The sequence below is a fragment of the Kitasatospora sp. NPDC048298 genome (assembly GCF_043201465.1).
Lineage (GTDB): Bacteria > Actinomycetota > Actinomycetes > Streptomycetales > Streptomycetaceae > Kitasatospora.
The window spans coordinates 1-57,671 of the sequence record NZ_JBICYZ010000024.1; the positions used below are offsets into that span (position 1 = coordinate 1).

Consider the following 57,671-nt stretch of genomic DNA (forward strand, 5'->3'; position numbering starts at 1 on the left):
CTCACAGCACACGACTACCGGGACCAACCCTCCAACGGCAGGCGAACGCTACCGCTTCACCCATCCGAGCGACATCACGAATTCAACTTCAGTAGTCCCGGCCATTCCTAACCGCAGGTTCACCGGCATCGTTCTGCCGGGGTTTCACGGGGAAGCCCCAGAGCCTGCTGGGAGGGGCTATGCCGTCGCAGTTCATGGATGCCAAACAGACCGCCGAGTACCTGAACATGTCGCTGTCCTGGGTTTACCGGGAGGCGGCGCGGGCTGGCCTGGGTTCGTACAGGTTCGGGCAAGGACGGAACTCGAAGATCCAGTTCAAGGTGTCCGAGGTGCAGGCCTGGACCAGGCAGCAGCGCGTCTCGGACTGACATCGGCGCCGGCTCTCACCCGCCCCGTTCGTGGGTGGCGTGAGGGCCGGCACCGTTCCTCAGGCGGCCAGGCCGAGGTTGAGTAGCTGGGCGGCGCGGCTGATGGAACCGGGCATCAGGTGGCGGTAGATCTTGAAGGTGACGTCGATGCTCTTGTGGCCCATCCACTCGGCGACGTCGGTGATCGGGATGTTGTGGGTGAGGCAGTTCGAGGCGAAGAAGTGGCGGAGGCCGTAGAGCGTCATGCCTTCGGGGATGTCGATGTCGTCCGCCTGCTTGACGAGTCGCTGCCAGCGGTTGCTCAGGATGTGGTACGGGAACGGCTTGTTGAGGTCCCGGGGGTGGCGGAGGAGGTAGCCGTCGACGGTGCCGTACGTGTCGGCGTACCACTCGATGGTCAGCTTGACCCGGGCCGGCAGCGGGACGTCGCGGTAGTCGCCCTTCTTGCGGTGCTTGAGCGGGGCGTAGTCCTTGGTGGTCTGGTTGACCTGCTCGGTGACGCGGTAGACGTCGTCGGCGACGATGTTGTTGATGTTGACCGCGGTGGCCTCACCGTTGCGCAGGCCGCAGCCGCTCATCAGGTCGGCGATGACGAGGAAGGCGTCGTCGCCGGCGGTGCGTATCCCGTGGAGCTGTGCGGGGGAGGGGATGACGGCGCGCTTCGGGTCGTACTGGGGTGGCTTGACGCCGTCGAACGGGTTCTCGTCGTAGAGGCCGAGGCGGTGGGCGTCGAGGAGGATCGACTTCAGCTTGTCGAAGGCGTTGGACTGGGTGGCGAGGCCGACGCCGTTGCGTTCCATGGTCTGGATGAAGGCCTCGACGACCTTGTGGTCGAAGGTGCCCATCCGGCGGCTGCGGAAGGCGGGGTAGAGGTGGTGCTCCAGCAGTGAGTCGAGGTGCCGCAGGGAGGCCGCGCCGAGGTGGCGCTGGCCGGTCTTCCACTCCTCGACGTAGGGCCCGAACTGCATCGGGCCGTACTTCTGGATCCGCTCGGCCTTGCGCTGGCTCTGCGGGGCGTTCTTCCGGGCTTGGTACACCTCGATGAGGCGGGCCTTCGCCTTGTCCTGGGTGGCGAAGCCCGACTCCTCCGTCTGCCGCCCGGCCGCGTTGCGGTACCGGATCTTGTACTCGTGCGGGCACCTCGACCACCGGCTCTCGGGGTGCTCGCACTCCTTGAAGAAGCTGCCCATGCCGCGGACGAGGTTGATGGTGGCCATGGTTGTCGACTCCCGGGCGCCTTGCTGACCTTTTGCTGACCCCGGATGGTCGACCAAGTCCCTGACCTGGGAAGAACCGTGAAACGCGTGGTATGTGGTGGAACTTCATCGGCCGCACCGGCGAGGACATCGCCCGGGCCCGCGCCGACTGGACGGCCGGCGACCGCTTCGGTGAGGTCCACGGCTACGCCGGCGACCGGCTGCCCGCCCCGGAGCTGCCTGACGTGCCGCTGAAGGCCCGGGGGCGCGAGCGCTGAGGCCGCCAAAGATCAGCGGCGTCGCAACAGGTCTTCGGATAGGGGTGCAAGCAGAGGGGGCTCGGTCTCTCCTTCGTAGCCGAAACGCAGCGCGGTGTGCAGCTGCGTCGTACGGGCCAGGCCGCACAGGCGGTCGACGTGCTCGGCGCCGCGGGGGAGGGCCTACCGTCGGGCAGTCCGACGGCACAGCTGGTGCGGATCCACCTCGCTCACGCGTTGCGCAACCACGGCGACTACACCGAGGCGGCCGAGATCTACCGTGCCCTGGCGGGGGGCGAGTTCGATGCGGCGGCCCGGTACTGGCTCTGCGACTTCGACTACCTCGACGGGCGATTCGGAAGCGCCCTGGGTTCACTGCGGGAACAGCGCAGCCGAGGGCCGGAGGACGAGGGCGAGCGACTCCGGTTGATCGGGCACATCTGGCGAGTCAACGCCCGCTTCGACGAAGTGAGTGCCGCGTACGGCGAGGCAATCTCCCTGGCCCGACGCGAGGGCCTGGCTGCCGCGGAGGCGAAGGCGCCGGCCAACCTGGCGCAGACCGTGTGCTGGTCCGGCGACACGGCAGCGCTGTCGGATGCGGCGGCCCGCGCGCGGGACCTGCTTGACCTGGTGCCCAACCCCGTCGAACTGGTCAAGGTCCGCTCCGCCGAGGCGGTCGCTCACGCGTTGGCCGGTGATGACGGGGCCGCTGTGCAGGCGATCGAGGGCACCCGGCGGCTGGCGGACGGCATCGGGTACCGCGGGGGTCACAACCTGGCCGACGTGGCTCAGGTCCTGTTCCGAGTCCTCGACGGCGACGACGACGGCGCCCGCCGCACCCGGGCCGAGCTCGACGCGCGAACCCGTCGGTCAGGTGGCAACACCTACTGGGTCCCGATCGTGACCAGTTGGATCGACGGGATCCAGGCGGCGCTGGAGCACGAACCGCGGGTCGAGTGGGTCGACGGCCCGGCCGTATCGTTGGGCCGGTGGGCGCAGGTAGCCGCGCGCCGATGAGGCACCGGAGCCCTGAGGTGCGGCGCCGGATCGGACGAGGGGAAGAGTGTTCATGACCAACCCGGTACGCATCGAGCCGGCATACATCGAGCCGGTACGCGTCGGCTTGGTCGGGGTCGGCATCATCGCCGAGACCCACCTCGCCGTTCTTGCCGAACGGCCGGACGTGCAGCTGGACTTCACAGTCGATCCCCGACCCGCGGCGTCCGTGGAGTTCCGAGGCCGGAAGCCGCCCCACTACGGCGACCTCGCCCGCGCGCTCGACGAGCACCGGCCGGATCTGGTGGTCATCGCCACCCCGACGGAGACGCACGCCGAGCTGACGGAGCTCACCCTGCTCCGCTCCACAGGCCGGGTACTGGTGGAGAAGCCGCTCGTGCATGATCGCGGAGCCCTCGCGGCGTTGCGCGACCTGGACGGCAAGGCCGACGTGTGCGGCCGCGTGTTCACCGCGCACCACTTCGCCTTCTCGCCGGAGGTCGACTGGGCGGCAGAGCTGATCGCCGCGCACCCCGAGTGGGGGCCGGTCACGACGATCACCTCCGCCTTCTACGACCCCTATGTCCTGCGAGAAGCGGAAGCCTTCGCCTCGTACGTCTCCAGCTGGACGGACTCCGGGGTGAACCAGCTCAGCATGCTCACCCGCTTCGTGGAACTCACCGGACTCACCTCCGCCCGGGAGATGGACGGCGGCGCGAGTGCCTGGTGCACCGTGGGATTCCGGTCCCGGGGCGAGATCGGCTCGGCCCGTTTGCGCAGCAGCTGGCTCACCGGCTCCAGCAGCAAGGAGAGCAACCTGGTGCTCGGCCGTTCCGGTGTCGAGGTCTGGATCGACCACACCGCCATGACCGGGTTCGCCGCCCGGGAAGGCGAGTTGCTGGCTTCCTTCGGTAACGACGGCCGGACCGCGCGAAAGGTCGCCCACTACCGCCCGCTCTACGCCAGCCTGCTCTCCGACCGGCCCGATCCGGTGCTCGGCTTCGATGCCGCAGCGACGATCACCGCGATCCATCACACGGTGTTGTGAGCTCGACAGCCGCCGATCGCGGTCGATCTCCGTCCCGTCCGATGTTGACGACGTGCTGACCGCGGATGGTCCGCCGAGTCCCTGACCTGGGACGAACCGTGTAACGCGTGGTATGTGGCGGAACTTCGTCGGGCGCTCCACCGTGGCCCCCGTCCCTGCCCCGGGTGCTCACAGGGCAGGCGCATCGAGAGCACATCGAGCGAACAACTCGGCTCGGAATGATGGCCGTGCAGGCGGCGCAAGTGCCCGGCGGAGCCTCTTCGCGGGCCGCGCACACCGGTGCCTGTTGCGCGAGCGGACCCGCGCTCGGCGTACGAGCCATCGGCATGAGGTGGAGACAACGTGCTGACCACACCGCCAGACCTTGATTCGACGATCGCGCGATATGCCACGGCAGACTTCGACGACTCCACGCTGATCCAGGAGGCCGGCCTCGAGTCGCTGTCGCTCCTGCGCCTCGCCGTCGAGGTCGCCGACGAGGACGTGGAGATCGACGCCGCGGGCCTGGTCGGGGTACGGACCGTCGGGGACCTCAAGGTCTGGCTCACCAGCCTGGTCCCGGCCGGCGCGGACGAGCCCGGTGCCGCATGCTGAAGGACGACTCGGCCGCCGGCACGGCGGGCCCCGCCCTGCTGCCGATCACGGACCCCCAGAAGGGGCTGCTCGTCGTCGACAGCAGGGTGTCGGCCCGTGAGATCTACAACCAGACCATGCTGTTCGACCTCGACCCGGGGGTCTCGGACGACGCCGTCGGCGACGCCCTCACCGTCCTGGTCACGGTCCAGCCGGCGCTGCGTCAGGTCTTCGGTCACCTGCCGCGGATGCACGCCAGGTTCACCCCGCCGCCGGAGCCGGGACAGGTGCCGTGCGAGCGGGTGGAGGTGGCGCCGGGCGGGTACGCCGAAGCCGTCGAGGCCCTGGCGGAGCGGCTCGGCGGGCGTCCGTTCGACCTCGCGGCGGGGCCGGCCTACCGGTTCGGGCTCGTGCGCGCCACCGACGGCTCCGCGGCCGTCCTCGTGATGTGCGGCCACCACCTCATCGGGGACGGCGTCTCGGCGGAGCCGCTCGTCCGTGACCTGGAGTCCGCGCTGACCTCGAAGCCCACCGCCGAGGCCGTCGAAGTGCTGCGGGTGGCACGCGAGTCCGCCTTCGTCCGGGAGCTCGAGGCGCAGAACCGGGCCTCCGGCTCGCCGGAGACGGCCGAGCAGGCCAAGGTCTGGGCCGAGCGGCTGCGTGACGTCCCGCCGCTGGTGCTGAATCCCCGGCCGGGGCGGCCGGAGGAGACGGACTTCACCGGTGGGCGCCTCTCCTGGCTGCTCGGTGAGGGGGAGACGGCGGCCTTCCAGGAGGCCTGTAAGCGGCTCTCCGTCACGCCGTTCGTGCTGCTCAGCGCCGTGTACGGGGCCGTCCTCGCCCGGCACGGCGGTGTGTCCACCGTCCTGATCGGCAGCCCGCTGTCGGCCAGGCGCACCGTCCGCGCGTACGACCTCTGCGGCTTCTTCGTCAACACCCTGCCCGTCACGGTCGACGTGGACTGGTCGCGCACGGTGGACGAGCACGTCGCCGGGACCGTCCGGGAAGCCGTCGACTACTGCCGCGCCAGGGTCGCCGTCACGCTCAACCAGCTCGTGGCGAACGTCGGGCAGGACCGCACCAGCAACCGCAACCCCCTGTTCTCCTGCATGCTCGCGATGCAGGACACCTTCGAAGGCAGCTCGGACGGCGCCGTCCTCGGGGTGCGGGAACCGGGCAACGGAACGGCGAAGTTCGACCTGTGGCTCGGCGCCACGAAGGTGGACGGCGGATGGCTGCTGGAGCTCGAGTACGACCTGCAGCTGATGTCGCGGCCCGTCGCGGAGGCGCTGCTCGCGTCGCTGCGCACGGCACTGCGACGCGCCCTCGAGGACGGCGCCCGCTCGCTGGCCGAGCTCTTCGTCGACAGTGAACTCCCGTACCCGGCCGTCGAGTCGGCGGGCGCTTCGGCGGGCGATGGCGGTCCGGCGCCGGCCCGCGGTCTCACCGAGTGGATCGAGCGGGCCGCCCGGCGCACGCCCGACGCGATCGCCGTCGAGGAGTCCGGGCGCGAGCTGACGTACGGCGAACTGCTGGCCGCCGCCGAGCGGGCCGCGGACGGACTGGCCCGGCAGGGCGTCACGCCGGGGCAGGTCGTCGGCCTGTCCCTGGGCGGGCTGTGCGACGCCACGATCGCGATCCTCGCCGTCCTGCGCTGCGGTGCCACCTATCTGCCGCTGGACCCGAGCCTGCCGGCCGAGCGCCTCGCCCACATGGTGGACCGGGCGGGCTGCCGCCTGATCGTCGGCCACGGCCTGGACCTCCCCGGGACGCGCACCACCGGCCTGGCCGAACTCTCCGTCCCCGGGGACGGGCCCCGCGCCTCGGGCGGCTCCGCGGACTCGGCGGTGTACCTGATGTTCACCTCGGGATCCAGTGGCACCCCCAAGGGGGTGGTGATGGGCCACCGGCCGCTGCTGAACCTGGCGGCGTGGCAGATCTCCGCCATGGAGCACCGCGAGACGACGCGCTTCCTCCAGTACGCGCCGCTCGGCTTCGACGTCTCCTTCCAGGAGATCGTTCCGACGCTCGCCTCGGGCGGCACCGTCGTCTCCCGCGAGCCCGCCGACCGGCGGGACTTCCCGGCGCTGGTCCGCCGCGTCGAGGAGACCAGGGTCAGCCACGTCTTCCTGCCGGTGGCGGCCCTGCGCCCGTTCGTCCAGGCCGCGCGGCGCGCCTCGGCCCGCTTCCCCGACCTGCGGCGCGTCTGCGTCTCCGGTGAGCAGCTGCTCGTCGACGACGAGATCCGCCGGTTCTTCGCCGACCACCCGGCGTGCGTCCTCGTCAACCTGTACGGCCCGACCGAGACGAACGCCGCCACGGTGCACGAGCTGCGGGGCGACGACCCGCACTGGCCCGCCCACGCGCCGATCGGCCGCCCCCTGCCGGGTGTGGCGACGTACGTGGTCGACGTGACGGGCCACCTCGCACCCGTCGGCGTGCCCGGCGAACTCCACCTCGGGGGCGCCAGCCCCGCGGACGGCTACCTCGGCGCGGAGCGGACCGCGGCGAGCTTCCTGCCCGACCGGTTCTCCGCTGACGGCACCGCGCGCATGTACCGCACCGGTGACCAGGTGGTGCGCGACGCCGACGGGACGATGGTCTTCCTCGGCCGGCAGGACAGCCAGACGAAGATCCGCGGGTACCGGGTGGAACTCGGCGAGATCGAGGCGGTCGCCAACGCCGCGGCCGGCGTCCGGCAGTCCGTCGCCGTGGCGCGGGGGATCGGAGCCGACCGCGAACTGGTGCTCTTCCTCCTCGCGGAGCCCGGCGCCGCCCCCGACCACGCGGAGGTCCAGGCCCGGATCACCACGGCACTGCCGTCGTACATGGCGCCGTCCTGGATCCTCGACACGGACCGGATCCCGACCTCGCGCACCGGCAAGACCGACCGGGACGCCCTGGCCGCCCTGGCGGAGGGGCTGATCGCCGAGCGGAGGACGAGCGCGGCCACGACCACGGTCGCCTACGCCTCCGAGCTGGAGCGCGGGCTGGCCGCCATCTGGTCGTCGATCCTGGACACCGACGGCATCGCCCGCGATCGGTCCCTGATCGACTACGGCGCCCACTCCCTGAACATCTTCGCGGCCTTCGCGGAGATCGAGGAGGAGTACGGTACGGCCGTCCCGGTGCCCGAGTTCTTCCGCTCGCCGACCATCGCGACGCTCGCCGAACTCGTCCGCGCGGGCCTGGCCGAGGACGCGCGGGACGCTCTGGAGGCCGAGGCCGCGCGGGATGCCCTGGAGGCCGACGACGCGCAGGACGGCCGAGAGGACGGCGACGCGGACGGGGCCCGGGCATGACCGCCGCGGCGGCGCCCGGCCGGCTCGTCAGGATGGCCCGGGGCAAGGACCGCCCCGGCTGCCTGATCCTGCCCGGAGCCGGCGGCGGCCTCACTCCGTACCTGCAGCTGGCCTCGCTGCTCGGCGGGTCCCGTGCCGTGGACTTCGTGCGGCCCCTGGGGCTCATGCCGGACGAGGAGCCGGAGACCTCGGTCGCGCAGATGGCCGCGTCGGTCCTCGACATCGTCGGGACGGCGGCGGCGGCGACGACGATGGCGACGACGGCCGCGGCGCCGCGGCTGGTGGTCGGCTGGTCGCTCGGCGGCGTCGTGGCATGGGAGCTCTGCGTCAGGCTCGCCGAGGCCGGACACCGGCCCGATCTCGTGGTCATCGACAGTTCTCCGCTGCCCCGGGTGCCCGGGCCGGGCGAGGACGAGGAGATCGCGGACAGGATGGTGGCCGACCTCGGCCCGAAGGCGGATCCGCGGACCGTCGGCCGGGTGCTGCGCACCCTCGCGGCGCAGGCCGCCGCCCTCGCCGACTACCGGGCCGAGTCGCCCTACCCGGGCCGGGTGCTGCTCCTTGTGTGCTCCCCGTACGACGAGGACGGCCGGGAGGACGCCGTACGGCGCTGGCGGGAACTCGCGCCGCACCTGGACGTCGTCCACCTCGACGCCGGCCACTACGAGGTCCTCGAACCCGCGCACCTCCCCCAGTTGGCCACGGCCATTCACACGTTCCAGAACCAGCACGAGAACCAGGAGGAGCGATGACAGAGGAAACAGCGACGACCGCGACGGCCCTGCCTCCGGTGGCCGTCGTCAGCGGCGGCACCCGTGGCATCGGGCTCGCGTTCAGCCGCCGGCTGGTGAAGCTGGGCTTCCGGGTGAGCGCGCTGTACCGGTCCGACGAGGAGGGCGCGCGCGCGGCGGAGCGGGAGCTGGCCCCCCGGCTGAACACCGTGCGGGTGGACCTGTCCGACGGGACCGCGGTGGCCGCGGCCACCGAGGCGGTCCTGGCGGAGTACGGGCCGCCGACGGTCCTGGTGAACAACGCCGGGATGAACATCGACCGCCCGTTCCTGGAGATGAGCCACGACGACTGGCGGCGGGTCATCGACACCAACCTCTCCGGCGTCTTCTACCTGACCCGCGCGCTCGCCCCGGCGATGGTCGCCTCGGGCGCCGCCGCGACGATCGTCAACGTCGGTGCCACCACGGGCATCCGCCCCCGCCTCAACGGCGCCAACTACTGCGCGAGCAAGGCGGGCCTGCTGCACCTGACCAAGTGCCTCGCGCTGGAACTGGCACCCCGCGTCCGGGTCAACTGCCTGATTCCCGGCAACACCGAGACCGACGAACTGGTCGAACGGTTCAACCTGAACGATCCGGACTCCCGGCGCCGGATGCTCGCCGAGATCCCGCAGCGGCGGATCGCCGACCCGGACGAGATCGCGGACGCCCTGGAGTTCCTCGTCGGCCCGAACAGCGCGTACATGACGGGACAGAAGCTCGTCGTGGACGGCGGACAGTTCATGTGGTGACGGGCCCGACGGCACGTTCGGAGGCGGGCGGCAGACCGCTCCGTCGCCCTCCCGGTCCACGCGACCTCCCGACCAGCGTCTCCTCCGAAAGGGAAGCACCATGACGACCCGTTCCCTCTACGACTGGTTCCGCGCCTCGGCCGAGGCGAATCCGGATGCCTCGGCCCTCGAGGTGCTCGACGTCACCCTCAGCTACGCCGAACTGCGGGCCGCCGCCGAGTGGATGTCGGCCCGGATGGTCGAGGCGGCGGGCGGCCGGCCCGGCCGGGTGGGTCTGCTCACCTCGCGCACCGCGGTCAGCTACGTCGCCTACCTGGCGGCGCAGCGGCTCGGCGCGACCGTCGTGCCGCTGAACCCCGCCGCACCGGCGTCGCGCAACCTGGACATCACCGAGGAGGGCGGGCTCGACCTCACGGTGTTCGACGACAACGCGGGTGACGGCGCGGCCGAGTACCGGCGCGACTGCGCGGTGGCGCTGCTCGACATGACGGGCGACAAGTGGCGCCCCCTGCTTGGCCCCGAGCCCTCGGCCGACATCCCGGACCAGGGCCACCCGGCGGAGACCGACACCGCGTACATCATCTTCACCAGCGGGACCACCGGCCGGCCCAAGGGCGTGCCCATTCGGTACGCCAGCATCAACGCGTTCCTCACGGACACCATCGCGCGCTACGAACTCGGCCCCGGCAGCCGGGTCTCGCAGTCCTTCGAGATGTCCTTCGACGGATCGGTTTCCGAGATCTTCGCCACCTGGGGCTCAGGCTCGACCCTCTGCGTGGCGCAGCACGGTGACGTGTTCACCCCGGTGCGGTTCATCAACGCCAAGCGGATCACCCACTGGATGTCGGTGCCGTCCGTCATCTCCTTCGCCAAGCGCCTGCGCGCGCTCGCCCCCGGGAGCATGCCGACGCTGCGGCGGGCCATGTTCGGCGGGGAACGGCTCGCCTTCGACCAGGCCGAGGCCTGGTCCGCCGCGGCGCCGAACGCGGTCATCAGCAACTGCTACGGCCCGACCGAGACCACGATCGTCATCACCGGGTACGCGGTGCCGCGGGAGCGGGCCGACTGGCCGGAGACCACCGGCCGGTCCCTCCCGATCGGGATCCCGAACCCGCACATGGACTGGCTCCTGCTGGACGAGGACCTCCGGCCCACCGACGACGGGGAGCTGTGCGTACGGGGACCCCAGCGCTTCCCCGGCTACCTGGACCCGGACGACAACGTCGGGCGCTTCGTCCGTATGGAGCCGGGCCCGGACGGCGGCCCGCAGCGCGGCCGCCTCCACGACGGACGGGAGCCGCTCACGCCGGAGCACTACTACCGCACCGGCGACCGGTGCCGGCTCGAACACGGCGAACTGTTCCACCTCGGGCGGATCGACGGACAGGTCAAGATCCGCGGCAACCGGATCGAACTCGGCGAGATCGAGACGGCGCTGCGCTGCCACCTGTCGATCGACGAGGCCATCGTCCTCGTCGTGCCCGCCGCGGACGGCGAGAACGAGCTGCGCACCGTGTACACGGGCAAGGAGGTCCCGGTGGAGGAGTTCGCCGAGCTGGTCTCCGCGCTGCCCCGCTACATGCGTCCGCGGAGCTACCACCACCGCGACTCGCTCCCGCTGACCACCGTCGGGAAGGTGGACCGCAGGCGGCTCACCGACGAGTTGGCGCACTGACGTGCGTCCGGTGACCGATCCGACCGGTCGTACGGGCCGCCCAGTGACCGAGGAGACGAGCGTGACCGCCAGATCCCTGACCATCCCGGCGACGGCCCAGCAGGCAGCCAGGTGGCGCGCCCTGCGGACCGCCAGGGACAGGTCCGTGTACCACGTCACCTGGCGTCTGGGGTGCGCCGGCCGCGTCGACTTCGACGCGCTCGCCGCCGCCTGGCGGATCGTGACGAACCGTCACGAGAGCCTGCGGTCACGGTTCGAGGAGCTCGACGGCGAGCTGAAGATGATCACCGAGCCGGCCGTGGACGTCCTCGCACAGCTGATCGAGCCGGACGTGCCGGAGGCCGGCCGGGCCGCCGAGGAGTTCGCGCGCGTCGCCGCGGAACTGCACCTGCGGGAGTTCCACCTGGAAGTGGGCCCCATGGGCCGGCTGGCCCTGGTCAGGATCGGCGCCCAGGAGGAGATCGTCCTGACGATCCATCACATCGCGGTGGACGGATGGGGGATGACCGTCCTGTTCGAGGAGCTCTCCGCCGCGTACGTGAGCCTGGCCCGGGGCGAGAAGCCGTTCTTCGCCCACGACGCCGCCAGTTTCCACGACTACGCCGAGAAGCTGCGCGCCGAGGAGGCGAAGGGCCGATGGCGGCGGACCATCGACCACTGGCGCACGGCGCTCGACGGGGTCACCCTCGGCACGGTCGCCCACGACCGTGAACTCGGCCGGCCCACGGCGGTCGGGGATCCCGGCACGACGGTGCGCTACCGGTTCAGCGAGCGGGCCGACGCGGCGCGTTCGGCACTGGCCCAGGAACTCGGCGCCACCCCGTTCGCCGTGATGTTGGCCGCCTGGCAGATCGTCCTGGCACGGGGCGGGGAACGCGAGTCGACCATCGGGGTCCGCAGCATGAACCGGACCACCCGCAGCGAGCTGGCACTGGTCGGACTCGTCAGCAACGCCTGCCTGGTCCGTGCCACGGTCGACGACGGGGCGTCGATCCGTGAGGTGATCGGGGCGGCGCGGGACGCGACCTGGGACGTGCTGGGCCGCCAGGGCGTGCCGTTCCCGGTCGTGCACGCGAACCTCCCGCAGGAGACCCGGTCCCGTCTGACCAACGTCAAGCTGACCCTCAACTACCTCGGGCCGATCGGTCGCAACCTCAGCCTCGGCGACGTCCGCCTGACCATGCTGGAGACGCCGAACCGCGCCGCCCGCGCCGACATGGTCGTCGGCTACTGGGACGGCGAGGACGGGATCCTCTCCGAGACCGAGTACAACACCGAGGCGTACGAGGAGGAGACCGTGCTGCGGATGCTGCGCGACATGGACGAGGTCCTGGTCACGGCCGGGGAGGACCTGGACCGGCCGGTGGGCGGCGTACGGGTACGGACCCGGTCCGCGCTCGCCGCGTGGTAGTCCCTTCCGCCCTCGATCCGTCCCGGACGGAGGAGGCCCGGACGGCAGCGGCCCGAACGGCAGCGTCCCGGACGGAGGAGGCCCGGACGGCTGTCACCCCGTCCGGGCCCCTTCCCCGCCGGCCGCGGCCGGCCTAGGACGCCGCGCGTGCCGAGCGGGATCCGCCCGCGCTCAACACGTACCGCGTTCCGCCGAGCGGCTCGGCCTGGGCCCCGGTCCGGTCGCGCGGGACCAGGGCCTTGAGCGTCTCCCGCTCCGGGCGGTACCAGGCTCCGTGAGCCGCCCTCGTCTGGTCCCGCGCGGCGCCGGTGTCGTGGTCGGCGACGCGCTGGACGGCCTCGGCGTCCTCGTGGTCGGAGGTTCCGATCTCCCGCGCCAGCGCCCGGACGCTCTGCGGAGCCCGGTAGCGGTCGATCGCCAGCGACTCCAGGAGCCCGACGTCGACGAGCCGTTCGGCGACCCGGTGAGCCTCGCCCTGCGCCGTACCGAGGAGCACGGCCAGCGACGCGACGGTGACGACGGCCCGGTCGAGGAAGCCCAGTCGGCGCAGCGCCGTCAGCGCCGACGCGTCCGTCCCGCCGGACCGGTGGCTCCCGTCGCTCCCGTCGGCTCCGTCGGCCCCGTCGGTCAGAAGGCGGACGCTCGCCATCAGCGACTCCCGCAGGCTGACGTTGCCGTCGGCCAGGAAGTCCAGCCGCTGGTGCGGCTCGGCCACGTACCGGGCGAAGTCCGCGACCGTCCAGTCGGGCCGGGTCGCGAGCCGGTCCGCGGCGAGCCGCAGCGCGAAGGGCAGGTGGTCGCAGGACGTGACCAGTGAGGCAGCGGCGGAGAGTTCCGCGTCGATGCGCGGCACGCCGACGCTCTGCCTGAGCAGGTCGATCGAGGCGGACTCGGTCAGCCCGCCCAGGCGCAGATGCGTCAGGCCGTCCACCCCCGCGATGGGCGACCGGCTGGTGATGAGGAACGTGATGCCGGGCGCCGCCGGGAGCAGCTCCCGGATCTGCGCGGAGTCCCGGACGTTGTCGAGCACGACCAGGGCCCCGCGCCCGGCCGGACCGGCCCCGGTGCGCGGCGCCGCCGCCTCCTCGCTGCCCCGCTCCATCCCGAACGAGGCCAGCAGCAGCTCCATCGCCTGCTCGGGCCGCAGAGCGGAGCCGCCCGCCGTGCCCCGCAGGTCCAGGTGGACCTGCCCGCCGGGGAAGTCGCCCGCCGCGGCGTGCGCGGCCCCGACGGCCAGTGCGCTCTTGCCCGACCCGGCCGGCCCGTGGATCGCGACCGCCGGGCGTCCTTCGGCCAGGAGCCCCACCAGCTCGTCGAGTTCGGACGTCCGGCCGACGAACGGCACGCGCCGGCGCGGGAGCAGGCGCGGCGCCGCCTCCGCGGCCGCCGCCGGCCCGCCGGGAGCGGACGCCGTCACCGTCACCTCCTGGCGGGCGGCCCGGTCGTTGAGGCTCGGATCCTCCTCCAGGATGCGCTGCTGCAGCTCGCGCAGCGGCCGGCTCGGGTCGATGCCCAGCTCGTCCGCGAGCAGGTGGTGCAGGTCCCGGTACACCCCCAGCGCCTCGGCCTGCTGCCCGGTCCGGTACAGCGCCGTCATCAGGTACTCGTGGAGCCGTTCCCGCAACGGGTGCTGGGCGACCAGGAGTTTGAGCTCGGGCAGCACGTCCTCGTGTTCCCCGAGGGCGATCTGGACGCCGAGCTTCGCCTCCATCACCGCCAGCCGGGACTCCTCCAGGCGCGCGGACTCGGCCATGATCGAGGAGGTGAGGGCGACGTCGGCGAGGGGCGCGCCCCGCCAGAGGTCGAGCGCGGCACTGAAGGACCTCAGGGCCTCGACCGGGTTCCCCGCGGCGCGCTGGGTGCGGCCGGCGGCGACCAGCGACTCGTACTCGTGCAGGTCGAGTCCGCCCGCCGGCACGGCCAGTTGGTACCCGGCGGGGCGGGTGAGCAGGGACTTCCCCTCCGGGTCGCCGATGGCGGCGCGCAGCCGCCACACACAGCCGGCGAGCAGGCTGCCCACGTGGCTCGACGGCCCGTCGCTCCACAGTTCCGCGTGCAACTGCGGTGCGGGTACCAGGTGGTTGGCGTTCAGGAGCAGGACGGCCAGGAGCGCACGCTGCTTGGCGGCCTTGACGGCGACCCAGTTCTCCCCGTCGTGGTGCTCGACCGGCCCCAGGACGCGGAACCTCACAGGTTGTTGACGCATCGTTCGGCTCACGTCTCTCAGGCCGGGACGGTGACCGAGGCGTGGCGGCGGGCGACCAGCGAGGCCCGGATCTCGCCGGCCCGGACGGCGACCATGGACAGCAGGTTCGCGGTGATGCCGTGGGTGTGTTCCGTGCCGCCCTGCAGGTAGACGCCCGTCTCGACGGTCTCGTCGGTGTGCATCCGGTAGTCGCGGTGGACCAGCGGCCGGCCGCTCTCGTCGCGCCGGCAGCTCGCGGCCAGGTCGCCGAGCAGCACGGTGGGGTCGGGCTCGGAGTAGCCGGTGGCGTACACGACGGCGTCCGCGGTCAGCTGCTCCACGGATCCGTCCGCCAGGTTCCGCACGTGGACGGTCACCGCCTCGGCCCCGTCCTCGACGTGGGTGACCCGGGCGGTGCCCATGATGCGCAGCCGGTTCTCGCCCCGGACCTTCTCCTGGTAGGCGCGCCGGTACAGCTCGTCGATGAGGTCGATGTCGACCACGCCGTAGTTGGTGTTGCGGTGGTAGTCCATGAGCCGGCGGCGCACCGAGGCGTCCGCGCCGTGGTAGAGGTCCACCGCCTCCGGGTCGAAGATGCGGTTGGCGTACGGGCTGTCGTCCGCCGGGCTGTAGCCGTAGCGGGAGAGCACGGCGCAGACCTCGGCCCCCTCGTAGGTGCGGTGGAGGTGGTCGGCGACCTCGGCGGCGCTCTGCCCGGCGCCGACCACGACGAAGCGGCGCGGCGCCGTGGTGCGGAACTCCGCGAGGCGGTGCAGGAACTCGCTGGAGTGCCAGACCCGTGCGGAGCGCGCGACGCCCTCGGGCATGCAGGGGACGAGACCCGTGCCGATCGAGAGGTTGCGGGCCCGGTAGGTGACCCGCTCGGTGCCGTCGACGCCCTGCGCGGTCACCTCGACCTCGCGCACCGGGCCGTGTCCCGTACCGCCGCCGACCGGGGCGACGGCGGTGACCTCCAGGCCGTAGCGCACCGTGTGGTCCACGCCGGCGGCGCTCCAGCGCAGGTAGTCGTGGAACTCCTCGCGGCTCGGGAAGAGCAGCTTGTGGTTGATGAAGTCCACCAGCCGGCCCTGGTCGTGCAGGTACGACACGAAGCTGAAGCGGCTGCTCGGGTTGCGCATCGTGGCGAGGTCCTTGAGGAAGGACACCTGCATGGTGGCGCCCTCGATGAGCATGCCGCGGTGCCAGCCGAAGGACGGCTGCTTCTCCAGGAAGGCGGCGGTCAGCCGCTGGTCCGGGGCCACGGTCTCGTTGTGTTCCTCGATGGCGATCGCCAGGGCGAGGTTGGCCGGGCCGAAGCCCACGCCCACGATGTCGTGGACGGAGTCCGGCCGGTCGAGTTCGGACAGGGAGCTCAGGAAGGTCATCGTCGAACGTCTCTCGCTTGCGAAGCCCCGGCGAGAGGGCTTCTGGTGTGGGGGAGGGGAAGGGCGCAGGGGGTCAGCCGAGTGCCGCGAGGGCGTGGGCGGCGGCCGACTCCGCCACCGCGGGAGCGGTCTTGAAGCCGGCGCCGGAGCCGCCGGTGGCGAACACGACGCGGGGCGCGGACGGGTCCGGGCCGATCAGCGGGCGGCCGTCGGCCGTGAACAGGTCGACGCCGTGGCGCCCGCCGAGGAACTCGGCGCGCGCGAGCCCGGGCCAGCGCCGTACGGCACCTTCGCGGATGTGCTCGGCCTGGGCGGCGGTGACGGTGTCCGCGCCGCCGGGCGGGACGTCCCACTCGTCCGCCGGGCGGCCCACCAGCCAGCCGCCCGCGCCGAGTCCGGTGTGCTGGGGGCGCGCCCACAGCCCCGTGACGAGGTCCACCACCGTCGGTGTGACCGGGTTCCCGGGGAGCCGGAAGAAGGCGTAGCGGATGCGCTTGGTGCGCGGCTGCCCGGCGGGCGCGTCCGCCGTCGCCGTGAGGCCGTGTCCGCGGATCCACGGGGTTCCGGCGCCGGCCGCGAGGACCACGGCGCGGGCGCCGACCTCGCCCTGCTCGAGGGTGACGTGCACGTGGTCCGGCCGCTGGTCCAGGTGCCGGACCCGGCCGGGCAGGACGAAGGCCCCGTGCGCGGCGGCGTCCCGGCGGTGCCGCAGACAGGTGGCGGCCGGGTCGGCGTAGCCGCCGCCCGGTTCCCACACCGCGCCGGCCACGTCCCGGGTACGGAGCCCGGGGAAGCGGTCGTCGAGTTCGCGCGGGGTCAGGAGGGCGGCCTCGATCCCGGCGCCGGTGAGCTCGGCCACGCCCTTCGCGGCCTCGTCCAGGTCCGCCTCGCCGAGCAGGACCAGGGAACCGGTCCGCCGGAAGCCGCTCGGGCCGTGCGGGGCGGCGCCTTCGCGCCAGGCCGGCCGGTGGCTGCGTACGGCGAGTTCGCGCATGGCCGGGTCCGGTTCGTAGGCCCGGACGAGCCCGCCCGAGTACCGGGTCGCCGCCGGGTCCTCGGCGGACGGGGCCGTCATGGCGACGCGCAGGCCCTGGCGGGCCAGCAGGTCGGCGGTGGCGGCGCCGAGGACGCCGGCCCCGATCACCAGCACGTCGTAGGCCTTGCCGTCGTGCCCGGCACCGCTGCCGGCACCGTGGTGGGCCGCCGTGGGCCGGGTGGGCGGGTCCAGCGGGACCACCTCCCAGCCGGGGCCGGTCGTGCCGGTCGCGCTCGGTTCCGGGTCCCCCTGGGGGGTGAAGCGGCGGTCCGCGTGGGCGCGCACGGCGTCCAGGAGCGCCGTCCCGGTGAGTTCCGGGTGCGCGGTGAGGACGGCGGCGGCGGTGGCGAGGGCCGACTCCACGTAGGCGGCGGCGCCGCCGCGCAGCCGGGCCACGTTCGCCGCGTGGCCCGCGTCCCCGAGGAGCCCGGGGAACTCGTCGACCGCGCAGTCGTCGGTGAAGTACAGCGCCCCCGTGAAGCCCGCCGCCCGCCGGGCACGGGCCTCGCGAGCGGCGCCCACGTGGGTGCCGCAGACGACGAGCGCGTCGGCGTCGCCCGCGTCCACGAGCCGCACACCGTCGGCGGGCAGGCCGCGCAGGAGCTGGGCGAGGACCGCGCCGTAGGTGCTGCCGTCGTCCGCCACCGCGAGGCGGGTGTGCCCCGCCCGGCGGATCGCGGAGCGCAGTTCGACGAGCTGGGCCAGGTCGTCCGGGCACCACCGCAGCGCGGCGCCGGCCGGCCCGTCGAGCAGGCGCGGCGCGGTCGCGAGCGGGAGCAGGAGCGGCACGGCCGCGCAGCGGTACACCGGGAGCGCGAGCCGGGCACCGGCGCTGTTGAAGTGGCCGACGACCAGGGCGTGGCCGCCGTCGGCGACGATCGTCTCGGCGACCTTGCGGGCGACGATGGCGTCGCCCCGGTCGTCGTGGAACTCCCACCGCACGCCGTCGTGCGCCGCCGCGGCGCCTTCGAGCAGCTCGCCCCAGGCGGCGCGCGGACCGGAGAACGGGCCGACGACCGCGACGCGCACGGTGCCCGCTCCCCGGTCGTCGGTCGCGGGGCCCGGCTCAGCCACCGAACACCGCCGGGTCGGGCACGGCGAGCGGGGTGCCGGCCGGCGGGGCGGCCATCGCCGCCGCGTCCACCCGGCGGCCCGCCGGGACACCGAGGAGTTCCGCCAGGCGGGCCGAGGCCGCGGGCAGGACCGGGGCGGCCCAGGCCGCGAGGCCGACGGCGACCGCGAGCTGGGCGACGACGGCCGAGCGGTGCGCGGCCGCGCCCTCGGGGCGGTCCCGCTCGTGGCTGTGGACGTGCCCGAAGTCCGTCGCCAGCGCGACGGCCTCGTCGAGCAGGGCGACCGCGCGGCGGGTGTCGTAACCCGCCACCCCGTAGGCCTCCCGCAGGTCGTCGGCCAGGCGGGCCAGCCGGCCCCGCAGCCGGTCCCAGGCCGCTCCCCGCGGGCGCTCCCGCGGCACGACGCCGCCGAAGTCCTCGGCCACCGTGGTCAGCAGGCCGTGCAGCCAGCCGTCCCAGGCGTCGGCGAGGTGCTGCCGGCTGCGTTCGAGCGCCGCCGGGGTGAAGTTGGTCTGACGGCCGTTGGGGCGGTCCGAGAGGACGTGGTAGCGCAGGACGTCCGCGCTGGTGCGGGCGAGTTCGTCCCGGGCCCAGACGGCGTGGCCGCGGCTGGTGGAGAACTTCAGCCCTTCCAGGCGGTAGAACTCGTTGACGACGAAGGCGCGGGGCAGGGGCGCGTCCGCGGAGCGGGCGAGGAAGGCGGCCGGGTTCAGCACGGCGTGGAAGTAGCCGTTGTCGAAGCCGAAGAACTGCACGGGGCCGGGGGCCGGGCGGCCGGTGCCGCACTGCTCCCACTCGATGAGGTACCCCGGGGCCATCTCGAACCAGACGTACACCCGCTGGTCCCGGAAGCCGTCGACGGGAACCGGCACGCCCCAGTCGGAGGGGTGGCTCACGGCGATCTCGGGCAGCCCCTCGTGCAGCATCCGCTCGCACAGCGCGCGCAGGTGCGGCGGCATGTCGACGCGCTGCCAGAAGTCCTGGAGCCGTTCGGCGAAGGGGGCGAGCGGGAAGTAGAGCCGCTCGCAGTCGCGCAGTTCGGCGGGGGAGCCGCAGCCGGTGCAGACGGGGTCGCGCAGGTCGCCGCAGTCGTTGGGGCGGCCGCACGGCTCGCAGGCGTTGCCGTTGGAGGCGGAGCCGCAGTGCGGGCAGTCCCCCTTGACGTAGGCCTCGTACAGCCAGCGCTCGCAGCCGGCGCAGTACGGCAGCGGGCGGGTGCGCGCGACGATGTGGCCGGCGTCGTGGAGCTCCCTGAAGAAGTCCTGGACGTGGGCCTGGTAGCCGGCGGTGCGGCGAGGGCGGACGATCGTGTCGAAGTCCGCGTGGGCCCGGGACCAGACCTCCTCGATGGAGTCGCCGTAGTGGTCGGCGACCTCCTCGCCCTTGAGGCCGCCGTCCTTCAGCCCGCGCACCGGCACATAGCTCTGGTGGTCGTCGAGGCCGGTGGTGTAGCGGACGTCCACGCCGTCGGCTGCCAGGAAGCGCCGCAGCACGTCCCCCGCGAGGTAGGGGCCCGCCATGTGCCCCAGGTGCAGGGGGCCGTTGGGGGTGGGCGGTGTGGCGGTGATCCACTCGGCGGTGCTCATGCGGAGGCCTCCTCGGCCTTGGCCGGCTCGTGCAGTGGCCAGTAGAAGGAGACCCACTGGAGCTCCGCGTCGCCCGTGCTGTGCACCACGTGCTCCTGGTTGCGGGGCAGCACCACCACGTCGCCGGCGCCGCAGGACGTCTCCTCGCCGGCGAGGGTGACCCGGCCGGTTCCGGACACCACGATCATGACCTCGTCCTGGTCGTGGCAGTCCGGTGCGGAGCTGCTGCCGGCCGGCAGGAAGCAGGCCATGGCGCCGACCGGCGGCTCCTCCCCGGCGGCACCGGGCCAGGGGATGATCCGCTGGCAGCGCATGCCGAACTCCTCGGCGGCGGAGTTCCGGTCGATGCGGATTTTCGTGATCAACGGTCGGGTCCTCTCACAACGTGCGGGCGGTGATTGGGTGTTCGGGTCTCTCTCAGACGTTGGAGAGCACGTCAGCCGCGCAGTTCCAAGGTGCAGCACTTGGCGCCGCCGCCGGCCTTGAGCAGCTCGGGCAGGTCGATGCCGATGGGCTCGAAGCCCCTCGTGCGGAGTTCCTCGGCGAGGTGGGTCGCGGCGCTCGGCAGCAGGACGTGCCGGCCGTCGCTGAAGGCGTTCAGCCCGAACACCTCGGCGTCCGCCTCGGTCGCGATGACCGCGTCCGGGAAGAGTTCGCGCAGTACGGCCTGGCTGCCGGCGGAGAACGCCTCGGGGAAGTACATGACCTCCTCGTCGGACAGCACCGCGAGCGCGGTGTCGAGGTGGTAGAAGCGGGGGTCCACCAGGGTGAGCCCGGTGACGGGGACGCCGAAGAACTCCTGCGCCTCGAAGTGCGAGCGGAGGTCGCTGCGGAACCCGGTGCCGGCCAGCAGGCGGCGTCCGGCCAGCAGGTAGTCGCCCTCGCCCTCGTTGATGAACTCCGGCCAGTGGACGTCGGTGTAGCCCTGCTCGCGGAACCACTCCAGGTAGGCGGGGCCCTCCGCGGTGCGCTCCATGTGGCGGAAGCGCGCGCCGAGGACCTTGCCGTCGATCATGGTGGCCCCGTTGGCCGCGAAGACCATGTCGGGCAGTCCGGGGATCGGCTCGACGAGTTCGACGGTGTGGCCGAGGTCCCGGTAGAGGTCGCGCAGCCGCTCCCACTGGACGAGCGCGCTCCCGGCGTCCGACGGCTTCTCCGGGTGCATCCACGGGTTGATGGAGTAGGTGACGTCGAAGAACCGGGGGGCGCACATCAGGATCCGCTTGGGTTGCGCGGTCCGCTGCGGCCGCGGGGCGATCGATCCGGGTCGGTCGGAGGGGGCGATGGAATCCGAGTACGGCATGGTTGTTTCCCTTTGCGTAGACGAGAACCGGCCCACCGGAGGCCCGGGGGAGGCGCACCGGGTGATGGGCGCGAGGCAGCGCCGCGGCGGTGCGGTCGGCACCGGCGCGTCTGCGGGGGCGAGGAGGGGGCGGACGTCGGTCGGATCAGTCGACGACGAACACCCCGGAGCGGTTGAGTTCCTGGAGGAACGCCAGGTCGCGGAGGAGGACGCTCTCGTCCGCGTGCTTGAGCAGGACGATGACGCCGGCGCCCTCGTCCAGGGTGCGCTCGATCGGACTGCCGAGGGTCGGCAGGAGGAGGTCCTGGCGGTAGGACGGGAGGCGGCGCACCTCGTCCAGGCCGGTGATCGCCCTCAGGATGCCGCTGCGCCGCACCTTGAAGGCGTAGTCGGCCACGAACCCGTCCGGGGTCTCGGCCTCCCGCCCGGACTGGCCGGCGACGCCGAGGAACCCGCAGAGCTCCGGCAGCGGCTCCCCGGCGACCCGGTGCGCGAACTTCACCACCTTGACCTGGTCACCGTTGAGCACCACCTCGAAGCAGACGGGCCCGTCGCCGTCCGCCGTCGCCGCGGCCAGCGGCTGCAGCCGCTCCCGCAGCAGCTCGGCCTCCGGCGCGCCGGGCAGGACGTTCACCACCGAGGTGAGGAGCGAGTGCGGGCCCTCGTCCAGGAGGTAGCACCGCCAGATGTCGGTGAGGTGCAGCCGTCCGTCCACCATGACGCCGTTGGCGAAGTGGGGCGTGCCCGGTACGTGGTCGTGGACGACGGCCCGGCCGCCCTCGCGCCACAGCCCGTCGAGCTCGGCCTGCGGCAGCGGCCGGCCCGGGCCGGTGAAGAGCGCGGACCCGGTGTCGGTCGAGAACTCGGGCCGGAGCACCTTGAGGCTGCCCGCGGCGTCCGTCAGATACCGCTCCAGCGCCTGCCGGTCGCTGAAATAGACTGTGTCGAAGGCGAGTTGGGCGTCGATCTTCCGTATGGTCTCGTGCTGGACCACTTTGCTGTTCGTCATGGCGTGAGTAGCTCCACCGGTTGGGGTACGGATGGACGGCGCGGTAGTCGGGGCGCGGCCCCATGTCGAACCAGTGACGGGTCCCGGAGTGGATGTGCTCGGTGGCATGGCCCGTTGGCGCGGGGCCGGTGTGTCACGGGCCTGGCGCGGCAGTTCGTGCGCCGGCTCCCGGATCGAGGGGCGGGGGCCTCACGGCGCTCGGTCGCCGTCCCACGCGGCAGGCGCTTCCGCGCGCCGCCGAGGGTCTTCACGGACCGAAGTCGTCGCCGCGTCGGCGCAGTTCGGCGCGCGGCTCACGGAAGTCGGCGGGCTCGCCGCGGTCGGCGAGCGCCACCCGGGGGCGCGGCCACACGCCCCCGGGGTCGGGCCCGCGCGGGGCCGTCGGGTCAGCCGGGGCCTCGACCGTCGCGCGCTCGTGAGCGAGGTCGCGGACGGGCGAGGACCGGCCGGCTACTTCGTGCCGGCGTCGGACAGGGGCTCGAAGTTGAAGGAGCGGATGAAGCAGTCCCTGGGCTGGCTCACGGCGAACAGCACGCAGTCGAGCAGCGACTGCGAGGTGAGGCCCGCTCCGGCCCGGCGGTCGGTGGACTCCCAGTCCTCGCCCAGCGGGTCCGCGTTCTCGAAGTCCGGCGGGTACAGCGAGATGACGCGCACGCCCTCCGGGCGCAGCCGCCGGGACAGGATCTCGGCGACGTTGGCCTGGGCTCCCTTGGCGGCGTAGAAGGCCGGGCTGCCCGAGCACTCGTCGACGCGCGGGGAGGCCGCCACCGAGACCATGTTGACGATGTCGGGACGCTCCGAGGCGCGCAGCAGCGGCAGGAAGTGCTTGACCATCAGGACCGTGCCCGCGCCGCCGGACGTGATGGTCGCCACGATCTGCTCGTCGGTGGAGGTGCCGAGGTCGAAGCCCTCCAGCCACATGGCGCCGTTGTTGAGGAGGATGTCCACCCGGTCGGTGAGCGCGCCGACCTGCTCGGCGAACTCCCGGACCGAGGCCGGGTCGGTCAGGTCGCAGGAGAAGGCGTGGACCTTGTCGTGGCCGAGCGCGAGGATCTCGTCGCGGGTCGCCTGCGCCGCCTTCAGACTGCGGGCGGACAGGTAGACCTCGGCGCCCAGCTGGGCGAACCGGATGGCCAGGGTCCGGCCGAAGTCACGGGCGGCTCCGGTGACGACGACGCGGGTGTTGTCCAGGGATGCGGTGTTCATGCGTGTGGTGTTCCTCAGTTCACGGTGAGGCCGGTCGCGTCGCTGTGCGCCGGCAACCGGTGGAGTAGGTAGTCGACGGCCTTCTCGGCCCACTCGTCGGCGCCCGGGTAGGTGTGGTGCTCGTCGGGCAGGCAGGTCGCCAGCATCGCGGTGTCCACGCCGCCGCCCGGGTCGACGGCCACCACCCGGACGCCCGGGCGCAGTTGGGCCGCCTCCTGGGCCACGGCCCGGGTGAACCCCTCGACCGCGAACTTGCTCGCCGTGTACGCGGCGAGCATGCCCCGGGGGTTGCGCCCCCAGCCCGACGAGACGGTGACGAGGGTGCCGCCGTCCGCGATGCGCGGCAGGAACGCCCGCGTCATCGCGTACACGCCGCCCACGTTCACCCGGATCACGGTGTCGAAGTCCTCCGGGGAGACCTCCCACACCGGGGCCGGCCCGGTGATGGCACCGGCGTTGGCGATGACCAGACCGGGTGCACCGAGCTCGCGGTGCACCCGCTCGGCCCAGGCGTCGACCCATTCGGCGTCGGTGACGTCGACCCGTTCGAAGCGGTGGCCGTCACCCAGTTCGGACGCCAGCCCGCTCAGCGCGTCGGCGTCGCGGCCGCACCCGGCCACCGGGTGGCCCAGGACGGCGAAGCGCTGGGCCAGGGCTCGTCCGAGCCCTCTGGTCACCCCTGAGATGACCACCGGCTGCCTGCTGTCCGTCACTGTGCCTCCCGTGTGACTCGGTACCTTGTTCCGCCGACGCCCGAACCGTCGGGGTCAGTCGTGATGCTCGGTCAGGAGCCTGACCGGAGCGTTCGGGTTCAGTTCGGTGACGATCCGGGCCGGGCGCCCGACGCGGTCGCGGAGGGTCTGCTCGGCCGGGAAGAACCCGTAGCGGGTCACGAGCACGAAGTCGATGCCCGTCTCGTCCGCGGCGAGGACGTCCTGGCGCGAGTCACCGACCAGCACCACGTCCCGCGCGTCGACCCCGGCGTCCCGCAGGATCTCCGCGAGACGGCGGGACTTCGGCTCCTCCCCGCCGAGCACGGCGCGGAAGGCGCCGAGCAGTCCGCCCGCGGCGAGCACCTTGTCCGCCTCGCCGCGGGGCGTGCCCGTGGCGACGTAGAGCGGGACGCCCCGGTCGGCCAGGTGCTGGACCGTCTCCGCGGCGCCCGCGCACAGCGGCGCCCCGGGGTAGCGGTGCGCCAGCCGGTCCGCGTACGCGCCCGCGTACCGCTCGTAGAACGCCTCGAAGTCCGGGCCCGCCAGGCCGCGTTCCACGCTCGTCCGGTGGAAGTGGGCGAAGTGCTCCTGCCGGGAGCGGCCGAACGTGCGCCGGAACTCGTCCGTGAACTGCTCGACGAGGTCGGCCGGGAAGCCGTCGAACGCGGCGCGGACGCACTCGACCTTCAGCTCGTTGGAGTCGACGAGCACCCCGTCGAGGTCGAAGACGACCACCGGGTAGCGCGCCAGGACGTCCGCCAGGCGCTGGCCGGCCGCATGGGCGAGGGCCTCGTCGAGGAGGGCCGCGGAGAACCCCGCGGACGCGGCCTCGGCGAGGAAACCGACGGCCCGCAGCTTCTCCTCCGCGTCCAACGAGGCGTCCTCCTCGACGCGTTGGACGAAGGTCGGGTGGATGTCGCGCATGCCGGCGATCGCGTAGAGCCCGCTCGGGCCCCACCGGTACCGGTCCATCAGCGGGTGGAAGTGCCGCACGATGAGCTCCATCAGCGGCTGCAGCCGGTCCGCGTCCTCGCCGAGGACGGCGAGCAGTTGCTCGATGCGGGTGTTGCCGGCGCCGCGGCCCATGCCGTACGCGGTGCCGTCCAGCCACAGGGCGCCCTGCTGCGCCGCGACGACCGTGTTGTGCAGGGCGAAGCCCTGGTTGTCGTGGGCGTGGACGCCGACCGGGGCGTCCTGCCCGGTGCGGAACAACTCGACGAGTTCGACGGTGCGTTCCGGACGCAGGGAACCCAGCGAGTCGGCTATGTAGACCGCTTCGAGCGGGCCCATCGCGACCACGGCGTCCAGGCAGACGGCGAGTTCGTCTGCGGTCGCGAGGTCGATCTGCATGAGGTTGATGCAGACACCGTACCCGGCCTCGCGGAGCGAGTGGACCGCGGCCACGGCGCCGGCCGCCTTGTCGTAGCGCACCGCGACCCGCACGAGGTCCACCGGAAGCGAGCCGGGGGCCAGCTTCTCCCTGAGCAGACCGCCGACCTCCGCCGCGGGCAGACCCACCATGTCGGCGGCGTCCACCATCACGGCGAAGCGCAGCGCGTGGTCCGCGGGAAGGGCCTCGCGCAGGTTGGGGGTCAGCCCTTCGGGAAGCTGCCCGTACGGGCCGAACCCGTTCTTGGTGAAACGGACGTAGCCCAGCTCCACCACGTCGATGCCGAGGCCCGGACAGGCGGCCAGGTACTCCTCGACGAGAGCGGTGTCGAAATTCCAGTTGGTGTAGTAACCACCGTCACGCAGCGTGCAGTCGAGAACGGTCAACCCGACGCGGTCCACAGGAGCTCACTTCCCGTCGAGGTCGGGCAGCGTGTTGGTGAAGTCCACGTGGTGAATGCGCTGCATCTCGGCCCAGTTGAGCTTGTTGCCGTGGTTCTCGTGCCGGACGAGGAGGCCGCCGTCGGCGTGCATCATGTCGTCCCACTCCTGCACGGCCGGGTGCAGGTCGTTGGCGCGCAGGAAGTCGCGGGTGGGGTCGAAGTGGTCCTCGGCCTCGACGTACATGAACAGCATCAGCGGCTCGATGAAGAAGATCTGGAGCTTGCGGACGCCGATGGTGTCGAGCGCGCCGCCCGGGGCGACGATCTCCGGGATGACGTCGCGGTGCAGGCCGATGTACTTCTCGGCGGCGGCGGCGTCCTTGAGACGGATGGTGAAGGCGTGGTTCTTCATCGGGTGAGCTCCTTCGCGAGCGAAAGCAGGTTCTGGTAGGTGTGGTTGACTTCGGTCCACGTCTCGTCGTCGAGCACGTGCCGGCTCGGCCCGCGGACGTGGGTGCTCTTCACGATTCCGCGCTCCTTGAGGAAGCGCTTCGCGATGGACACGTAGTAGTCGGTGCTGTTCATCATGTGGCACATGAGGTAGGAGAGCGGGTGCGCGATCCGCTCCGCCTCGGCGCGCCTGCCCTGTTCGAGCAGGTTCCACAGCGCCACGACGATCTCGGCGATCTCGGTGGCGGGGATCGTGCCCGTCAGGCCGCGCCGGTGGCAGTCGAGCAGCATCATTCCGCCGTCGCCCTCGAAGATGCGGGCCCGGCCTCCGGTCGCGTCGCGCAGCAGGCTGACGCGCGGCGGCGTCGGCTGCGCCTCCGGCTTGAAGAGCACACGCTCCTCGCCGTACTCCTCCAGCAGCCGCACCTGGGCGGCGATGCTCAGCGGCTGCTTCGCCAGGCTCTTGGCGTGATGGATGATCACGGGGATCTCGACGGACTCGATGACCTCGCTGTAGTACGCGACCATGCCGTCGTCGTCGAGCGGGATCGTCGCCGGGTGCATCACGAGAAGGGCGTCGACGCCGGCCTCCTGGGCGTGGCGCGAGTACTGCACCGCCGCCTGGGGGGTCTCGGCGCCGGTGCTCATGACGGAGACGCCCCGGCCCCGGGCGGCCTTGGCGGAGAGCTCGGCGACCCGCAGCCGCTCCTCGTGGGTCAGCCGCAGCACCTCGGACACCTGGCCCACGACGAAGCCGTTGCAGCCGGCCTGGAACATGAACTCCGTCTGCGAGAGGAAGTCGTCCTCGTCGACCCGTGAGCCGTCTTCCGTGTACGGCATGAGGACGACCGGGAGAACTCCTTTGATGTCCTGGGACATCGACATCCACCTTTCGTGTGGGCATGGCGGAGGAACGGCAGTCGGGATGGACTGTCGTGAACTGCGGGGAGACCGCGGCGGTCCGGTGCTCAGCCGGCCAGGAGTCGGGCTGCTTCTCCGGCGGCCCACGGGGCCAGCTTGAACGCGCCTCCGTTGAAGCCGGTGGCGAGCATCAGGCCGGCCTCCTGCGGGACCCACGCGACGCGGCCCCGCCCGTCCGGGGCGTAGCACTCCGCCGCTCTGAAGCCCCCGAGCGGCACGCTCGCCTCGACCCAGCCGAAGCGCCGTCGCCCGGCCTCGACGGCCAGCCGGGACTGCTCGGGGTCGACGGCGGTGCGTTCGATCGCACCGTCGACGCGGTACCCGGTGGGGTGGCCGAGCAGCATCCCGGCGGAGTCGGGATCCGGTCTGCCGTTGACGGAGCAGACGTCGTCCATGTACGCGGGGTGGTCTGCCGGCGCACCGTCGACGCCGCGCAGCTCGACCTGGATGGCCTGCGCCCAGAGGTCGTGCGGGACGCCCCAGGAGTCGAGGAGCCGTGGCGTGTGGGCGCCGGTGGCGAGGACCACCGCGTCCGCGGCCACCACGCCCGTGCTGCCCCGCACCCCGCGAACGCGTCCCCCCACCCGGTTCGGGCCGTCGACCCGGACGCCTTCCAGCAGCCGGCCGCCCTTGCGGACCGCGGACCGGACGAGCGCGCGCGTCACCTGTGTGGCGTCCAGATATCCGGCCCGCGGTTCCCATACCGCGAATTCGGCGGAACGGTTGAGGAGATGGCCGAATTTGCGGTCCAGGTCGGCCGAGGAGAGCAACTCGGCGGGAAAGGACCGGGCGATGCGGTCCGTCAGGGACCGGGCTTGTTCACGCATGCTCGGGCGCGGTATGTAGAGGAATCCGCTCTCGATGAAATCCGCGTGAATCCCGGTCCGTTCGGCGAAGTTCCGGAAGAAGGAGAGCCCCTGTATCGCGCGCTCCACGAGGAGCGGATCGTCATGGTAGCAGCGCACGATCCCGCCGCTCCACGCCGTGGTGCCGAGCCCGGTCCGATCCTGCTCGACCAGGCACACGCGGGCGCCGCGATCAGCGAGTTCGTGGAAGACGGCCGCACCCACGATGCCGCCGCCGACGACGACGGCGTCCAACATTTCAGACGTACCGGAAAGCAAGGCCATACCCTTTCCCCCGAAAGGACCAGCTTCTAACCTAAGGCCGGGCGACGCATTTGGTCCCCCTGTTTCTGACTTTCAATCAACTTCTAAGCCAGGTGCGCTGGTTGGCGTGTTGACGACCTGACGTCAAAGCGGCACCGGAGAAGTAGACCATGAAGCCGGGGCTCCGGCAAGAGGTCAAGATCGAACCCTCGTTTCCTGATAAAAAACTGATAGAACGTCAGCGATCCTTGGAGTGAAGGCGGCGATAGCCTGCCCCCCCGACGCGAGAGCGTCGAGGGGGCACGCCGGCGCCCGGGCGGCCCCACAACGGGTCGGTGTACCGCTCGTGAGAGGACAGGCGCTAGGGAAGGGTTTTCATTCGCCGAAGCGGGGAGAAGACATAGGGGAGCCAGGCGACCGCCAACCCCACCGCCCCGACGTAGAGCGACGCCCGTACACCGAAGAACTCCCCGACCACTCCCGAGGCCCCCGCACCCAGCGCGGTGGCTCCGGTCAGGGCGAAACGCATGGTCGCGTTCATGCGGCCCAGCAGGTCGTTCGGGGTGACGCGCTGCCGGAAGCTCACCAGAACCACACTGTTCATCCCCATGCGGTACGTGACCACGAGCCAGCAGACGGCGGACACCCAGTACACCGCCCCGCCGTCGACCAGCGGCACCAGGCAGGCGAACGGCGCGGTGACCAGGCCGGCGAGCCACAGCACGCTGCCCTGTCCCACCCGCTCCGCCAACCGCGGCCCGGTGTACGCGCCGATCAGCGAGCCGACGCCCCCGACGGCCAGGTACAGGCCCAACTTCCACGCGGAGAAGTGGAGCGTGTGCTCGAAGAGCAGGGGCAGCATGATCGTGACCATCTGGAGCGAGAAGTTGGTGATCGCCCCGGCCATCGCGATCGGGCGGAGCAGGGGATGGGAGAAGACGAACCTCACTCCTTCCCAGATCCCCCGGTGCAGCGCCTTCTTCTCCGCGGCCCCCGTGTGGGACTCGTCCACCCGCTCGATCCGGGATATCAGGATTCCCGACAGCAGGAAGCCGAGCGCGTCGACGAGCACCGCGGCCGGGGCCGCCATCAGCTGGAGCAGAAGACCGCTCAGACTGGGCCCCGCGACCCCGGAACTCTCCCTGACGCTGCCGATGTACCCGTTGGCCTGGAGGAGGCGCTCCCGGGGCACGATGGACGGCAGGAAGCTCTGCGCGGAGATGTCGGAGAAGACCGTCAACGTTCCGCTCACGAACACGACCAGGTACAGCTGCGTCAGGGTCAGCGCGTCGAACAGCCACGCCACGGGTATCGATCCCAGCAGCAGTGCCCGCCCGAAGTCGGCGGTGAACATGATCGGGCGCCGGCGCATGCGGTCGACCCACACGCCGGCCGGGAGGCCGATCAGGAGGAAGGAGACCGTGCTCAGGACCCCGAGCAGGCCGACCTGTGCCGCACTCGCGTCGAGCGCGGTGACCGCCGTGAGCGGCACGGCCAGATAACTGACCTGGGAGCCGTACAGACTGACGGAGTTCGCGGCGAAGAGCCTTCTGAAGTTACCGTTCCTGAAGATCGACGGTTCGGCGGCGGTGCTGCTCCCCGCCGCCGCTTCGCCCTCGATCGGGGTCCGCCTTCCCACTGCCCTGGAAGGATCGTCCGCGCTCGTCCGGGACCGAGTCATTCGTGGAGTCCTCCGCGGTCTCAGGAAGCGTGGCGGAACACGGGGGCCGCCTTGACGCGTCGGTCGGCACCCATGTTGATGACCGCCTGACCGCCGGAAGGGGTGGCCCGCACCTGAGCCCCGCCGTATCCCTCCGGAGTGACGAAGACGCCCCAGACGGAGTCGTGGTCCCGGACGGTCCCGCTCTCCGGATCGACGATCGGCTCCGGATCCGGGACCACCCTCTCCTGGACGATGTACCCGCGCCCGCGGGCCCCGGCCAGGAGCTCCCGCCAGTCCCGGTCGGACTGCTCCCAGCCGGCGTAGCTGCCGATCCCCGAGTATCCGTTGACGGGCTTCATGATGATCTTCTCGCGGTGCTCCCGGCAGTAGTCGAGCAGATCCACCGTGGTTCCCCCGGCCTCGACGGTCCCGGAGTCCAGGACCCGGGCCCAGGGGAGGATCCGGTCGATCAGCGCCCTCTCCTCGGCCGAGAAGGCGTCGCGCCACCTCTGGTCGTGCAGCATCGCCAGGCAGGCCTTGTTGTGCACCAGTCCCGTGCGCATCGTGGTCCACAGGACCACGCGGCCCTCCTCGTGCGCCCGGAAGATCGGCTCCAGGACCTTCTCGCCGTCGGGGCTCGCCACCACCTCCTCCACCGTGAAGTAGCGCGCGACGACGTCCAGCGGCCGGCCCTGGAGGTACAGCCTCCCGCCCTTCTCCCGGACCTCGCTCAGCTCACCGAGGACCATCTCGATGCCGAACCCGCGCATCATCTCCTGGAGGCTCAGGTACATGCTCCGGTACTTGGCCATGGCGCCGTCGCAGTCGACCGCGCCGACGACGGGTGGCGCACCGCCGGTGACGGTCCTCGACGCCTCACGCAGGGCCCGGACGAAACGCTCGCCGGTGTGGACGTAGTCGAGGCCGTGCTCGTCGGCGAACTCCCGGAACTCCGGCACCTCCAGCATGTACTTGGCCATGTCCGACCAGGAGACCCCGCCGACGCTGCTGTTGATGTTGAACTCGAGGAGCTTGAAGGAGTCGTCGACACGGTAGAGGTCGGCGCGCCCGTAGAGGGTGATCTCGCCCCCGAGCCGCTGGATCAGCGCCGCCCGCCGGGGGTCGATGCCCAGTTCCCGGGAGTAGCCGTCGACGTCCCCGCCGAAGAGCCGGTCCGGCAGCGAGGTCAGGACGTGGAACAGCGACGTCAGGTCGTCGGCGCACGTGGCGATGGAGTCGTGCGGCACGAACATCGGCCGGGGCAGGAGGATGCTCCGGTAGTCGGCGTCGGCTTCCCTGGGGAACGGCACGCGGCTCACGAGGTCCCGCAAGGCGCTGCCCTCTTCCAGGCACCGCTCGACGTAGCTGCGTGTGACGGAGTCCCTCGTCATGGGCCTTCCCCTCGGGTTGCTGTCGGATGATCGGGTTCCTTCCGGCCTCGCGGTCGGGACCGCGAGGCCGGAAGGACTCGGCGCTGCGGCTTGCGGGTCACACCCCGGATTCGACCCTCGACCGCGGTCGGGAGGTCAGGTGCTCGGGCGTGGTGCTCTCGATGAGGTCCCGGATCGCGGCCACGGCACGGGCGATGCGCTCCTCGGACTCGCTGCCCACGGAGACCCGTACGTAGCGGTCGCAGGAGTCCCCGTACCCGATGCCGGGCACCACACTGATCGCGCTCTCCCTCAGCAGCCGGCCGGCGAACTCGGTGGAGTCGAGGCCGGATCCGCCCAGGTGGACGAAGAGGTAGAAGGTCGACGTGCCGGGCATGGTGTCGATGCCCTCGTCCGCGAACCAGCCGGCGACCCGGTTGCGCAGCTGGACGGTGCGCTGGATCTGCGGCCGGGTGACGTCCAGGAGGTCGTCGAAGCGTTCGGCCAGGTAGGCCGCCAGGATGGTGGGCGCACAGGTGACCAGATGCTGGTTGATCTTCAGGATCTGCTCGGTGAGCCGTTCGTTGGCGATGAGGTAGCCGATCCGCCAGCCCGAGACGCCGTAGTTCTTCGACATCGAGTTGACCGTGACCGTGTGCCGCTTCTCCGGGTCGAGCGACCCGGCCGAGATGAACTCGGCGCCCGGCGGGATGAACTCGTTGTACGCCTCGTCGACGATCAGCAGGAGCCCGTGGCGGTCGGCCAGTTCGTGCAGGTACTCCAGCTCGGCCCGGGTGTAGACGTGCCCGCTCGGGTTGTTCGGGTTGTTGATGATGACCGCACGGGTGCGCGCGGTGACGAACCGCTCGAAGTCGAAGACCGGCACGTCGTGCGGAACCATCACCGGCTCGCCCTGGCACATGCGGATCTGCGCCGGGTAGCTCAGCCAGTACGGCTCCGGCACGATCACCTGGTCGCCGGGGTCGACGATCGCCATCAGCGCCATGTAGATGGCGGCCTTCGAACCGGCGGTGACGATCACCTCGGTGTCCGGATCCACCGGGAGCGCGAACCCGGACCCGTAGTACTTGGCGAGCAGCCGCCGCAGCTCCGGCAGTCCCCGGGAGTGCGAGTAGTGGTGCAGGCCGGGCGTGGTGAGGCCGTCGAAGGACGGCAGCGGCAGGTCGAAGAAGGCCTCGCCGAGGGACAGCGTGATGATGTCCTGTCCGGCGGACTTCATGTCGTAGACGACGTTGTTGTGCTGGACCGACAGTGCCTGGGTGATGCCCTCCATCAGCCGGGAGGTGCGCAGCGACCGCTCCGTCGCGGCGTGCGGCTGCCCGGCCATCAGACGACCCTCGTCTGGCCGCTGCCCCAGACCACGTTCTTCACCGTGGTCAGCGACTCCAGACCCATCGGGCCGCGCACGTGCAGCTTCTGGGTGGAGACGCCGATCTCCACGCCGTAGCCGAACTCGCCGCCGTCGGAGTAGCGGGTGGAGGTGTTGACGAAGACGCTGCCGGAGTCGACCTCCCGGGCGAAGCGCCGCGCCACGTCGATGTCCTTGGCCACGATGCCCTCGGCGTTGGACGTGCCCCACCGGCGGATGTGCGCGAAGGCGGCGTCGGCGTCGGGAACGACCTTGACCGCGAGGACGAGCCGCAGGTACTCGGTGCCCCAGTCCTCCTCGGTCGCGGCGAGCGCCTTCGGCCAGACCCGCCGGACGGTCTCGTCGCCGCGGATCTCCACGCCCGCCTCGGCCAGCAGGTCGAGGACTCCGGGCAGCCAGGACTCCGCCAGGTCCGCGTGGACCAGCAGGGTCTCCATCGCGTTGCACACGCTCGGCCGCGAGGTCTTGGCGTTGATCGTGACCGCGGTCGCGATGTCCGGGTCCGCGGAACGGTCGATGTAGGTGTGGCAGTTGCCGGCGCCGTCGATCACCGTGGGCACGGTGGCGTTCTTCTCGACGGAGGCGATCAGCTCGGGGCCGCCCCGCGGGACGAGCAGGTCGACGTACCCCTTGGCGCGCATCAGCTCCAGGGCGGCGTCACGGGACGGGTCCGAGATCAGCTGGACGGCCGCGGCGGGCACGTCGTCGTGCTCGGCGACGGCCTCCGCCAGCGCCTCCATGATCGCGGCGTTGGTGGCGGCGGCCATGGACGAGCCGCGCAGCACCGCGCAGTTGCCGGTCTTCAGGCACAGCGCGGCGACCTCGGCGGTGACGTTGGGCCGAGCCTCGTAGATCACCGCGATGACGCCCAGCGGCTCCCGCACCTGCTCGATCAGCAGGCCGTTGGGGCGGGTCCAGCCCTTGACGACCTCGCCGACCGGGTCCGCCAGCGACGCCACCGTGTGGATGGCGTTCACCAGCCCGGCCATCCGGCTCTCGGTCAGGGTCAGGCGGTCGACGAGGGTCGGGGTGACACCGGCCGCACGGGCGGCTTCGATGTCCTGCTCGTTCGCCTTGATGATCGAGTCGCGGTTGCGCTCGACGGCGGCAGCCATGTCCAGGAGGACCTGGTTCTTCTTCGCCGTGGTCAGCCTCTTGACGGCGGCGGTCGCTTCCGCGGCAGCACGGCAGATCTCGATTACCGACACAACTAGCCTCCAAAAATCCGTACGTAGTCACAGTCGTCGATGAGTTCCGAGGCGAACCGGTCGCCGGCCCCGACCTCCGCCGCGCCGAGGCGGACGGTGCCGCGGGCGATCACCCGGGAGTCCGAGTCGAGGACGTCCACGACGTCGCCGCGGTCGAACGACCCCTTGAGCACGCCGACGCTCCCGGCGAGCAGGGCCCGGCCCGACTCGACGGCCTGCCGCCCCGCGGCGTCGCAGACCACGGTCCCGCTCGGGGGGTACCGGAAGGCCCGCCACAGGCGGCCGAGATCGGGCGCGGCGGCGTGGGTCGTGCGCGGCGGGAAGACGGTTCCCTCCACCTCGTCGCCGCGGAAGGCCGCGATCAGGACGGTGGAGTCCATGGCGTCGGCCACCACGGTGCGGACCCCGGCGTGCGCGGCGATCCAGCAGGCGCTCAGCTTCACGAGCATGCCGCCGGTTCCGCCGTCTCCGGTGGATCCCCCGGCCATCGCCTCGACTTCGGAGATCGGACCCGTCACCTCGGCGATGCGCACGGCGCCCTCTCCGAGCATCGGGTTGCCGTCGTAGAGGCCGGCCACGTTGGTGAGCAGCAGCAGGAGCCGCGCTTCGAGGAATCCGCCGAGCAGAGCGGCCAGGACGTCGTTGTTGCGCACGCCCAGCGCGTCGTTCTCGTTGACGACGGGCACCATGCCCAGCGAGCGCATCAGGTCGAACGTGCGGCGGACACCGCCACCGCGTTCCGGCGCGACGAGGTCGTGCGGGGTCAGCAGGATCTGCCCCGTCTCCAGGCCGTACGCGGAGAACCGGGCACGGAGCGCCGAGTACAGCATTCCCTGACCGAGCGCCGCCGCGGTCTGTGCGGCCTCCGCCGTGTCCTGGGTCAGATCGCCGTGCCTGGTGCGGCCCAGGGCGATCGCCCCGGAGGTGACGAGCACCGGCGCCAGACCGGCCTCGATGCCCTTCGCCACCGTCGTGCAGAGGGTGTCGAGCTTGACGGGGTCGACTTCTCCCCGGGTGATCAGAGACGACGTTCCCACCTTGATGACGACGCGGTTGCCCGTGCCGTCGCTGATTGCATCCCGCATGGTCTCCTCGCCTGAACCTCGGCCGTCGGGTGTGGGAGAGCGGAGGGGCAGCCGCTTCCAAGAAGATGGTTACCGGGGGCGGTGTTCTCCCAATGTGCTGGCGATTCGCGGCCGCTGTCGGGGACTCGCGGCGCACGCGGGAGCGGGCGGAGGCGCGGCGCGCGCGGCCGCGCGACGGCGCGTCGAAGCCATGCCGAAGCCGCGTGAAGCCGCACCGAGGCCGCGCCGACGGCGGGCGCTGTCGGTCCTCGCTCCCGTGTGACCTCGGGGCGGCGTCGGCGGCCTCAGGTCAGCAGCAGGGCCGCGTCCCAGTCGGGTTCGCTCGCCCAGTCGGGTTCGCCCGCCCCGTCGGGTTCGGCCCGCGCGTCGGCGTAGCCGGCCAGGGCCAGGGCCGCTCCGGTGGCGCCGTCGATCAGGGCCGGGCTGTCCAGGTACCGGGGGCCCGTGCCGGTGGGGACGTGCTGGCGGTATCCGAACGGCGCGTCCTCGTCGAAGGCGGCGGCGAGTTCGGCGGCGGCACGGTCCGCGGCCGCCCACAGCACCGGGTCGCCGGTCGCGGCCGCCATCCGCACGGCGGTGTGCAGCACGCCGGCGCGGCCGTGGCACAGGCCGGGGTCGTCCGCCATCGTGCTCGGGAGCGGCCGGGTGACGGCGGCGCGCATGGCGTCCCGGGCGCGGGCCCCGACCGCCGGATCGGCGAGGGCGTGACCGGCGAGGTGGAGGGACCACGCGATGCCGGACGCGCCGTAGCACCAGCCCGCCCGGGGGGTGGCGGCACCGGTACCGACGGCCTGGCCGGTCTCCTCCTCGTACGGGATCCGCGCGGGCCAGTAGGCACCCGTCGCGTCCGTCAGCTCCCTGGCCAGGAGCCAGTCGGTGACGGAGCGGATCGCCTCCGACCCGCCGGGTACCACGACTCCCGCGCGGTGGGCGAGGGCGAGGAGTGAGAGCGGGCCGCAGATCCCGTGCGCGGCACCGAGGTTGAAGTCACCGGACGGGTACGCCAGCCGGTCGCGGTCGACGACGTAGCGCTCCGGGGCGCACCACCAGCCCGGCACCTCGCGGCCCCGCACCTCGGTGGGGCGGGTCAGCCGGACCAGCAGGCGCAGCAGGTCGGACAGGACCGCCGCGACGCGCTCGTCTCCGGAGCCCGCGGCGGCCAGCAGGGCGCGGCCCCGGCCCGCGAGACCCGCGATGACGTCGTAGTCCAGGTAGGAGAGGCCCGGCCCGTTTTCGGTCAGCCGGGCGTCGAGCGCGGCGATCGCGGCCGCCGTGTGGGCGGTGGCCAACTCGGTGCTGCGGGCGAGCAGTTTGGCGTATCCGCCGGTCAGGCGGGCGTGCAGCAGGGCCGGGAGGATCAGATCGCCCGCCCCGGCCGGGCCGACTGAGGGGGCGGATCGGACGGCGGCGGCCAGGTGCGCGTGCGCGACGGACGACCAGTCGGGCTCGTGCCGCGCCCGGACGATGTGCAGCAGGGCGATCCCGGCATGCCCGAGCAGGACGGAGGCGGGTTGCCAGCCGGGCAGCAGCAGGTCGGCCGGGGCGGTGGCGAACGCCCGCCCGGCGGTCTCGGCGACGTGCTGCGGGTCACGCAGGCGCTCGCCGACCTGGTGGGCGACGGCCCGGGCCGTGCGCGCGCTCCGTTCCGCGCCGCCTGGTCGCTCCTGGTGCGCGGCGGGCCGGGCCGTCCCGGTGCGGTGGGTCTCGTGGGTGCTCATCGGCCGTGCCGCTTCCGGTCGATGCGCAGGGACAGGGCCTCGCGGGCGATCGCGTGGGCCAGGGCCTCGTCGTCGGGGCGGGGGCCGAGGAGGCGGTTGCAGTGCATGTGGGCGAGGCTCGTCGCGATGGACGCCCGGCGGGCCGGAGCGGTCGCGGCGGCGGTCAGGGCGGTGCGCAGGTCGGCGAGGGCGTCCGCGCGTGCGGCCCACGGCCCGGCCGTCTCCGGTGTCAGCCCGGGCCCGGGCCGGCAGTTCTCGTCGAGCAGTGCGGCCATCGTCTTCTTGCCGTCCCGGTCGACGTCCCCGATGCGGGCGCGGACGGGCTCGCCGCTCAGCCAGGCCAGGGCTTCCTCGGGGGTGCCGAGGGCGGTGACGAGGTCGAGTACGCCGAGGGCCGCGAGTGCGGTGCCAGAGAGCCCGAACACCTCTTTGCCGGAGGCGAGTTGGGCGATCACCAGCCGACTGTCGGCGTGGAAGACCCGGGTGGCGCGGTCGTGCGGGGCGGGTCCGCCGTAGCGTTCGGTCTCGGGGTCGTAGGTGTCCAGGACGAGTCGCCCGCCGAGCCCGGCGTCGCGCAGGTCCTCGGCCCAGCCGTGCAGGCGGGGCAGGAGGGCCGTCCAGAGGCCGGCGGGCTTGCCGTGGAAGCGCAGCCGCAGGTGCGGATCCGGATCGGCGTAGCGCAGGAAGAACCAGTCGTCGACACCGGCCTCGGCGAGCAGGGCGGGGTCCGTGAGCAGCGCCGAGCGCCGGGTGAGGAGCCCGTCCTGGCGCGCCTGCGGGACGTAGACCTTGGCGTACAGCCACTCCCCGCCGGGCAGGTGGGTGGCGGATGCCCGGTCCGGCAGGGGGCGGGGGGCGGGCCGTCGCGGCGCGGTGCGGTTCGCGGGCTCGCGTGCGGCGAGCAGCGGGAGGACGAGCTCGGTGGCGTGCGGGCCGTCCGGGCCGGTCAGCCACGTGCCGGGGCGGTCGGCGCCGAGGCGTTCCACGACGGCGAGCCCGGGGCGGGCGAGTTCCTCGGCGAGGACCGTCCGGTGCAGGGGCTGGTCGAGGTCGACGGCGACGCGGTGGTCCGCGCGGGTCAGCAGGACGTGCCGGGGCACGCTCCAGCGCCCGCGCCAACGCGCCACCTCCGCCTCCCATTCGGGCCCTCCTGCGCTCGCGGTCAGCTCGCGGTCGGGTAGCCAGCGCGCGGGGGCGAGGACGGTGCGGCCGTGGCTGACCCGGGGTTGGACGGGGGCCGTCGACCACGAGCCCCAGTTCCAGGGCAGACACCAGTCCTGGCCCTCCTGCCCGAGCTCCAGGAGGAACCGGGCGACGTGCGGGAGGTGGCCGCCGGCCGGGTTGAGCATCGAGTACGAGACCGGGCGGACGGGCTCCCCGCTGCGGGTGTCGGTGAGCCGGAGGCCGTCGAGGTCGGCGTGGACGGCCAGGTGCTCGACCGGCAGGTCCCGGGTGCCCTCCGTCGTGGCGGGGCCGACACCCAGCGGGATCCGGTCCGGGAGCCACTGCGGGACGGCGGCGACGTTGCCCGAGCGGATCGCGCGGGGCCGGTAGGCGACGGTTGCGGCGCGTTCCCCGGGCTCGGCGCCGCCGCCGGCCCGCCGTACGAACGCGGCGACGTCGTCGGCCCGTTCGCCCAGGAGGTGGGCGAACCGGCCGAAGGTGGCACCGGCCAGCGGGGAGCCCGGGTTGCCGCCCAGGACGAGCCGGAAGTCGCCCGCGCACAACGACTCCCAGCTGTCGGCGAGGAGTTCGGCGCCGAGTTCGAGGGAGCCGGGGTGTCGTCGCGACGCCGGCCCGGCGAGGTCGCCCAACGCCCGCTCGTCGAGCCGGACTTCCGGCACCGAGCCGTCGGCCGCCCGCCGGACGGCGGCGAGGAGGAGTTCGCCGAGCACCCGGTCCCGGGCATCCGCCCCCGGATGCGGGGCCGGGCGTCCGGCTGCCGCACGGTAGGCCGCGGGAAGTCCCAACCCGCGTCCCTCGTCGAGCAGTTCGAGCACCGGTACGGCCCGGTCGGTGCCGTACCGTTCCAGGAAGGCCTCGTGGTACTCGCGCAGGTGCGCACTGCCGGGCCGGATCAGGGAGACGCTCCACAGGGCGTCCGCCGCCCGTTCGGCCTCGCGGGCGACCTCCGCCGGCAGGACGACGCGGGCGTCCAGAGCGAGGTCGGTCTGGATAGGGTGCTCGGTCGGGTGCAGGGCGGCCATCCGCTCGCGCGCCGCCGTGAGCGCGCGTCCCCGGTCGCCCGGGGCGGCGGCGTCCAACGCGGCGAGGCAGGCCCGGACGCCGCGCAGGGCCGCGGCCGCCGGGTGGTCGAGCCCGTCCAGCCGGTCCAGGACGTGCCGGAGCGGGTCCGCGCACTCGGGCGGCGGGACGATGTCGCTCAACAGGAAGCGGGTGCGGACGAGTTGGGCGATGGCCCGGTCGACGGCGGCGCCCTCCGCCTGCGGGAAGCGCTCGGCCGTCCGGGCCAGCAGCTCCGACCAGCCGACGGGCTCGGCCGCGCACTCCAGCAGGTACCGCACGGCCGGACTCAGCCCGACCGAGTGGTGCAACTGGCTTCCGCCGTCGGCCTGGTAGACGTCGAGCAGCACCAGGCGCCCCTCGCGCTCGACCCGCAGGGCGTTGGCGACGAGCCGTCCGCCGCGGAGCACCGCGGGGTCGGCGAGCAGGGCGCTCAGCACTTCGTCCAGCCACCCGGCGTCCGGACGGCTGACCGGCCGGTGCCCGGTGCCCAGGTCCGCGGCGGGCGAGGCTCCGAAGCCGGCGACGGCGACGCCGGCGAAGAGGCCGAAGGGGGTCGCGCGGTGGGTCATCCGCAGCCGGTACTTGAGGAGCGAGACGGCGAGGCGGCGCAGCCGGCGGGGCTTGAGCGGCTCCCCGGCGAGCACCCGCCGGGCCTCGGCCGCCAGGGCGGGGCTCGCCAGGTCCACCGCGGCCATGAACTCCGGTTCGGATGCCAGGCGTTCGACTTCGGCCCGCAGGCGGTCGGGGTCACCGGAATCGGGAGAGGGTGACCCGCCGCCGTCCGTGGGCAGTGGCAGGGCGGCCGCGCGGAGCAGCGCCACTCCCGCCGATTCGAAGCCGGTCCCGCTGTCCGTCCGCATCCCGTCCATCCCCGTTCCGCTCGTCCGTCCCGTCCGTTCGTCCCGCGCGGCCCGTGGGCGCGCGCGTCGGTGCCGGGCGGCGCACGCGGATCGCGCGCACCGCCCGGCACCGGTCACCGGATCAGCACAGCCAGGAGGTGATCGGGCAGGACAGGCAGGTGCCGGTCCCAGTGAAGGACTTCGCACCGGCGACGGCGCCCTCCTCCACGACGACCTCCAGGTCGAGATCCAGGTCGAACTCGAGCTCGGCGGTGACAGTGCTCATGGTGTCCTCCAGTGGGTGGGTGGGTTCGCCGGAAGTCCGGCGGCCGGTCCGCGCGGCTGCGCGCACCGGAGCTTCGGGGGGTCCACTGCCGTACGGCGGTGGATCGGGTCAGGCGGCTGTCCGCGTGGGGCCGGCCGCGGCGCGTGCGGCCAGGCAGTCCGCCAGGAAGGCGAGCGCCCGCAGGTGGTAGGGGCGGGCGGCCCAGCCGAGGCTGATGTTGTGGCCGGCCTGCGGCTGACGGTCCACCAGCACCCTGGGTGCGGCGGTGAAGCGGGCCGCGAGGTCGCTCAGCGCCCGGTCGTCGTGGCGCCACCAGGCCTCGTACTCGGCGAAGGTGAGCCGGAGCGGCACCCGCACGCGTGGGGCGAGCGCGGCGAAGTCCTCGGCCCAGGCGATGGCGTCCGCCTTCTCGCGGTCGGGCATCGGGGCGACCACCTGGCCGCCGGCGCGGAAGGTGTCCGGCGGGTACAGCCGCACCGGACCCCAGTGGTGCCGCCACAGTTTGCCGCCGGGCGCGACGATGTCGCGCGGGTCGACGGCGTACTCGTGGCCGCAGCCGGAGACGTCGAGGCCGACGAGGTCGAGCCCGTCCGGGTCGGCGGCGAGGCCGAGGGCGAGCTTGCCGCCGAGCGAGTGTCCCAGCAGGAACAGGCCCGCGCCGGGGGCGTGCCGGGCGGTGAAGTCCCGCAGGGCCGCGCGGACGGTACCGGCCTGGTCGGCGAGCCGCTGCCCGTCCGGGAACTGCCCGGCGGACCCGCGGTAGCCGGGACGGTCGACGGCGAGGACGGTGTAGCCGAGGCGCGCGCCGAGGGTCAGCAACGACTGGTCCGGGTCGGCCTGGCCGTCGAAGTACGACGCGCTGGTGCCGCCGCCGTGCAGGGCGACGACCACGGCCCGCGCGGGGCCGTGCTCGGGCTCGCAGAGCAGCGCGGACAGGGCCGCGCCGTCGGCGTCCAGGACGATCCGGCGGACGCCGGGAGAGACGGCCGCGCTCATGACGTCGAGCAGGTGTGGGGGTGCGAGCCGATCGGCCCGGTCTCGGGACATGGCTGCTTCTCCGGTCGAGTGCGTGGGTTGCGCCGGACTCAAAGGTTGTGGATCAACGAGCCGAATCTAACGGCCACTCAGTCAGGTTCGCAACCAACAAGTCCACAATTTTGAACCAGCGAGTCCAAGTCGAGTTCGCCGCGAGTACGATGACCGGGTGACCGAAGCACGTGCGACAGTCGAGGCCGGACGCGGGGCGCCGCGCGGCCGCATCGACAAGAGGCAGGCCATCCTGAGCGCCGCGTTCACGGTGTTCGCCCGCCAGGGCTACACCGACGCGTGTGTACAGGAGATCGCGGCCGAGGCCGGTGTCGCCAAGCCGACCGTCTACAACCACCTGAACGACAAGGCGAACCTCTTCCGCCAGGCCGTCCTCATCGCCGCCGACGAGGCGACGGCCCGGAACCTGGCCGCCGTCGAGGGCCTGCTCCTGTCCTGCGACGACCTTCACGACGCGCTCGTGTCCGTCGCCCAGGCCCTGCTGCTCTGCCACCGCAGCGAACAGTCCTGGGCCCTGCGCCGGCTGCTCTACTCGGAGGTCGCCCGCTTCCCCGACCTGCTGGACACCGTCCAGGGGCGGGGCGTCGACCGGGTGACCGAGGCGATGGCCGATCGGCTGGCCCGGCTGACCCTCTCCGGGCGGCTGACCGCCACCGACCCGGTCCGCGCCGCCGAACAGTTCATGGCGCTGCTCGCCGGTCCGATGGAGGCCCGTTCCCGCTGCGGCACCCGGCAGGTCCCGGACGCCGAGCTGAACGGCATCGCCCGGGCTGCGGTGGACACCTTCCTCAAGGCGTTCGGCCGTGAACCCGGGGCGCCGGGGAGCGGTGCCTGAGCGGCGCGACGCGCGAGTGAGGCGTCGGGGGCGGTGAGGCGGTCCGTTGCCGCCAGGAGCTGACGTTTCGTCATGTTCCTTTCCGTCCCGCCGTGATGGCGTGCACTGTCGACCTTCGTGACGCCCCCCGTTCGCTTTGCGTCATCGTCGACGACGGTGGCATGGTCGGCCGCCGGTGCCCCCGGAGGGGATCCGCCCATGTGTCGGCCCCCTTGATCTGACGCTCCATCAGGAATCCCGCCGCACGGCGATGGCCGAAATTCGGTTTGTGTAGCGTGAGTTGACAAATTCCTGGGTAGTGGCGACCGGCAGATCGGCGGATGAGGAGGGGGCATGGCGAGAAGAGGGCTGCGCGGCATGGTCGCGATCGCGTCGGCCGCCGCGGTGCTGGCGGGCGCGGCGGGTTGCGAGAGCGGTGGAAGCGGATCGGCGAAGGGCTCACAGCGCCTCACCGTGTGGCTGACCGTCGACGCGCAGGAGAGCTGGCCGGACCTGGTGGAGTCCACCAACGCCCGGTTCGCGCAGCAGCACCCAGGCGTGTCCGTCGCGGTCGAGTACCAGCAGTGGACCACCAAGAACCTGAAGCTGGACGCCGCCCTGGCGGGCCGCGACGTGCCGGACGTCGTGGAGATGGGCAACAGCGAGGTCGTGAACTACATCGTCAACGACGCCTTCACGGCGGTCGAGCCCTCGGCCTTCGACCAGTCGGCCCAGTGGCTCGGTGCCCTCCGGGAGCCCTGCGAGTCCAACGGCCGCACCTACTGCGTGCCCTACTACGTCGGTGCCCGGGTCGGCATCTACCGCACGGACCTGTTCCAGCAGGCGGGTCTGACGAAGGCGCCCGAGAGCTACCCGGAGCTGATCGCGGACCTCGACGCGCTGAAGGCGAAGTTCGGCGCCCAGGACCACGCGTTCTCCGCGCTGTACCTGCCCGGCCGCTACTGGTACGCCGCGATGGCCTTCGTGAAGGACGCCGGCGGTGAGATCGCCGTCAGGGCGGACGGCCACTGGCGGAGCGCCCTGTCCAGCCCCGAGTCCGTGGCCGGGCTGAAGGCCTGGAAGGGCCTGCTGGACGCCTACTACGTGGGGGACCGGTCCAAGGACAACGGCGACGAACCGGCCGTGGTCGGCCAGGGCAAGGTCGCGGTCTTCTACGGCAACACCTGGGAGGCGGAGGCCGCCGCCGACCCGCAGTCCGGAGGGGACCCGGCGCTGCGCGGCCGGTTCGCGACCTTCCCCTTCCCCGGCCCCTCGGGCGGGCCGCTGCCGCCGTTCCTGGGTGGCTCCGAGCTCGCCGTCCCGGCGAAGTCGAAGAACGGGCAGCTCGCCCGGGACTGGATCCGGCTCTTCACCGACCGGACCTCCCAGCAGCGGCTGATCAAGGCCAACACCCTGCCCAACAACACCGCTCAGCTCGCCGAGGTGGACCCCGCCGGCGTCAACGGATCCGCGGCCAGGGCCGCCACCCGGGGCTGGGTCACCCCGCCGGCCCCCGGCTGGGCGGCGGTCGAGAAGGCCAACATCCTGCAGGAGATGCTTGAGGACATCGCCACCGGCAAGCACACGGTGGAGGAGGCCGCGAAGACGGCGGACGGCCGGATCGATGCGGTCATCGACAAGAACTGAGGCGCGGCGATCCTCCGGGGGCACACCGTGAAGAGCGCCACGCCCACGCGCCGTCGCTCCGGCGCCACGCCCACGCGCCGCCGGAGCGACGGGCGCGGGCCGACCGCAGGGCGCAGGGGGCGCCGCGCCACCCCGTACCTGCTGGTCGCGCCCATGGTCGGCACGCTCCTCCTGGTGCTCGGCTACCCGCTGGTCGACATGGTCCTGCTCTCCTTCGAGGACATGACCCGCAAGCAGCTGTTCGCCGGCACGGCCCCGCCCTGGGTCGGGCTGGACCAGTACCGCGAGGTCCTCTCCGACGGGTTCTTCTGGACCGTCGTCGCCCGCACCGTGGCGTTCGCCGTCGTCTGCGCAGGGCTGACCATGCTGTTCGGCCTGGCGTTCGCGCTGTTGCTGCGCCTGGTCTCGCCCTGGGTGCGGGTGGTGATCACCGGGGTCCTGGTCGCGGTGTGGGCGATGCCGTTCATGGTCGCCGCGTCGGTCTTCCGCTGGCTGTCCGACGCCGACTACGGGGTGGTCAACTGGCTGCTCGGCGGACTCACCGGTGCGGACTTCCGGGGGCACAACTGGTTCGCCGACCCGTGGCAGGGCTTCGCCGTGATCGTCGCCGTCGTGGTGTGGGGGGCGATCCCGTTCGCCGCCATCACCCTGCACGCGGCACTCACCCAGGTGCCCGTCGAACTGGAGGAGGCCGCGCGGGTCGACGGCGCGAAGGGCCTGGTGCTCTTCCGCCACGTGACGTTCCCGGTGATCAGGCCGCTGTTCACGGTGGTCGCGGCGTTGTCGGCGATCTGGGACTTCGGGGCGTTCAGTCAGATCTGGCTGATGCGCGGCGGCCAGCCGGAGCGGGACTACTACCTGCTCGGCGTCTACTCCTTCATCGAGTCGTTCGCCGTCAACCGCTACAGCGCGGGAGCGGCCATCGCACTGGTCACCGTCGTCCTGCTGCTCGGCGGGTCCGCGGTCTACCTGCGCCAGGTGCTGCGGACGGGAGAGGTCGAATGACCGGTGACAGGCGGCGGCGCCGAAGCCGCCGGATCGCGAACGCCGTCGGACTGCTCGGCGCCGCCGTCATGGCCTTCCCCGTGTACTGGATGGTCCTGACCTCGCTCCGGCCGGCCAGCCGGATCCTGCGGCTGCCGCCGACGTTCTGGCCCGGGCCGTTCACCCTGGACAACTTCCGCCGGGCGGTGGGCTCGGACTCCTTCTGGGCCAACGTGCGGTCGAGCGTCCTGATCGGGGCGGGGACGGTGCTGGTCTCCCTGGTCATCGGCACGCTCGCGGCCTTCGCCGTCGCCCGCTTCTCCTTCGCCGGCCGCAGGGCGCTGGTCCTGGCCCTGCTGTGCGTCCAGACCATCCCCCTCATCGCCCTCGTCATCCCCGTCTACCTGCTGCTCAACGACCTCGCCCTCACCGACACCCTGACCGGCGTGGTCCTCACCTACCTCGCCTTCGCCCTCCCGTTCACCGTGTGGATGCTGCGCGGGTTCGTCGTCGCCATCCCCCCGGAGCTGGAGGAGGCCGCCATGGTCGACGGCTGCGGCCGCCTGGGCGCCTTCCGGCACGTCACCCTGCCCCTGCTCGCCCCCGGCCTGGTGGCCACCTCGATCTTCGCCCTGGTGCAGGCCTGGAACGAGTACGTCCTGGCGTACGTCCTGCTCTCCAGCAACGACAAGCGGACGCTCCCCATCTGGCTGGTCTCCTTCCAGACCAGCTTCGGCACGGACTACGGCGGCCTGATGGCCGGTGCGACCCTCACCGCGCTGCCGGTGGTCGTCGCCTTCCTCCTCGTCCAGCGCCGGATCGCCGCAGGCCTGGCGACGGGCGCGATCCGGGGCTGACGGCCCGCGGTGGCGCGGTGGCCGGCTGCGCGGTGGCCGGCGGCTCAGGGTGGCGGGCCGGGTGCGGCCCCGGGGCCGGCCGGTCGATGTCCGGACATTCGGTGATGTGCTGGCGGTGCACCGCGATACGACACTCTGCGCACCGTTCGCGGGGTGCGCGGGCGCTCCTCGGCCTCGTTCCCATCCTGTCGGCCCGGTCCGTCGGCCGGGGCGCGGCGCGGCCGAAGGGTCACCCCGGCCGGCCGCCATCATGGGTGAACTCCACGTCGCTGAAAGCCTTTTGGCCGTCCTCCGGTTCACCCGGGGAGTCCCTGCGTGGCTCCCTCCGGGGGGCCGGTGCCGCCCCGGGTGACCGCCCGCCCGGTCGGGTGGAGCCGCCGGATCCTCGGTTTGTTGAACGTTGTCCTTCCGCTGCGCTCCTTGTATGAATGGCGTGCCAGGAAGGAGTTGATCATGACGATGTGGATCCGGCGCGCACGCTCGGGAGGCGAAGTGCTGCAGGCGCTGGTGGACGGCCTGGCCGAGGAACTGGGGCGCTCCGTCGCCCTCGACGACCCGCTGGTGCGGATGATCTGCGCCAGCCGGCACTTCGGGGACGAGGACCGGGTGCGGGTGCGCACGCTGCTGCAGGGCGTGGCGGACGACGAGGTCGTCCGCCACGTGCTGTCCCAGGGCGTCATCGAGTGGACCCGCCCGGGCGTCCTGCCGGGCCGCGACGACCTGGGGCTGCAGCCGCGCTACTGCGTCCCGATCCGCGAGCGCGGCCACCTGCTGGGCATCCTCATGGTCGTGGCGGCGGGTGAACCCCTCACCGAGTCCGAGACCGAGGCCATCGAGCGGGTCGCCGGCACGGTGGCGGTCGAGATGTACGCCGAGCGCCTCGCCTCGGAGGTGGACGAGGAGCGCACCCGTCAACTCGTGGGCTGGCTGGTCGGATCGGACTCCGCGCTGCGCTGCGCGGCGCACCAGCGCCTGGTCGACGACGGACTCCTTCCGGCCGGCCCCCACGTCGTGGTGACCGGCGTGGCCGTCACCGGACAGCGCGGGCCCTCCGGCCGGATCGCGGTGGCCCTCCGCGGCGCGCTGGAGCCGTTCCGGCACGCCCGTACGGCCCGCGGTCTGCTGATGATCGAGCGGGACCGGGCGGTCCTGGTGCAGGTCTTCGAGAAGGAGCCGTCGGAGGCGGACCTGGACCTGCAGGGCCGCGGCATCGTCCGCTCCCTGACGACCTTCCTGGGCCCCGGGGCGGACGCCGTGGTGGGTGTGGGCGGCCGGCGGACCGCGCTCGCCGACGCGTGGATCTCCCACGACCAGGCTCTGGTCGCGGTGCGCGCGGCCCGTCGGCTGCCCCGGCTGGAGGGCGTCGGCGACTGGGAGCGGCTCGGGGAGTACACGATGTTCCTCCAGCTGCCCGACGGCGCGCTCAACGAATCCCTCGTCCCCAAACCGCTGCGGCGCCTGCGGGACGACAGCGCCGGCGCCCGGCTGGAGGAGACCCTGCGCTGCTTCCTGGAGCACGCCGGATCGGTGCCCAGGACGGCGGAGGTCCTGGCACTGCACCGCACCTCGCTGTACTACCGGCTGCGCCAGATCCAGGAGATCACGGGCCTGGACCTGGACGACGGCGCGCACCGCCTGGTGCTGCACATGGGGCTCCAGCTCCTGGACCTGCTCCAGGCCCCCCGGGCGGGCGGGCCCCCGGGCGGTCCCGCGCCGTCATGACCGCGCCGGGGCCGCGGCAGCCGCCCGCCGACGCCACCTCCCGAATCCACCTCCCGAATCCACGAGCCGAGAAGAACGGACGAGAACGAGCACCATGCACGAACTGATCACGAACGACGGCGTGCGCCTGGCCTACCGCGACAGCGGCGGCGACGGCGTCCCGCTGGTGCTGCTCCACGGCTGGGGGCAGACGCAGGAGATGTTCCGCCACCAGGTCGAGGGGCTGGCGCCGGGCCGGCGCGTCGTGACGGTGGACTTCCGCGGCCACGGCCGGTCCGGCAAGCCGCGCCACGGCTACCGCATCGCGCGCCTGGCCCGTGACGTCCTCGATCTGGTCGACCACCTGGGCCTGGACGGCTTCGACGCGCTGGGCTGGTCGATGGGCGCCTCGGTGTGGTGGAGCTTCGTCGACCAGTACGGCACCGGCCGGATCCGCCGGCTCGTCCTGGTCGACCAGCCGGCCGCGGTGGCGGCGGTGCCCTGGATGACGGAGACGGAGCAACGCGAGTGCGGCGCCATCTTCGACGTCGCCGGGCTCCTCGAACTGGGCGACGCGCTGGCCGGCCCGGACGGGGAGAAGGTCCGCGAGGACTTCGTCCGCTCCATGTTCAGCGGCGACACCGACCCGGAGCTGCTCGCCTTCGTGACCGGGCAGATCCGCTCGACCCCGGCGTACGCGGGCGTCCCCCTGCTCTTCGACCACTGCGCCCAGGACTGGCGCGACGTCCTCGACTGCATCGACGTGCCCACCCTGGTGATCGGCTGCGAGGGGAGCCACGTGGACCCGGCGTCCCAGCGCTTCATCGCCGAGCGGATCCCCGGCGCCGGCCTCCACGTGTTCCCGAAGAGCGTGGCGAGTTCGCACTTCCCGTTCCTGGAGAACCCCGGCGCGTTCAACGCCGTCGTGGAGAAGTTCCTCTCCTGATCCCCCGATCGTCCTGATCCCCTCCCGATCGCCGCGCCCGTTCCGAAGCGGCTCGGCGATCGTCACCAGCACCCGTACCGAACCCTCGCAACCGGTCAGGAGTCTCCCGTGATCCCGTCGGGTCCCTCGCCCATGCCCGAACCCCCCGCAGGCGAAAGCCGAGCCCGGCAGCTCGCCCAGGCCGTCCGTGACGGTGGCAGCGGCTGCGTCGACGTCCTGCCCCCGCCGCCGGGGGCCGATCCCGAGGACTGCCTCTACGTCCTCCTGCACGTCGGCGGCACCGCGCTGGTCCGCCGCCACGGCGTCAGCACGGTGCTGGAGCCCGGGGACCTGCTGATCGGCGACACCCGCCACCCGGCGGTCCTGTTGCGGGACGCCGAGTGCCGGATGGTCGAGTTCCGGATCCCGTGCTTCTACCTGGGCGTGCGGCAGGCCGACGTCCGGCGTGCGGGCGGGCTGGTGGCGCGGGGGAGCGAGGGCGTCGGCTCGCTCGCCGCCCAGTTCCTGCGGACGCTGGTCGTCCAGTCCCGGGCGCACCGGGCCCGGCCGGGCAACCACCTGGCGCGCAGTGTCTGCGACATCGTGGCGGTCCTGGTGGCGGAGCTGCTGGAGCGGGAGGCGCCGGAGCAGCCGGGCGGCGCGGCCGAACTGCTGGCGCGCATCCGGGCCCACATCGAGGAGAACCTCGCGGATCCGGATCTGGCGCCGGAGTCGATCGCCCGCTCGCAGCACATCTCGGTGCGCTATCTGCACAAGCTGTTCCAGCAGGACGGGACGACGGTGGGCCAGTTCGTGCGGCAGCGCCGACTGGACGCCTGCCGCCGTGAGTTGGAGCGGCCGTCGCGCCGGCAGACCAGCGTCTCCGCCGTCGCGCACCGGTGGGGTTTCGTCAGCCACTCCCACTTCAGCCGGACGTTCCGCGACGCCTACGGGCTCTCGCCGCGTGAGTGGCAGGCCTACGCCGCCCGGGCCGACGGCCGTCATTCCTCCTGAACCCGCTCCCGCCGTCCTGCCCCGACCGAACTCCCGGCATCGGCCGGACGCCCGTGCCCTCGAAGGGAAATCCGTGCACGATCAGGCCACTGGGGCCGGTTCCCCGGCAGTACCGTCGGGTGGCGTGTGCGTGGCGCCGGAAGGCCGGCCTTCGGGCGCGGACCGAGCCCACGCCAGGGCGGGCTTCGCGTTGCCGCGCCGATCCGACCAGGCCAGGAGCGACGAGTTGTCCGATCCCACCCCGCTGCCCGACTGGCATCCGGTGCTCGACCGCGCGTTCCAGGAGTTCCTGGACACCGGAGCGGGCCGGTCCGCGACCGGGCTGCCGGACCTCTCCTTCCTCGTCCCCGACGGCGTACCGGACGGCGGAGTGGGCGGGGCGCCGACCTGGGACGGGTACGAGGACGAGGAGGACCCCAGCGGCGTCACCTCTGAGTGGCTCACCCTGCCCTGCGGACCGACCGGGCGGGCGCGTGTCCAGGTGACCAGACCCGTCGGCGCCGCCCGGCCCAGTCCGGTGGTGCTGTTCCTGCCCGGCCTGGGCTGGTCGCTCGGTGACGCCGACTGCTACGCCCGGCTGGTGCGGGAGTTCGCGCTGGGCGCGGATGCGGCGGTGGTCTACGTGGACTACGGCCGGGCCCCGGTGGCGCGCTACCCGGTGGCCGTCGAGCAGTGTTACGCGGTCGCCCGGTGGATCCATGAGCACGGGCACGAGATCGGGCTGGCGGGGGAGCGGATCGCGGTCGTCGGGGATTCCGCCGGCGCCAATCTGGTGGCGGCGCTGACGCTGCTGGCCCGGGAGCGCGGCGAACTCCCGCTGGTCCAGCAGGTGTTGCTCTGCCCGGTGACCGATGCCGACTTCGACACCCCGTCCTACCGCCGGTTCGCCACCGGCTACTTCCTGCACCGTGAGCACATGCGCCGGTTCTGGGACGACTACCTGCCCGAGCCGGACCGTCGTACGGAGGTGACGGCCGCGCCGCTGCGGGCGTCGCTGGAGCAACTCGCCGGGCTGCCGCCGGCGTTGGTGGTCACCGCGGAGGCCGACGTGCTGCGGGACGAGGGCGAGGCCTACGCGGCCAGACTCCGCGCGGCCGGGGTGCCGGTGGTGGCCACGCGCTACCAGGGGGTGATGCACGGCTTCCTGCTGGTCGGCGGGATCCATCCCACGGGCACCACCCGGGCCGCGATGATCCAGGTCGTGGACACCGTGCACATGGCGCTGCACAGCCGGTCCTGGTGAGGCCGGGCGACGCGCCGCAGGCGGTCCGTCGCCCCCGACACCGCCGCGGTGGCGCCCGTCGACCGGTGCCCCCCGCCACCGGACCCTCGGGCACGGCAGCGGGGGTGGTCTTGTTCCGGCGGCAGCGCTAGTTGTTCCTGAGCAGGCGGGCGGTGAGGAGGTTCGGGTCCTGCTGGGTCAGGTACGCCGCGTCCGCGACCCAGACCCGGTCGCCCTGGACGGCGACGGAGGTGGGGTTCTGCAGCCCGTCCGCCTGGTTCAGCACGATGGTGTGGGTGCCGTTGTCGGCGACCAGGGCGATCTGGTTGCTGCTGTTGAGGGCGGCCAGGACCTGGTTGCCACGGCCGGTGAAGGCGAAGTCGTCGATGCCGGTCAGTCCGGTGGCGACGGTCTGGGCCGGGCCGGCGGTGCCGTCGGGCCGGACCGGGACGCGCAGCAGGGTGCCGTTGTCGAGGTTGCTGACCCAGACCGCCCTGTCGCGGATCTTGATGCCGTTGGCGCCGAGGAAGCCGTTCGCCTTGAGGTCGGCGCCGGTCGCCCACGGGACGGCGGCGCCGCCGCGGGCGGGGACGCGCCAGACGGTGCCGAGGACGGAGTCGGCGGCGTACAGGGAGCCGGTGCGCTCGTCCCGGGCGAGGCCGTTGGGCAGGGCGTCGGCGGGCAGGGCGGCGATGCGCTGCGGGGTGCCGCCGGGGGCCAGCTTCCAGATGCCGGTGAGGTCGGCGGTCCCGGTCGCGTAGGCGAAGTACAGGGTGCCGCTGTCGTCGCGTACGACGCCGCCGAGGAACGGGGACTTCAGCACGGGAGTGGCCGCGTCCGCCGCCGGGGCGGGCAGGGTGGCGAGGATCCGGACGGCGCCGTGGCAGTCGATCTCGGCGATCTGGCGGGAGAAGGCGAAGGTCACGACGGTGTTGCCGTTCGGCAGCACCGTGAGGTTCTCCGGCTGCCGGCCCTGGGCGAGGTCCAGGTGCGCGACCACCTGAGGCGTGGTCAGCGGGGGAGTCGAAGCGTGGGCGGGGGCGGTGAGGACGCCGGCCGTCACCGCGGTGAGGGCCACCGCGGAAGCCTGGAGCAGGGTGGAGATGCGCATGGTGTCGTCCCTTCGGGAGCGAGAGGTACGGATCGCGGTCGGGTGTGGCGCGTTGCCGGGCGCGGGATCCCGACCGCGCACGGCGCACCCCTCGGGCGAGGTCCGCGACCTCGCGGCAGGGGCGGAGCTCGGGCCTGTCTTCGAACCCGGGGCCCGGCGGCCACGATCCGCGACACGGTCACCCTAGGGAGCCGCCACCGCCCGTACTTGCGCCTCAGCGCACCGCTCCTGCTCCGGTAGGGAAGCGGAGCGCGGGGCCGGTGCGGTGCGAGGACGGGCCCGGCCCCGAGCAAGATCGACAATGTGGAGAGGTGCCGCGGTGGTCGCGGCGGGCAGTGTGGAGTGCGACGATGACGATCATGGAGACGGTCCGGGACGAACCGGAGGACCACGGGGCGCGACCGGCCTCCGCCCAGGGCACCGGCACGCTGTTCGGGCGTGGCGCCGAACTGGAGCAACTGCGTCGCCACGTCCGGCGGGAGCCCGGGACCTCGGGCGCTCTGGTGCTCGTCGGCTCGGAGGGCGTCGGGAAGTCGCGGCTCCTGCGGACGGCCTGTGAGCAGGCGGCCGAAGCCGGAGCGGTGGTGCTGACGGCTCAGGGCTGGGCCCCGGAGAGCGAGGTGCCGTACGGGCTGCTCCGCCACCTGCTCGCCCCGTTGACGGACCGGGTGCCGGCGCTGGGCGCGCCTCATCGGCAGGTCCTGCTCGCCGCGCTCGCCATCGGGCCGGATGCCACCGCGCCGTCCGCGGTGGCCGTGCCATCCGCGTCGTCCGCGTCGTCCGCGTCGTCCGCGTCGTCCGCGCCGTCCATGCCGTCCGCGGCGGACGTGGCGGCCGGCACCGCGGCGCTGCTGGAGCGGACGAACGGCCCCGACCGCGGCTGCGCCCCGGGCCCGGTCCTCATCGCGGTCGACGACGCCCACGCCTGCGACCACCTCACCCTGGAGCTGCTGGGGTCGCTCGTCCGCCGCACCGAGCGGAGCCGGGTGTCGCTCCTGCTCGCCTCGCGCGACGACGAGGCCCTGCTGGACCTGCCCGCCGACGTCGAGCCGCTGCACCTCGCGCCGCTGTCGCCGCGCTTCTCCGCCGAGCTGCTGGACTCGGTGCCCGGCGCCCCCGTCGGGCGCACCCGCCTGGAGGTGCTGGAGGAGGCCGAGGGCAATCCGTCCGCCCTGCTGGAGCTGTGCCGTCGACGGGCCTCCGCCGATCCGGCCCTGGCGCGTGAGCGGACCCCCCGCCTGCGGAACCTCCGGACCAGGTTCGACACCCTGATCGCCCCGCTGCCCGCCCGGACGCGCACGGCCCTCCTCTACGCGGCCGTGGCCCTGCCCGGCGACGACGCGGCCGCCGTGATGGCCGCACTGGACACCTCCGACCTGGGGATCTGGGCCCCCGCCGAGGAGGCCGGGATCGTCGCCCTGATCGACGGTCACCTCGTCTTCCGGCACCCGCTGGCCAGGGTCGCCGCCTCCACCGGGCAGTCCGCCGCGGTGCTGACCCGTGCCCACCGGGACCTCGCCGACCGGGCCGGCGGGCGGCCGCTCGACCGGGCGCGGCACCTGATGGCCGCCGCCGTGGTCCCGGACGCCTCGCTCACCGAGGACCTGCGGGCGGCGGCCAGGCACTCGGCGGACGACTTCACCCTCGCGCGGGCCCTGGAGGACGCCGCCCGGTTCAGCACCAGCGCGGGTGAGCGGGCCCGGCTCCTCGCCGGGGCCCTGGACGCGGCCGTCGCCGTCGGGGACCTGGACTGGGTCCGCAGCCTCCACGCGCGCTTCCTGAGCGTCAACAGCGACCCCAGGCTCGCCCGCGAGGCCGACCTGGCCGCGGCGACCGCCCTGTCCCACTCCTCCCGGCAGAAGGAGGCGTTCGCCCTCCTGCTCGACAGCGCGGACCGGCACCCGTCGGTCGGTGCCGCCATCGACGCGCGGTCGGTGACGCTGGCGTCGGCGATCGCCGAGCAGTCCGGCCTGCCGGAGCACCGCGCCCGGCTCTCCGAGCTGGTCGCCGGCCTCCGCGAAGCCCGCCTCCGCGGAGCCGGGCCCGGCCCGGATGGTCTCCGCGCGTCCGGGGGCGGTCCTGACGGCCACCGCGCGTCCGGGCCCGGACCGAGCGGTGTGCTCGCGGGCTTCGTCCAGGGCACGGAGACCCGGCCCAGGAGCGCGTCGCGAGCCGTCGAAGGCCCCGACGCCCTCATGGGCAGCGGCCCGCTGGACGGACGGGACCAGCTGACCAGGCGCCTCGCCGTCGCCTCGGTCGGCTACCTCTCCGACGAGCCGGGCGTCACCCTGGAGCACTACCGCGCCGCCGACACCTACCTGCGCGGGCGGCGGGCCTTCGGCCTGCGGGCCTGGCACCTGGCCCCGCTGCTGGACACCCTCCTGGCGACCGGCCAGTGGTCGGAGGTGTCCGCCCGGGTGGAGGAGGCCACCGACCAGGCGGCGGTGCTGCGCCTGACCCGCCCCCAGGCCGATCTGGAGGCCTTCGACCTGTCCCTGCGCGCGCTGCGCGGGACCGCCCCCGCGAACCTGATCACCTGGCCGGAGGTCCCGTTCGACGGGTACGAGAACGCCGCCACCCGGGCCCGGCTGGTCCGGGCCGTCGCCCTGGTCGCGATGTCCCACGGGGAGTGGGCCGACGCCTACCGCTGGCTCCGGAGGCTGTACGCCGAGGACGGCACTCCGGTGCACCCGTTCCTCTCCTCGCGCTGCGTCGCGGAACTCGCGCTGGCCGCCCAGCGGGCCGGCACGAGCGAGGACGCGGCGGAGGTCCTGGCGCGGGTGCGGTCGGCGCACGGGGAGCGGCCGACGGTCCGGATGACGCTCCTGCTGCACCACGCCACGGCCCTGCTGGACCCCGGCCCCGACCCCGAGCACCACTTCCGCCTCGCGCTGGTGAACGCCGAGGGCGAGCAGTGGCCGGTCGAGCGGGCGCAGGCCCGGTTCAGCTACGCGATCTGGCTGCGCCGCGCCAGGCGCCCCTCCGAGGCCCGGCAGCAACTCGTCGCGGCGCTGGACACCGCCGACGTCCTCGGGTTCCAGCCGTTCGCCGCCGCGATCCGCCAGGAGCTGCGCGCCAGCGGCGTGGCGAACAACGCCGACCCGGCCGTCGAATCCGCCGCCTCCCTGGACGGGTTGACCGCCCAGCAGCAGCAGATCGTCCGCCTGGCCGCGCAGGGCCTGTCGAACCGCGAGATCGGTGAACAGCTCTTCCTGTCGCCCCGCACGGTGGGCTCGCACCTGTACAACGTCTATCCCAAACTCGGCGTCAGCAGCCGGCACCAGCTCCGCGACCTGCTGCAGAGCAGGCAGACCACTGACCCCGACCGCGCGGAGACGAGGCCTCGTGGAGCCTGACGCCCGGCCCGGGCAGGGCCCGGTCCCGCCGCCCCCGGTCACCCTGGACCCGGTCGTGGCCCGGCTGGTCGCGGCTTCGGCCACGCCGCCCGGGCGTCGGCCGTACGGTTCCTCGGCACCGTGCACGACTTCGTGTCGCTGAACGCGCTGCGTGACAGCCCGCCCTCCCGCGCGGCACTGCGGCAGGGCGGCGGCTTCCTGCGGGCGCACCTGGCCTGAGCGGGGCCGGCGCCGCCCGCGCGGACCAGTCACCCGACTCATGCGCCCGGCCCCGCGGCACCGGCATGCTGGCAGCATGGCAGCTCGAATCCCCCCACACACGCCGGACGGTGGTCGCTCCACGGCCTCGACACCGCCCGTCCGCCCACCGGCGACCCGGTCGGCGGGCGAGCTGCCCGGCGTGAACGACGCCGTGCTGTTCCGCGTGCGGCAGTTCGTACGCCGGCACCTGTCCGACCCCGGGCTCAGCCCCGAGGGCATCGCCCGGGCGCACGGTGTCTCCGCGCGGTACCTGCACCGGCTCTTCGAGGGCGAGGGCCGGACGCTGTACCAGTGGATCCGGGAACAGCGCCTGGAGGGGTGCCGCCGGGCGCTGCTCGCGACCCCGGCGGACTCGCTCAGCGTCGGGCTCATCGCCCGGAGGTGGGGTTTCACGAGCCCCGGGCAGCTGAGCCGCGCCTTCCACGGTGCCTACGGCCTGTCACCGACGGACTGGCTGGCGGACGAGCGGGCCCGCCGGGCGGCGGGGGAGAGGCAGTGACCCGCCCTGCCTCTCCCCGGCCCTAAGCGGCCTTGACCCGGGTGCGGTCGGCCTGATCGCGTCGGGCGTACGTCCGCTTCGGCGGGACCTGCCGTCCCGGGCGGGCGCTCGTGCCGGGCAGGGCCCGCGGATCGGCGCCGGGCGTCCGGTCGACGGGCGCGTCGCCCGCCGCGGCGGACTGCTGTCGGCGCCCGGCATCGTCGCCCAAGGTGCCGAGGGACAGCAGGAGTTCCCGGATGCGCAGGCCCAGGTGCAGGGTGATGCGGTCCGCCCCGTTGTCCAGGTCGAGCCCGGTGATCTCCTGGATCTGCCGCAGCCGGTAGTACAGCGAGGTGCGGTGGATCCGGAGCGCTTCGGCGGTCCTGGGGACCGAGCCGGCCTGGTCGAGGAAGCACCGCAGGGTCGTTTCCAGGCGCTGTCCGCAGCCGGACTCGAGCAGGGCGCGCAGCGGTTTCGGGAGCAGTGACTCGTTCAGGGCGTGGTCCGGCAGCTGCAGGATCACGGCGAACTCGCCGAGGTCCTCCCAGGAACCGACGCCCTTCAGCTCCGGCATCCGGCGTGCCGCGCGCACGGCGACGAGCGCCTGCTCGTAGGAGGCCCGCGCGTCGGCGAGGCCCGCCTGCCGTCCGCCGACGCCGATGACGGGAGCGGTCGGGGCGGCGGGATCGGTGCCGAGGGCCGCCATGATCCGGGCGGACTGCTCCCGGAGTACCTCCCGGTCCAACGGCCGGTCGGAGAGCTGGAGCAGGACGGCCCGGTCCGGGGTGACGGCGAAGGCGCCGTGCGCCGACCGGGTGCGGCGCCGTCCCTCCAGCGCCCCGCGCAGTGCGGTCGCCACCCGCCCGGGAGGCACCCGGGAGCAGCCCAGCTGCACGACGCTGACCACCGCGTGGGGGGCGTCCGGGAGCAGCGCGCCGTCCAGGAGCCGCTTGCGGGACTCGGCCCGCGTGGCGGGGCTCGGGTCCAGCAGGGACAGCAGGAGGTCCTGCTCCTCGCTCCGCGCGGCGCCGGCCAGGACGCGGTCGGCGTACAGCCGGCCGGCGATGGCGGGCGTTGCCCGGGTGATGGCCTCGGTCGCCTCCGGTGGCAGCGACGCGCCCGGGGCGATGACCGTCAACAGGCCGAGGAAATGGCCGCGTTCACGCAGCGGCACGCAGTAGCGGGGAAGCAGTCCCGCCTCGTCGAGGCCCTCGGTGAAACCCGGCCCGGACCACCGGGTGACGCCCTGGTCGAGGACGTGGCGGACGACTTCGCCGCTCGCCCGTCCGTGCAGGAGGCTGTGGACGCGGGCCGGGTCCGCGTCGTCGAAGTGCCGGCTGGAGCGGATGCGCCCGATCGAGGAGTCGGCCAGGGCCACGGACCGACGGAGCTCCCCCGCGAGTTCGTCGATCAGTTCCTGCAGCGCGGCACTGTCGGCGGGGGTTCGCCGCCACTGTTCGGTCATGGGCAGTCCTCATCGGTGCTCGTCTCTCCGCGACGAGGGACCGGCCGGCCCGGGGCCAGGGGCTTCCCGCGCCCTGGTCCCGGACCCGGTTCGCCGGTTCCGTACGTCCTGGAGAAACGCTGACACCGCCGCGATGCCCCACCGTGCACGGCTCTTGTCCGTGGCTGCGGGGAATGCCGGGCCGCCGTGCGCCCGGGTGAGGACCGCCCCGGACCGATCGCGGTGAGGGCTCCGCGTCAGGTCAATCGAGGCTGCCCACGGGCACGGCGCCACCGAGCCGCCGGTACTCGCTCGGGGACACCCCGCAGGCCGCCTGGAAGCGGCGGCTGAAGTGGCTCGGGCTGCCGAACCCGCACCGGGCGGAGACCGCGGCGATGGTCAGGCGGTCGTAGCGCGGGGAGGCGAGCATGCGCCGGGCCTTCCCGATCCGCTCCGCGATGAGCCACTGCTCCAGGCTGATCCCCGCCCCGCTGAGCAGGGCGTAGAGCCGGCGGACGGAGACGGCGTGCTCCGCCGCGATGCGCTCCGGCGTCAGGTCACGGTCCGCCAGGTGGGAGCGCGCGTAGGCCGTGATCCGGGTGACCAGCGTCTCGTCCATCGTCGATCTGACCTCGACGGCCTCCTCGGCGTGCGCGGCCGAGAGGAGCAGGGCGCGGACGAGTTCCGTCGTGGCGGAGGCCAGGGCGTCCGAGCCGGCGTCGGCCTCCAGCCGGCCGGGATCGGTCCACACACCCCGCAGGTGCTGCAGCACCAGGCCGTACAGCGGGCTGGCGCGCAACCGCTGGGAGGCCCGCACCACCGTGTCCACCGGCACGCCGAGGCGGTTCATGTCGAACATGACGACCTGGGACGCGCCGTCGCCGGACCAGCCGTACACGCGGGGCGAC

The 57,671-nt window shown here is 73.0% G+C and carries 45 protein-coding genes and 1 pseudogene (1 of these 46 running past the window's edge); 20 read left to right on the forward strand and 26 right to left on the reverse strand.

Going from position 1 to position 57,671, the window contains the following annotated elements:
• Window positions 1-194 precede the first annotated feature (194 nt).
• Window positions 195-368 (forward strand): helix-turn-helix domain-containing protein, encoded by a 174-nt coding sequence (locus ACGF0D_RS19095; protein WP_392917655.1) that lies wholly within the window; start codon window positions 195-197, stop codon window positions 366-368.
• 59 nt (window positions 369-427) lie between these two features.
• Here the strand turns inward: ACGF0D_RS19095 and ACGF0D_RS19100 are convergent, their stop codons facing one another.
• The gene (locus tag ACGF0D_RS19100; RefSeq protein ID WP_392917657.1) at window positions 428-1,585 is read right to left on the reverse strand and encodes a tyrosine-type recombinase/integrase; all 1,158 of its coding nucleotides are present in this window, start codon (window positions 1,583-1,585) and stop codon (window positions 428-430) included.
• Window positions 1,586-1,677: 92 nt separating this feature from the next.
• Between ACGF0D_RS19100 and ACGF0D_RS19105 the strand changes: the two are divergent.
• The 9 genes and pseudogenes from ACGF0D_RS19105 to ACGF0D_RS19145 form a co-directional block, all read left to right on the forward strand.
• Window positions 1,678-1,842: pseudogene (locus ACGF0D_RS19105) on the forward strand (pirin family protein); the annotation flags it as partial.
• A 192-nt stretch (window positions 1,843-2,034) separates the two neighbouring features.
• Entirely contained in the window at window positions 2,035-2,838 is an 804-nt protein-coding gene (locus ACGF0D_RS19110; protein WP_392917660.1) for a tetratricopeptide repeat protein, read from the forward strand.
• Window positions 2,839-2,890: 52 nt separating this feature from the next.
• Window positions 2,891-3,865, forward strand: coding sequence for a Gfo/Idh/MocA family protein (locus ACGF0D_RS19115; protein ID WP_392917662.1), 975 nt, complete (start codon window positions 2,891-2,893; stop codon window positions 3,863-3,865).
• Between the two features lie 342 nt (window positions 3,866-4,207).
• Window positions 4,208-4,459: a phosphopantetheine-binding protein gene (locus tag ACGF0D_RS19120; protein WP_392917665.1), complete on the forward strand. Its 252-nt coding sequence runs from the start codon at window positions 4,208-4,210 to the stop codon at window positions 4,457-4,459.
• Window positions 4,453-7,740, forward strand: a complete 3,288-nt coding sequence (locus tag ACGF0D_RS19125) for an amino acid adenylation domain-containing protein (protein ID WP_392917667.1) — start codon at window positions 4,453-4,455, stop codon at window positions 7,738-7,740. Before ACGF0D_RS19120 ends, ACGF0D_RS19125 begins: the two co-directional genes overlap by 7 nt.
• On the forward strand, window positions 7,737-8,492 hold the full coding sequence (locus tag ACGF0D_RS19130; RefSeq protein WP_392917670.1) for an alpha/beta fold hydrolase: 756 nt from the start codon (window positions 7,737-7,739) through the stop codon (window positions 8,490-8,492). The genes ACGF0D_RS19125 and ACGF0D_RS19130 overlap by 4 nt, the downstream gene beginning before the upstream one ends.
• Entirely contained in the window at window positions 8,489-9,262 is a 774-nt protein-coding gene (locus tag ACGF0D_RS19135; RefSeq protein ID WP_392917672.1) for an SDR family NAD(P)-dependent oxidoreductase, read from the forward strand. The genes ACGF0D_RS19130 and ACGF0D_RS19135 overlap by 4 nt, the downstream gene beginning before the upstream one ends.
• A 100-nt stretch (window positions 9,263-9,362) precedes the next feature.
• Window positions 9,363-10,937, forward strand: a complete 1,575-nt coding sequence (locus ACGF0D_RS19140) for an AMP-binding protein (RefSeq protein ID WP_392917675.1) — start codon at window positions 9,363-9,365, stop codon at window positions 10,935-10,937.
• Window positions 10,938-10,998: 61 nt separating this feature from the next.
• The gene (locus tag ACGF0D_RS19145; RefSeq protein WP_392917677.1) at window positions 10,999-12,348 is read left to right on the forward strand and encodes a condensation domain-containing protein; all 1,350 of its coding nucleotides are present in this window, start codon (window positions 10,999-11,001) and stop codon (window positions 12,346-12,348) included.
• Window positions 12,349-12,481: 133 nt separating this feature from the next.
• On the opposite strand, the gene ACGF0D_RS19150 is transcribed toward ACGF0D_RS19145, so the two are convergent.
• From ACGF0D_RS19150 to ACGF0D_RS19255, 22 genes are all read right to left on the reverse strand, one after another.
• Window positions 12,482-14,539, reverse strand: coding sequence for a BTAD domain-containing putative transcriptional regulator (locus ACGF0D_RS19150; RefSeq protein ID WP_392917680.1), 2,058 nt, complete (start codon window positions 14,537-14,539; stop codon window positions 12,482-12,484).
• Window positions 14,540-14,571: 32 nt separating this feature from the next.
• The gene (locus ACGF0D_RS19155) at window positions 14,572-15,918 is read right to left on the reverse strand and encodes a lysine N(6)-hydroxylase/L-ornithine N(5)-oxygenase family protein (RefSeq protein ID WP_392917683.1); all 1,347 of its coding nucleotides are present in this window, start codon (window positions 15,916-15,918) and stop codon (window positions 14,572-14,574) included.
• 73 nt (window positions 15,919-15,991) lie between these two features.
• Window positions 15,992-17,983, reverse strand: a complete 1,992-nt coding sequence (locus ACGF0D_RS19160) for an FAD-dependent oxidoreductase (RefSeq protein WP_392917686.1) — start codon at window positions 17,981-17,983, stop codon at window positions 15,992-15,994.
• 37 nt (window positions 17,984-18,020) lie between these two features.
• On the reverse strand, window positions 18,021-19,613 hold the full coding sequence (locus ACGF0D_RS19165; protein WP_392917689.1) for a methionine--tRNA ligase: 1,593 nt from the start codon (window positions 19,611-19,613) through the stop codon (window positions 18,021-18,023).
• On the reverse strand, window positions 19,610-19,978 hold the full coding sequence (locus ACGF0D_RS19170; protein ID WP_392874953.1) for a cupin domain-containing protein: 369 nt from the start codon (window positions 19,976-19,978) through the stop codon (window positions 19,610-19,612). Before ACGF0D_RS19170 ends, ACGF0D_RS19165 begins: the two co-directional genes overlap by 4 nt.
• Window positions 19,979-20,049: 71 nt before the next feature.
• Window positions 20,050-20,916 (reverse strand): dimethylargininase, encoded by an 867-nt coding sequence (ddaH, locus tag ACGF0D_RS19175; RefSeq protein WP_392917692.1) that lies wholly within the window; start codon window positions 20,914-20,916, stop codon window positions 20,050-20,052.
• Between the two features lie 145 nt (window positions 20,917-21,061).
• On the reverse strand, window positions 21,062-21,925 hold the full coding sequence (locus ACGF0D_RS19180) for a hypothetical protein (protein ID WP_392917693.1): 864 nt from the start codon (window positions 21,923-21,925) through the stop codon (window positions 21,062-21,064).
• A 450-nt stretch (window positions 21,926-22,375) separates the two neighbouring features.
• Complete coding sequence (locus ACGF0D_RS19185; RefSeq protein ID WP_392874961.1) at window positions 22,376-23,131, reverse strand: SDR family oxidoreductase; 756 nt, start codon at window positions 23,129-23,131, stop codon at window positions 22,376-22,378.
• A gap of 14 nt (window positions 23,132-23,145) precedes the next feature.
• Window positions 23,146-23,844: an SDR family oxidoreductase gene (locus ACGF0D_RS19190; RefSeq protein WP_392874964.1), complete on the reverse strand. Its 699-nt coding sequence runs from the start codon at window positions 23,842-23,844 to the stop codon at window positions 23,146-23,148.
• A gap of 54 nt (window positions 23,845-23,898) precedes the next feature.
• Window positions 23,899-25,620, reverse strand: a complete 1,722-nt coding sequence (locus ACGF0D_RS19195; RefSeq protein ID WP_392917696.1) for an HAD hydrolase-like protein — start codon at window positions 25,618-25,620, stop codon at window positions 23,899-23,901.
• Window positions 25,621-25,641: 21 nt separating this feature from the next.
• The gene (locus ACGF0D_RS19200; RefSeq protein ID WP_380454748.1) at window positions 25,642-26,028 is read right to left on the reverse strand and encodes an L-rhamnose mutarotase; all 387 of its coding nucleotides are present in this window, start codon (window positions 26,026-26,028) and stop codon (window positions 25,642-25,644) included.
• Window positions 26,025-26,945 (reverse strand): dihydrodipicolinate synthase family protein, encoded by a 921-nt coding sequence (locus ACGF0D_RS19205; protein ID WP_392917698.1) that lies wholly within the window; start codon window positions 26,943-26,945, stop codon window positions 26,025-26,027. The genes ACGF0D_RS19200 and ACGF0D_RS19205 overlap by 4 nt, the downstream gene beginning before the upstream one ends.
• Window positions 26,946-27,034: 89 nt before the next feature.
• Complete coding sequence (locus ACGF0D_RS19210; RefSeq protein WP_392917701.1) at window positions 27,035-28,117, reverse strand: NAD(P)/FAD-dependent oxidoreductase; 1,083 nt, start codon at window positions 28,115-28,117, stop codon at window positions 27,035-27,037.
• Window positions 28,118-28,457: 340 nt separating this feature from the next.
• Window positions 28,458-29,735 (reverse strand): MFS transporter, encoded by a 1,278-nt coding sequence (locus tag ACGF0D_RS19215; protein WP_392917704.1) that lies wholly within the window; start codon window positions 29,733-29,735, stop codon window positions 28,458-28,460.
• Window positions 29,736-29,797: 62 nt separating this feature from the next.
• A complete protein-coding gene (locus tag ACGF0D_RS19220; protein ID WP_392917707.1) occupies window positions 29,798-31,150 on the reverse strand; it encodes a hypothetical protein in 1,353 nt (450 codons plus the stop codon).
• A 97-nt stretch (window positions 31,151-31,247) separates the two neighbouring features.
• Complete coding sequence (locus ACGF0D_RS19225) at window positions 31,248-32,477, reverse strand: pyridoxal phosphate-dependent aminotransferase (protein ID WP_392917710.1); 1,230 nt, start codon at window positions 32,475-32,477, stop codon at window positions 31,248-31,250.
• Window positions 32,477-33,727, reverse strand: a complete 1,251-nt coding sequence (locus ACGF0D_RS19230; protein WP_392874984.1) for a glutamate-5-semialdehyde dehydrogenase — start codon at window positions 33,725-33,727, stop codon at window positions 32,477-32,479. The genes ACGF0D_RS19225 and ACGF0D_RS19230 overlap by 1 nt, the downstream gene beginning before the upstream one ends.
• Before the next feature lie 2 nt (window positions 33,728-33,729).
• Window positions 33,730-34,812, reverse strand: coding sequence for a glutamate 5-kinase (gene proB / locus ACGF0D_RS19235; protein ID WP_392917712.1), 1,083 nt, complete (start codon window positions 34,810-34,812; stop codon window positions 33,730-33,732).
• A 284-nt stretch (window positions 34,813-35,096) separates the two neighbouring features.
• Window positions 35,097-36,530: a lanthionine synthetase LanC family protein gene (locus tag ACGF0D_RS19240; protein ID WP_392917715.1), complete on the reverse strand. Its 1,434-nt coding sequence runs from the start codon at window positions 36,528-36,530 to the stop codon at window positions 35,097-35,099.
• A complete protein-coding gene (locus ACGF0D_RS19245; protein ID WP_392917718.1) occupies window positions 36,527-39,637 on the reverse strand; it encodes a lantibiotic dehydratase in 3,111 nt (1,036 codons plus the stop codon). Before ACGF0D_RS19245 ends, ACGF0D_RS19240 begins: the two co-directional genes overlap by 4 nt.
• A 121-nt stretch (window positions 39,638-39,758) precedes the next feature.
• Complete coding sequence (locus tag ACGF0D_RS19250; protein WP_392874996.1) at window positions 39,759-39,902, reverse strand: hypothetical protein; 144 nt, start codon at window positions 39,900-39,902, stop codon at window positions 39,759-39,761.
• Window positions 39,903-40,010: 108 nt separating this feature from the next.
• Window positions 40,011-40,898 carry an alpha/beta hydrolase gene (locus tag ACGF0D_RS19255; protein WP_392917853.1) on the reverse strand — a complete coding sequence of 296 codons (888 nt, stop codon included), beginning with the start codon at window positions 40,896-40,898 and terminating at the stop codon, window positions 40,011-40,013.
• Between the two features lie 208 nt (window positions 40,899-41,106).
• Between ACGF0D_RS19255 and ACGF0D_RS19260 the strand changes: the two genes are divergently transcribed.
• The 8 genes from ACGF0D_RS19260 (at window position 41,107) to ACGF0D_RS19295 (ending at window position 50,134) form a co-directional block, all read left to right on the forward strand.
• Complete coding sequence (locus ACGF0D_RS19260) at window positions 41,107-41,784, forward strand: TetR/AcrR family transcriptional regulator (protein ID WP_392917720.1); 678 nt, start codon at window positions 41,107-41,109, stop codon at window positions 41,782-41,784.
• 333 nt (window positions 41,785-42,117) lie between these two features.
• Window positions 42,118-43,410, forward strand: a complete 1,293-nt coding sequence (locus tag ACGF0D_RS19265) for an extracellular solute-binding protein (RefSeq protein ID WP_392917722.1) — start codon at window positions 42,118-42,120, stop codon at window positions 43,408-43,410.
• 27 nt (window positions 43,411-43,437) lie between these two features.
• Window positions 43,438-44,415: a carbohydrate ABC transporter permease gene (locus tag ACGF0D_RS19270; RefSeq protein ID WP_392917724.1), complete on the forward strand. Its 978-nt coding sequence runs from the start codon at window positions 43,438-43,440 to the stop codon at window positions 44,413-44,415.
• The gene (locus ACGF0D_RS19275) at window positions 44,412-45,251 is read left to right on the forward strand and encodes a carbohydrate ABC transporter permease (RefSeq protein ID WP_392917727.1); all 840 of its coding nucleotides are present in this window, start codon (window positions 44,412-44,414) and stop codon (window positions 45,249-45,251) included. The genes ACGF0D_RS19270 and ACGF0D_RS19275 overlap by 4 nt, the downstream gene beginning before the upstream one ends.
• Window positions 45,252-45,704: 453 nt before the next feature.
• Complete coding sequence (locus tag ACGF0D_RS19280; protein WP_392917729.1) at window positions 45,705-46,973, forward strand: PucR family transcriptional regulator; 1,269 nt, start codon at window positions 45,705-45,707, stop codon at window positions 46,971-46,973.
• Window positions 46,974-47,067: 94 nt separating this feature from the next.
• Window positions 47,068-47,898, forward strand: coding sequence for an alpha/beta fold hydrolase (locus ACGF0D_RS19285; RefSeq protein WP_392917732.1), 831 nt, complete (start codon window positions 47,068-47,070; stop codon window positions 47,896-47,898).
• Window positions 47,899-48,030: 132 nt separating this feature from the next.
• Window positions 48,031-48,891, forward strand: coding sequence for a helix-turn-helix domain-containing protein (locus tag ACGF0D_RS19290; RefSeq protein WP_392917734.1), 861 nt, complete (start codon window positions 48,031-48,033; stop codon window positions 48,889-48,891).
• Between the two features lie 226 nt (window positions 48,892-49,117).
• The gene (locus ACGF0D_RS19295; RefSeq protein WP_392917737.1) at window positions 49,118-50,134 is read left to right on the forward strand and encodes an alpha/beta hydrolase; all 1,017 of its coding nucleotides are present in this window, start codon (window positions 49,118-49,120) and stop codon (window positions 50,132-50,134) included.
• 127 nt (window positions 50,135-50,261) lie between these two features.
• Here ACGF0D_RS19295 and ACGF0D_RS19300 read toward each other — a convergent pair whose 3' ends face one another.
• Complete coding sequence (locus tag ACGF0D_RS19300) at window positions 50,262-51,224, reverse strand: SMP-30/gluconolactonase/LRE family protein (RefSeq protein ID WP_392917740.1); 963 nt, start codon at window positions 51,222-51,224, stop codon at window positions 50,262-50,264.
• Between the two features lie 350 nt (window positions 51,225-51,574).
• Here ACGF0D_RS19300 and ACGF0D_RS19305 point away from each other — a divergent pair, with 350 nt between their 5' ends.
• Together ACGF0D_RS19305 and ACGF0D_RS19310 are read left to right on the forward strand one after the other, a co-directional pair.
• Window positions 51,575-54,580, forward strand: coding sequence for an AAA family ATPase (locus tag ACGF0D_RS19305; RefSeq protein WP_392917742.1), 3,006 nt, complete (start codon window positions 51,575-51,577; stop codon window positions 54,578-54,580).
• Between the two features lie 295 nt (window positions 54,581-54,875).
• The gene (locus ACGF0D_RS19310; protein WP_392917745.1) at window positions 54,876-55,340 is read left to right on the forward strand and encodes a helix-turn-helix domain-containing protein; all 465 of its coding nucleotides are present in this window, start codon (window positions 54,876-54,878) and stop codon (window positions 55,338-55,340) included.
• A gap of 22 nt (window positions 55,341-55,362) precedes the next feature.
• On the opposite strand, the gene ACGF0D_RS19315 is transcribed toward ACGF0D_RS19310, so the two are convergent.
• Both ACGF0D_RS19315 and ACGF0D_RS19320 read right to left on the reverse strand, forming a co-directional pair.
• Window positions 55,363-56,784, reverse strand: a complete 1,422-nt coding sequence (locus tag ACGF0D_RS19315; protein ID WP_392917748.1) for a PucR family transcriptional regulator — start codon at window positions 56,782-56,784, stop codon at window positions 55,363-55,365.
• Window positions 56,785-57,025: 241 nt separating this feature from the next.
• Window positions 57,026-57,671 carry the 3' portion of an AraC family transcriptional regulator gene (locus ACGF0D_RS19320; RefSeq protein WP_392875035.1) on the reverse strand. 335 nt of this gene lie beyond the right edge of the window, so only the last 646 of its 981 coding nucleotides appear in the window; the start codon falls outside the window, past its right edge — the gene reads right to left on this strand; it ends in the stop codon at window positions 57,026-57,028.

Excerpts from the sequence above, each read along its gene's own strand:
- ACGF0D_RS19095 (WP_392917655.1), top strand. The coding sequence starts at position 195 with ATGGATGCCAAACAGACCGCCGAGTACCTGAACATGTCGCTGTCCTGG.
- ACGF0D_RS19100 (WP_392917657.1), bottom strand. The coding sequence starts at position 1,585 with ATGGCCACCATCAACCTCGTCCGCGGCATGGGCAGCTTCTTCAAGGAG.
- ACGF0D_RS19115 (WP_392917662.1), top strand. The coding sequence starts at position 2,891 with ATGACCAACCCGGTACGCATCGAGCCGGCATACATCGAGCCGGTACGC.
- ACGF0D_RS19125 (WP_392917667.1), top strand. The coding sequence starts at position 4,453 with ATGCTGAAGGACGACTCGGCCGCCGGCACGGCGGGCCCCGCCCTGCTG.
- ACGF0D_RS19130 (WP_392917670.1), top strand. The coding sequence starts at position 7,737 with ATGACCGCCGCGGCGGCGCCCGGCCGGCTCGTCAGGATGGCCCGGGGC.
- ACGF0D_RS19135 (WP_392917672.1), top strand. The coding sequence starts at position 8,489 with ATGACAGAGGAAACAGCGACGACCGCGACGGCCCTGCCTCCGGTGGCC.
- ACGF0D_RS19140 (WP_392917675.1), top strand. The coding sequence starts at position 9,363 with ATGACGACCCGTTCCCTCTACGACTGGTTCCGCGCCTCGGCCGAGGCG.
- ACGF0D_RS19155 (WP_392917683.1), bottom strand. The coding sequence starts at position 15,918 with ATGACCTTCCTGAGCTCCCTGTCCGAACTCGACCGGCCGGACTCCGTC.
- ACGF0D_RS19165 (WP_392917689.1), bottom strand. The coding sequence starts at position 19,613 with ATGAGCACCGCCGAGTGGATCACCGCCACACCGCCCACCCCCAACGGC.
- ddaH (WP_392917692.1), bottom strand. The coding sequence starts at position 20,916 with ATGCCGTACTCGGATTCCATCGCCCCCTCCGACCGACCCGGATCGATC.
- ACGF0D_RS19180 (WP_392917693.1), bottom strand. The coding sequence starts at position 21,925 with ATGACGAACAGCAAAGTGGTCCAGCACGAGACCATACGGAAGATCGAC.
- ACGF0D_RS19185 (WP_392874961.1), bottom strand. The coding sequence starts at position 23,131 with ATGAACACCGCATCCCTGGACAACACCCGCGTCGTCGTCACCGGAGCC.
- ACGF0D_RS19200 (WP_380454748.1), bottom strand. The coding sequence starts at position 26,028 with ATGAAGAACCACGCCTTCACCATCCGTCTCAAGGACGCCGCCGCCGCC.
- ACGF0D_RS19205 (WP_392917698.1), bottom strand. The coding sequence starts at position 26,945 with ATGTCCCAGGACATCAAAGGAGTTCTCCCGGTCGTCCTCATGCCGTAC.
- ACGF0D_RS19210 (WP_392917701.1), bottom strand. The coding sequence starts at position 28,117 with ATGGCCTTGCTTTCCGGTACGTCTGAAATGTTGGACGCCGTCGTCGTC.
- ACGF0D_RS19220 (WP_392917707.1), bottom strand. The coding sequence starts at position 31,150 with ATGACGAGGGACTCCGTCACACGCAGCTACGTCGAGCGGTGCCTGGAA.
- ACGF0D_RS19225 (WP_392917710.1), bottom strand. The coding sequence starts at position 32,477 with ATGGCCGGGCAGCCGCACGCCGCGACGGAGCGGTCGCTGCGCACCTCC.
- proB (WP_392917712.1), bottom strand. The coding sequence starts at position 34,812 with ATGCGGGATGCAATCAGCGACGGCACGGGCAACCGCGTCGTCATCAAG.
- ACGF0D_RS19240 (WP_392917715.1), bottom strand. The coding sequence starts at position 36,530 with ATGAGCACCCACGAGACCCACCGCACCGGGACGGCCCGGCCCGCCGCG.
- ACGF0D_RS19245 (WP_392917718.1), bottom strand. The coding sequence starts at position 39,637 with ATGCGGACGGACAGCGGGACCGGCTTCGAATCGGCGGGAGTGGCGCTG.
- ACGF0D_RS19250 (WP_392874996.1), bottom strand. The coding sequence starts at position 39,902 with ATGAGCACTGTCACCGCCGAGCTCGAGTTCGACCTGGATCTCGACCTG.
- ACGF0D_RS19255 (WP_392917853.1), bottom strand. The coding sequence starts at position 40,898 with ATGAGCGCGGCCGTCTCTCCCGGCGTCCGCCGGATCGTCCTGGACGCC.
- ACGF0D_RS19265 (WP_392917722.1), top strand. The coding sequence starts at position 42,118 with ATGGCGAGAAGAGGGCTGCGCGGCATGGTCGCGATCGCGTCGGCCGCC.
- ACGF0D_RS19275 (WP_392917727.1), top strand. The coding sequence starts at position 44,412 with ATGACCGGTGACAGGCGGCGGCGCCGAAGCCGCCGGATCGCGAACGCC.
- ACGF0D_RS19280 (WP_392917729.1), top strand. The coding sequence starts at position 45,705 with ATGACGATGTGGATCCGGCGCGCACGCTCGGGAGGCGAAGTGCTGCAG.
- ACGF0D_RS19285 (WP_392917732.1), top strand. The coding sequence starts at position 47,068 with ATGCACGAACTGATCACGAACGACGGCGTGCGCCTGGCCTACCGCGAC.
- ACGF0D_RS19290 (WP_392917734.1), top strand. The coding sequence starts at position 48,031 with ATGCCCGAACCCCCCGCAGGCGAAAGCCGAGCCCGGCAGCTCGCCCAG.
- ACGF0D_RS19300 (WP_392917740.1), bottom strand. The coding sequence starts at position 51,224 with ATGCGCATCTCCACCCTGCTCCAGGCTTCCGCGGTGGCCCTCACCGCG.
- ACGF0D_RS19305 (WP_392917742.1), top strand. The coding sequence starts at position 51,575 with ATGACGATCATGGAGACGGTCCGGGACGAACCGGAGGACCACGGGGCG.
- ACGF0D_RS19310 (WP_392917745.1), top strand. The coding sequence starts at position 54,876 with ATGGCAGCTCGAATCCCCCCACACACGCCGGACGGTGGTCGCTCCACG.
- ACGF0D_RS19315 (WP_392917748.1), bottom strand. The coding sequence starts at position 56,784 with ATGACCGAACAGTGGCGGCGAACCCCCGCCGACAGTGCCGCGCTGCAG.